General features: G+C 66.9%; 47 protein-coding genes and 3 pseudogenes (1 of these 50 running past the window's edge). 22 read left to right on the forward strand and 28 right to left on the reverse strand.

The annotated features are described in order from the left end of the window. Positions 1-92: 92 nt before the first annotated feature. The 3 genes and pseudogenes from ACWDPV_RS09490 to ACWDPV_RS09500 all read right to left on the reverse strand — a co-directional run bounded on the left by ACWDPV_RS09490 (position 93) and on the right by ACWDPV_RS09500 (position 1,936). Complete coding sequence (locus ACWDPV_RS09490; protein ID WP_449742743.1) at positions 93-794, reverse strand: hypothetical protein; 702 nt, start codon at positions 792-794, stop codon at positions 93-95. 331 nt (positions 795-1,125) lie between these two features. Beyond that, entirely contained in the window at positions 1,126-1,458 is a 333-nt protein-coding gene (locus ACWDPV_RS09495) for a helix-turn-helix domain-containing protein (protein ID WP_449742744.1), read from the reverse strand. 3 nt (positions 1,459-1,461) lie between these two features. Continuing rightward, a pseudogene (locus ACWDPV_RS09500) lies at positions 1,462-1,936 on the reverse strand (tyrosine-type recombinase/integrase). 385 nt (positions 1,937-2,321) lie between these two features. Here ACWDPV_RS09500 and ACWDPV_RS09505 point away from each other — a divergent pair. Both ACWDPV_RS09505 and ACWDPV_RS09510 read left to right on the forward strand, forming a co-directional pair. Then, positions 2,322-3,752, forward strand: a pseudogene (locus tag ACWDPV_RS09505) (alkaline phosphatase D family protein); the annotation flags it as partial. A gap of 93 nt (positions 3,753-3,845) precedes the next feature. Next, a complete protein-coding gene (locus ACWDPV_RS09510; RefSeq protein ID WP_449742745.1) occupies positions 3,846-4,442 on the forward strand; it encodes a hypothetical protein in 597 nt (198 codons plus the stop codon). A 23-nt stretch (positions 4,443-4,465) separates the two neighbouring features. Here ACWDPV_RS09510 and ACWDPV_RS09515 read toward each other — a convergent pair whose 3' ends face one another. From ACWDPV_RS09515 to ACWDPV_RS09525, 3 genes are all read right to left on the reverse strand, one after another. Continuing rightward, positions 4,466-5,287: a mycofactocin-coupled SDR family oxidoreductase gene (locus ACWDPV_RS09515; protein WP_449742746.1), complete on the reverse strand. Its 822-nt coding sequence runs from the start codon at positions 5,285-5,287 to the stop codon at positions 4,466-4,468. A 3-nt stretch (positions 5,288-5,290) separates the two neighbouring features. Next, a complete protein-coding gene (locus ACWDPV_RS09520) occupies positions 5,291-5,911 on the reverse strand; it encodes a TetR family transcriptional regulator (protein WP_449742747.1) in 621 nt (206 codons plus the stop codon). A gap of 61 nt (positions 5,912-5,972) precedes the next feature. Then, positions 5,973-6,140, reverse strand: coding sequence for a hypothetical protein (locus ACWDPV_RS09525; protein ID WP_449742748.1), 168 nt, complete (start codon positions 6,138-6,140; stop codon positions 5,973-5,975). 154 nt (positions 6,141-6,294) lie between these two features. On the opposite strand from ACWDPV_RS09525, the gene ACWDPV_RS09530 reads away from it, so the two are divergent. Then, positions 6,295-6,741, forward strand: a complete 447-nt coding sequence (locus ACWDPV_RS09530) for a nitroreductase family deazaflavin-dependent oxidoreductase (RefSeq protein WP_449742749.1) — start codon at positions 6,295-6,297, stop codon at positions 6,739-6,741. A 7-nt stretch (positions 6,742-6,748) separates the two neighbouring features. Here the strand turns inward: ACWDPV_RS09530 and ACWDPV_RS09535 are convergent, their stop codons facing one another. The 6 genes from ACWDPV_RS09535 to ACWDPV_RS09560 all read right to left on the reverse strand — a co-directional run bounded on the left by ACWDPV_RS09535 (position 6,749) and on the right by ACWDPV_RS09560 (position 14,095). Then, a complete protein-coding gene (locus ACWDPV_RS09535) occupies positions 6,749-7,315 on the reverse strand; it encodes a dihydrofolate reductase family protein (RefSeq protein ID WP_449742750.1) in 567 nt (188 codons plus the stop codon). Positions 7,316-7,384: 69 nt separating this feature from the next. Further along, positions 7,385-8,749, reverse strand: coding sequence for a wax ester/triacylglycerol synthase domain-containing protein (locus tag ACWDPV_RS09540; RefSeq protein ID WP_449742751.1), 1,365 nt, complete (start codon positions 8,747-8,749; stop codon positions 7,385-7,387). Between the two features lie 371 nt (positions 8,750-9,120). Then, the gene (locus ACWDPV_RS09545) at positions 9,121-9,282 is read right to left on the reverse strand and encodes a hypothetical protein (RefSeq protein WP_449742752.1); all 162 of its coding nucleotides are present in this window, start codon (positions 9,280-9,282) and stop codon (positions 9,121-9,123) included. Positions 9,283-9,639: 357 nt separating this feature from the next. Next, positions 9,640-10,542: a DUF4132 domain-containing protein gene (locus tag ACWDPV_RS09550; protein WP_449742753.1), complete on the reverse strand. Its 903-nt coding sequence runs from the start codon at positions 10,540-10,542 to the stop codon at positions 9,640-9,642. Next, positions 10,526-13,219, reverse strand: coding sequence for a hypothetical protein (locus tag ACWDPV_RS09555; protein WP_449742754.1), 2,694 nt, complete (start codon positions 13,217-13,219; stop codon positions 10,526-10,528). Before ACWDPV_RS09555 ends, ACWDPV_RS09550 begins: the two co-directional genes overlap by 17 nt. 132 nt (positions 13,220-13,351) lie before the next feature. After that, positions 13,352-14,095 (reverse strand): hypothetical protein, encoded by a 744-nt coding sequence (locus ACWDPV_RS09560; protein WP_348806885.1) that lies wholly within the window; start codon positions 14,093-14,095, stop codon positions 13,352-13,354. Between the two features lie 367 nt (positions 14,096-14,462). Between ACWDPV_RS09560 and ACWDPV_RS09565 the strand changes: the two genes are divergently transcribed. The 10 genes from ACWDPV_RS09565 to ACWDPV_RS09610 all read left to right on the forward strand — a co-directional run bounded on the left by ACWDPV_RS09565 (position 14,463) and on the right by ACWDPV_RS09610 (position 28,282). Then, positions 14,463-16,310, forward strand: a complete 1,848-nt coding sequence (locus ACWDPV_RS09565) for a peroxidase family protein (protein WP_348806884.1) — start codon at positions 14,463-14,465, stop codon at positions 16,308-16,310. Positions 16,311-16,369: 59 nt separating this feature from the next. Then, positions 16,370-17,461, forward strand: a complete 1,092-nt coding sequence (locus ACWDPV_RS09570; protein ID WP_348806911.1) for a catalase family protein — start codon at positions 16,370-16,372, stop codon at positions 17,459-17,461. 119 nt (positions 17,462-17,580) lie between these two features. Beyond that, entirely contained in the window at positions 17,581-20,190 is a 2,610-nt protein-coding gene (locus tag ACWDPV_RS09575) for a LuxR C-terminal-related transcriptional regulator (protein WP_449742755.1), read from the forward strand. A gap of 102 nt (positions 20,191-20,292) precedes the next feature. Next, positions 20,293-20,697, forward strand: a complete 405-nt coding sequence (locus tag ACWDPV_RS09580; protein WP_348806882.1) for a VOC family protein — start codon at positions 20,293-20,295, stop codon at positions 20,695-20,697. Between the two features lie 29 nt (positions 20,698-20,726). Next, on the forward strand, positions 20,727-21,374 hold the full coding sequence (locus ACWDPV_RS09585; RefSeq protein ID WP_449742756.1) for a dihydrofolate reductase family protein: 648 nt from the start codon (positions 20,727-20,729) through the stop codon (positions 21,372-21,374). Positions 21,375-21,398: 24 nt separating this feature from the next. Next, complete coding sequence (locus ACWDPV_RS09590) at positions 21,399-22,625, forward strand: NAD(P)/FAD-dependent oxidoreductase (protein WP_449742757.1); 1,227 nt, start codon at positions 21,399-21,401, stop codon at positions 22,623-22,625. 456 nt (positions 22,626-23,081) lie between these two features. Continuing rightward, positions 23,082-25,301, forward strand: a complete 2,220-nt coding sequence (locus ACWDPV_RS09595) for a 6-phosphofructokinase (protein WP_449742758.1) — start codon at positions 23,082-23,084, stop codon at positions 25,299-25,301. Between the two features lie 137 nt (positions 25,302-25,438). Then, positions 25,439-26,341, forward strand: coding sequence for a hypothetical protein (locus tag ACWDPV_RS09600; RefSeq protein WP_449742759.1), 903 nt, complete (start codon positions 25,439-25,441; stop codon positions 26,339-26,341). Then, positions 26,268-27,092, forward strand: coding sequence for a hypothetical protein (locus ACWDPV_RS09605; protein WP_449742760.1), 825 nt, complete (start codon positions 26,268-26,270; stop codon positions 27,090-27,092). Before ACWDPV_RS09600 ends, ACWDPV_RS09605 begins: the two co-directional genes overlap by 74 nt. A gap of 119 nt (positions 27,093-27,211) precedes the next feature. Beyond that, positions 27,212-28,282, forward strand: coding sequence for a YihY/virulence factor BrkB family protein (locus ACWDPV_RS09610; protein WP_449742761.1), 1,071 nt, complete (start codon positions 27,212-27,214; stop codon positions 28,280-28,282). Here the strand turns inward: ACWDPV_RS09610 and ACWDPV_RS09615 are convergent. Continuing rightward, positions 28,238-29,209: a hypothetical protein gene (locus ACWDPV_RS09615; protein ID WP_449742762.1), complete on the reverse strand. Its 972-nt coding sequence runs from the start codon at positions 29,207-29,209 to the stop codon at positions 28,238-28,240. The genes ACWDPV_RS09610 and ACWDPV_RS09615 overlap by 45 nt on opposite strands. A 178-nt stretch (positions 29,210-29,387) precedes the next feature. Between ACWDPV_RS09615 and ACWDPV_RS09620 the strand changes: the two genes are divergently transcribed. After that, complete coding sequence (locus ACWDPV_RS09620; RefSeq protein WP_449742763.1) at positions 29,388-31,010, forward strand: long-chain fatty acid--CoA ligase; 1,623 nt, start codon at positions 29,388-29,390, stop codon at positions 31,008-31,010. Positions 31,011-31,014: 4 nt separating this feature from the next. On the opposite strand, the gene ACWDPV_RS09625 is transcribed toward ACWDPV_RS09620, so the two are convergent. The 4 genes from ACWDPV_RS09625 to ACWDPV_RS09640 are packed head-to-tail and all read right to left on the reverse strand — an operon-like array spanning position 31,015 to position 33,863. Then, a complete protein-coding gene (locus ACWDPV_RS09625; RefSeq protein ID WP_449742764.1) occupies positions 31,015-31,446 on the reverse strand; it encodes a MaoC family dehydratase in 432 nt (143 codons plus the stop codon). Then, positions 31,443-31,847 (reverse strand): hypothetical protein, encoded by a 405-nt coding sequence (locus ACWDPV_RS09630; protein ID WP_449742765.1) that lies wholly within the window; start codon positions 31,845-31,847, stop codon positions 31,443-31,445. Before ACWDPV_RS09630 ends, ACWDPV_RS09625 begins: the two co-directional genes overlap by 4 nt. A gap of 49 nt (positions 31,848-31,896) precedes the next feature. After that, on the reverse strand, positions 31,897-33,432 hold the full coding sequence (locus ACWDPV_RS09635) for an esterase/lipase family protein (protein ID WP_449742987.1): 1,536 nt from the start codon (positions 33,430-33,432) through the stop codon (positions 31,897-31,899). A gap of 2 nt (positions 33,433-33,434) precedes the next feature. Next, the gene (locus tag ACWDPV_RS09640) at positions 33,435-33,863 is read right to left on the reverse strand and encodes a DUF2255 family protein (protein WP_449742766.1); all 429 of its coding nucleotides are present in this window, start codon (positions 33,861-33,863) and stop codon (positions 33,435-33,437) included. Between the two features lie 136 nt (positions 33,864-33,999). Here ACWDPV_RS09640 and ACWDPV_RS09645 point away from each other — a divergent pair, with 136 nt between their 5' ends. Beyond that, positions 34,000-34,815 (forward strand): crotonase/enoyl-CoA hydratase family protein, encoded by an 816-nt coding sequence (locus ACWDPV_RS09645; protein WP_449742767.1) that lies wholly within the window; start codon positions 34,000-34,002, stop codon positions 34,813-34,815. A gap of 140 nt (positions 34,816-34,955) precedes the next feature. Then, complete coding sequence (locus tag ACWDPV_RS09650) at positions 34,956-36,248, forward strand: ammonium transporter (RefSeq protein ID WP_449742768.1); 1,293 nt, start codon at positions 34,956-34,958, stop codon at positions 36,246-36,248. Between the two features lie 33 nt (positions 36,249-36,281). Here the strand turns inward: ACWDPV_RS09650 and ACWDPV_RS09655 are convergent, their stop codons facing one another. The 5 genes and pseudogenes from ACWDPV_RS09655 to ACWDPV_RS09675 form a co-directional block, all read right to left on the reverse strand. Beyond that, positions 36,282-37,031, reverse strand: a complete 750-nt coding sequence (locus ACWDPV_RS09655) for a hypothetical protein (RefSeq protein ID WP_449742769.1) — start codon at positions 37,029-37,031, stop codon at positions 36,282-36,284. 70 nt (positions 37,032-37,101) lie between these two features. Beyond that, positions 37,102-38,175 carry a phosphotransferase family protein gene (locus tag ACWDPV_RS09660; protein ID WP_449742770.1) on the reverse strand — a complete coding sequence of 358 codons (1,074 nt, stop codon included), beginning with the start codon at positions 38,173-38,175 and terminating at the stop codon, positions 37,102-37,104. After that, a pseudogene (locus ACWDPV_RS09665) lies at positions 38,172-38,536 on the reverse strand (FAD-dependent oxidoreductase); the annotation flags it as partial. The gene ACWDPV_RS09660 and the pseudogene ACWDPV_RS09665, both read right to left, overlap by 4 nt. Beyond that, positions 38,454-38,690 (reverse strand): NAD(P)-binding protein, encoded by a 237-nt coding sequence (locus ACWDPV_RS09670; RefSeq protein WP_449742771.1) that lies wholly within the window; start codon positions 38,688-38,690, stop codon positions 38,454-38,456. The pseudogene ACWDPV_RS09665 and the gene ACWDPV_RS09670, both read right to left, overlap by 83 nt. Before the next feature lie 169 nt (positions 38,691-38,859). Then, the gene (locus ACWDPV_RS09675; RefSeq protein ID WP_449742772.1) at positions 38,860-44,352 is read right to left on the reverse strand and encodes an ATP-binding protein; all 5,493 of its coding nucleotides are present in this window, start codon (positions 44,350-44,352) and stop codon (positions 38,860-38,862) included. A gap of 649 nt (positions 44,353-45,001) precedes the next feature. Between ACWDPV_RS09675 and ilvD the strand changes: the two genes are divergently transcribed. Continuing rightward, positions 45,002-46,711 carry a dihydroxy-acid dehydratase gene (gene ilvD / locus ACWDPV_RS09680; protein ID WP_449742773.1) on the forward strand — a complete coding sequence of 570 codons (1,710 nt, stop codon included), beginning with the start codon at positions 45,002-45,004 and terminating at the stop codon, positions 46,709-46,711. A 144-nt stretch (positions 46,712-46,855) separates the two neighbouring features. After that, positions 46,856-47,941, forward strand: a complete 1,086-nt coding sequence (locus ACWDPV_RS09685; RefSeq protein WP_449742774.1) for a DUF2235 domain-containing protein — start codon at positions 46,856-46,858, stop codon at positions 47,939-47,941. 87 nt (positions 47,942-48,028) lie between these two features. On the opposite strand, the gene ACWDPV_RS09690 is transcribed toward ACWDPV_RS09685, so the two are convergent. Beyond that, positions 48,029-49,309 (reverse strand): benzoate/H(+) symporter BenE family transporter, encoded by a 1,281-nt coding sequence (locus ACWDPV_RS09690; protein ID WP_449742775.1) that lies wholly within the window; start codon positions 49,307-49,309, stop codon positions 48,029-48,031. A gap of 249 nt (positions 49,310-49,558) precedes the next feature. Between ACWDPV_RS09690 and ACWDPV_RS09695 the strand changes: the two genes are divergently transcribed. Beyond that, positions 49,559-49,774, forward strand: a complete 216-nt coding sequence (locus ACWDPV_RS09695; RefSeq protein WP_449742776.1) for a hypothetical protein — start codon at positions 49,559-49,561, stop codon at positions 49,772-49,774. A 19-nt stretch (positions 49,775-49,793) separates the two neighbouring features. Here the strand turns inward: ACWDPV_RS09695 and ACWDPV_RS09700 are convergent, their stop codons facing one another. The 3 genes from ACWDPV_RS09700 to ACWDPV_RS09710 form a co-directional block, all read right to left on the reverse strand. After that, positions 49,794-50,582, reverse strand: a complete 789-nt coding sequence (locus ACWDPV_RS09700) for a hydroxymethylpyrimidine/phosphomethylpyrimidine kinase (RefSeq protein ID WP_449742777.1) — start codon at positions 50,580-50,582, stop codon at positions 49,794-49,796. A 101-nt stretch (positions 50,583-50,683) separates the two neighbouring features. Further along, on the reverse strand, positions 50,684-51,169 hold the full coding sequence (locus tag ACWDPV_RS09705) for an SRPBCC family protein (protein ID WP_449742778.1): 486 nt from the start codon (positions 51,167-51,169) through the stop codon (positions 50,684-50,686). 4 nt (positions 51,170-51,173) lie between these two features. After that, complete coding sequence (locus tag ACWDPV_RS09710; protein WP_449742779.1) at positions 51,174-51,566, reverse strand: ArsR/SmtB family transcription factor; 393 nt, start codon at positions 51,564-51,566, stop codon at positions 51,174-51,176. Between the two features lie 111 nt (positions 51,567-51,677). Here ACWDPV_RS09710 and ACWDPV_RS09715 point away from each other — a divergent pair, with 111 nt between their 5' ends. Continuing rightward, entirely contained in the window at positions 51,678-52,526 is an 849-nt protein-coding gene (locus tag ACWDPV_RS09715; protein WP_449742780.1) for a 3-hydroxybutyryl-CoA dehydrogenase, read from the forward strand. 85 nt (positions 52,527-52,611) lie between these two features. Here the strand turns inward: ACWDPV_RS09715 and fadD5 are convergent, their stop codons facing one another. Further along, entirely contained in the window at positions 52,612-54,219 is a 1,608-nt protein-coding gene (gene fadD5 / locus ACWDPV_RS09720) for a fatty-acid--CoA ligase FadD5 (RefSeq protein ID WP_449742781.1), read from the reverse strand. Positions 54,220-54,466: 247 nt separating this feature from the next. On the opposite strand from fadD5, the gene ACWDPV_RS09725 reads away from it, so the two are divergent. Further along, positions 54,467-55,633, forward strand: coding sequence for a methyltransferase domain-containing protein (locus ACWDPV_RS09725; protein WP_449742782.1), 1,167 nt, complete (start codon positions 54,467-54,469; stop codon positions 55,631-55,633). Positions 55,634-55,684: 51 nt separating this feature from the next. After that, positions 55,685-56,728, forward strand: coding sequence for a polysaccharide deacetylase family protein (locus tag ACWDPV_RS09730; RefSeq protein WP_449742783.1), 1,044 nt, complete (start codon positions 55,685-55,687; stop codon positions 56,726-56,728). 35 nt (positions 56,729-56,763) lie between these two features. Here the strand turns inward: ACWDPV_RS09730 and ACWDPV_RS09735 are convergent, their stop codons facing one another. Further along, positions 56,764-57,671: the 3' portion of an NADH:flavin oxidoreductase gene (locus ACWDPV_RS09735; protein ID WP_449742784.1), read on the reverse strand. Its footprint extends 172 nt past the window's final position; the window shows 908 of its 1,080 coding nt (coding positions 173-1,080); the start codon falls outside the window, past its right edge; the stop codon is at positions 56,764-56,766.

The raw sequence follows: 57,671 nt of genomic DNA on the forward strand, positions 1-57,671 counted from the left end.
CCCGCTCCTTCAGCTCAACGCTGTACTTCCGTGGTGCTGCCATACTCTCCATCCTTCACAGATTCGAGAGCCTCCGACAAACCCGGGGCGATTCAGGTGGCATCGCCTGTCATGAGCGTGCGAATCCACTGCAGCCGTTGATCATCGCTCAGGGTGGGCCGCGTTCTGGCGTAACGGTGTTCGACCTCGACGTCGGTGTTGGTCCGCATCGCTCGGCACCACACGAAGAACGTGCGGATGCAATACCGTGTGGTCGGGCCCGAATGCAGATACTGGTCGACGTCGTGCTGGGTGGCGGTCTCGGCGGTGCGGGCGTGGGTGCCGCCGAGCCAGTTGAGGAACTTGACGACCTCGGTGATTTCCTGCTTCGCGGTGCGGACGGCCCCTTCGCTGGATTGACCAGGAGCCGAGCGGGCACGGATGCGGCGCAAGTGATGCCACGTGGCGAAACGGTAAACGATCGACCACGTTTCCGGGGTATCTGCCGCGGGCTCTTTGGCGGTCAGCCACCTCTCGAACAGGGCCAGGTAGTGATCTCGACGCGCCAACAGATCGTGCTGTTCGAGGATCGACCGTATGTGTTCGGTTGTCTTGGACCCTCCGAGTCCGTCGAGCCCCTCGTGCGTGCAGGGGATCGCCCCGGTCATCAGGCCGGCCAGGAGCTCGCGGACCTGCGCGCTGCGCATCCAGGTCAACATGCTTTCCGGGCGCTGTGCCTGCGTCAGGGCCGCGATCACACCCGTCCGTATCGCATTGTCTGCGGCGGGCGCGAGCTGCTCGAGGTCTTCTCGCATTGCGCACCGGGCGCAGTGTCCCCGCCGGTAGATCTCGCCCTCATGGGCACAGGTGCGGCAGCGGTATCGCGCCGGATCGATACCCCCGCATTCCAGACAGACCGGCCGGCTATCGTCGCCCGACGCACGCGCGGGCAGTACCCCCTGGTGACCACACAGCGGACAGTGCCCGAACGTGCGCATCGCCTCATAAAAACAGCTGTTGCACACCCATTCGCCAGGCCAATGCACCCGCGGTTTTCCCATGACCCGGCCACACCGGTCACAGCGGCAGTCGCCGGTGGTCCGCTTGGGCCGCCCTCGTGCGCGCCGACCGCCCGCGCCCGGGTGATCAGTCATCACGGATCACCCGGGCCCGCTTGGGCCGCGCGCTGCGGCTGAGATCGACGACGTTAGCGGTCGTCGCTGTCTTCTTGCGGCGGGCGTCGGCGGCGGTCACGGTGACCAGATCAGCTGGGGTACAGGCAAATACATCACAAATAGCGGCCATCACCTGCAGTGACACCCGTTCGGGTTGGCCCGAGACCAACCGGTAGATCTGCGAGGCTGACAGATCGATACCTCGCTCACGCAGCAGCGGAACCAGATCCGTACTGTTGTGCATGCCCGCAGCTGCCATCAACTCGGCCAGCCGCCAGCGGTAGTCCACGGATCGTGCGGCCATCAGCTAGTCGTCCTCCTCGGTGTCATCACCGGTATTCATCGCATCCCGCATCGTTGAGTCCAAAGCCCGACGCAGGGTGCGTTGCCGGTAATCGGTCGACGTGCAGTCGTAGATACCTGTGGTCGAGGCATACTCGTGGCCCAGCTGGTCCTGAACGAACTTCTGATCCACGCCGGCCTCAATCAAATGCGTGGTGTACGACCGCCGAAACGAATGCATATCCAAGCCACCCGTACTCAGACGACGACACGTAATCGCAGAACAGACGCAACGACGTCTGATAGCTACGCACCGAAGTCTGGCGGATATGACGCACGCTGCGCAGATCTCCGAAGAACTCGTCGACCACCGCCGGCGACCACTGCCACGGATACTCGTTGGCATAATCGGCAAACCGAGACACCAGCTTCACGCGCTTCTCTATCGTCCCGAACGACAAATTCCGTGACAACTGCTGATTGCGCCACCCGTCCAGCATCTCCGCGAACACCGCATCCTCGCCACCCAGATACCGCACACCAGGGACCAGCACCAAGCGCCCAGACTCGTCAACGGTCACAGACAAACCTCCCGAAACGGCTGCATCAGATGCTCATATCATGCATCCAATGCAGACAGGACGTCAATCCCTAAGCCGCTCAGACACACTCACCAGGACAGCGGCACCGAATATCACCCAGCAGCGACCGCAGACCGACCAGATGCCGACACGCCCACACGCCCATAACCGCAGGTCACCAGGCCAACGCCGATAACAAGAGCGTCAGCCGGGGGTAGGAGGGCCTGTCTGCATCTGCTGCAACATTAACGCTTTTACTTGACATAATGTATCTTATCGGCTTGGAAGAGGGACGTGTTCAAGCAGGGTGTGGCCGGAACCCGACTCCGAGTTCCCGCCCAGCGTCATCCGGACGCGCGGTCCCGCATCCGCCACCAGAAACCGTGTGGTGTTCGGTTCATGCCGGTTTCCTCGGACCGACGACCCGAACCTCGACGAGAAGCTGGGGATCGACGCACTCGACTCCTATGCGACCCGCCTTGCCGGCCTGCCTCATGAGCAGTGGCCGGATGCACTGCTCCTGCTCGGTGATCAGGTGTACGCCGACGAGCTGACTCCCCGCGCCCGTCGCAATCTGGCCGGGCGGCGATCCAGCACCGACCTCCCCGACGACGAGGTGGTCGGCTTCGACGAGTACGCCAGTCTCTACCGGCACACGTGGGGCGATCCGGAGATCCGGTGGATTCTCTCGACCGTGCCGACGGCGATGATCTTCGACGACCACGACATCCGAGACGACTGGAACACGTCGGCCGCGTGGCAGGAACAGATCAACCGGCAACCGTGGTGGCGCGAACGGATTCGGGCGGGTCTGGTGTCGTACTGAGTGTTTCAACATATCGGAAACCTCGATCCGGCTGTCCTCGCCATCGACCCCGACTATCAGGACGTCATCGACATCGACGGGGACTGCTGGTCGCGGTTGGTCGACCTCGCCGACCGCGCCGACACCGAATCCGATGGGCGCAAAGGCCTTCGGTTCAGCTTCCGTTGGGACCTGGGGCGTGCCCGACTGATCGTCGTCGATTCCCGTAACGGCCGGATTCTCGCCGAGGGTGACCGAAAGATGTTGAGCGACGGAGAATTCGAGTGGTTCGAAGCCCAGCTGACCGACTCGCCGGAAGCGGTCGATCACCTGATGATCGCAACGTCTCTGCCGTGGCTGCTGCCTCCGGTTCTCGGTGACGTCGAGATGGTGAACGAGATCGCCGCGCACCGGTCCGGGTGGCGTGGTCGGTTGGCCGAGCGGATCCGCCAGGGTGCCGACCTCGAACACTGGCCCGCCTTCAGCCAGTCCTTCGAGCGACTCACCAGGCTCATCCGCAGCAGCGCGTCGCGGCCCGTCGCACCGTCGACCATCACCGTCCTGTCCGGCGATGTCCACCACAGCTACGCCGCGCGCGTCGACTTCGGCGAACCGGTGCATTCGGCCGTGTACCAACTCGTCTGCTCCCCGGTACACAACGTGGTACCGCCGTACGTCAAACCGATGTTCATCGTGGGCTGGTCAACCCTCCTGGCGCGTGGGACCCGTCGGTGGGCCCGGCACGCCGGCGCTCCCCCGCTGCCGATGTCCTGGACCAAGGTCAACGGCCCGATCTTCGGAAACACCATCGCGACCGCCGGCTTCCTCGGACGTTCGGCACGGGCGGTGTTCGAGCAACCCGGAGACGACGGCACACTTCGCACGATCTCCGATGTCGCGCTCACCACCGATGCCTCGGATGCTCGGTGACCGTCTCTCACGTGCTCAACCACCCCCCTGCGTCACGAAATACGCTGTGGCGTACTCTGTTCGCCCGTGCCTCTCCCCACTGCCGACGCTCCTATGAATGACATCACCCTGCGTGAATGCGTGTGGTGCTCGTCGACCGACGACCTCGCCTACTTCCGCAACGAACCGCGATGCGCACGTTGCCGGACCTCCGAACAGACCATCGCCGAGGCTCGCGAGTTCGTCGACTTCTATGGTCTGCGGCCGTTGGGTGGGTCGTTGGAGTCCGACGACGAGGAGGAGCGCGCGCACCGTGTCGCGGCTCGCGAGGCGCGGGCGGAGCTGACCCGTACCCGCACCGAGCCGTCACGGCGTGGAAAGTCCCGATCCGGGCAGCGTGGCGTGGTCGCCACTGGCTCGGCCGGGCGAACTCAGCCTGCGGGAAGGACGAGCGCTAGCCCGGCGCGGACCGCCGCGTCGGCGACGGTTCGATCCTCGAACGTTTCCGGGCCGGACCGCGCAGAACTCGAGCATCGGGCCGAGAAGCTGCTGGCGCAACTCGCCGAGATCGAGGAACGCCTCACCGTCGCGCAGAACGATCCAGGTCTCAGCGGCAAGGCCAAGGTGTCGGACCTGAGTGCGAAACGTGAGTCGGTCCTGCGGACCCTCGCGGCGTTGGCGAAGGCCACGCGCTCTCTGGAACCTGCCTGACGTCACTCGTCCGCGGGGGTGAGTCAGATCTTGCTCGCCCCGTGATCGACGGGGAGCTGAATCCCGGTGATCGTCCGTGACTCGTCACCGGCCAGGAAGAGTACGGCGTTGGCGATGTCCTCGGGCTCCGAGATCGGCGGATCGAACCAGTACTGCCCCATGGCCGCAGCGTAGGAAGGATTGTCCGTGAACACCGTCGTACCTTCAGGGCCTTGGGAGCCCATCGGGGTGTTGACGCCCCACGGGTGTATCGAGTTGACGCGGATCCGGTAGGGCGCCAACTCGATCGCGGCCGACTTGACCAGCCCGACGACGCCGTGTTTGGCTGCGCTGTAATGACTTTGGCCGGGCAGTGACTTGATGCCGGCCACGGAACTGGTCGCGATGATCGATCCGCCGTTACCGAGGTCGATCATGGTCGGCGCGGCGGCGCGCAGCGTGTTGAACACGCCGGTGAGGTTGATGTCGATCATGTCGCGCCACCGGTCTACCGACATCTCCCAGAATCGTCCCCAGCTGACGACCCCGGCGTTCGCCACCACGATGTCGAGGCGTCCCAGTTGATCGACACCACGCGTCACCAGCTCGACCATGCCGTCGAGATCGCGGACGTCGACCTCGGCGTGCACTGCGCTACGTCCGGTCTTCTCCACGAGCGCAACGGTTTCGGCCAGATCCTCCGGGGTGGCGGCCGGATAGTCGGTGTCGGTGGGGGGTGCACAGACGTCACAGAGAATGACGTCCGCGCCCTCCTCGGCCAGCGCGACGGCCTCGGCCCGCCCCTGGCCGCGCGCTGCTCCGGTGATGAAGGCGACCTTGCCCGCCACTCGTCCTGCGCTTGTCATTGTTTACACCTTTCGTCTGGCGGACCGACGACTGCCGGTCGCCGGGTTGATAATTGGCCCGGCAGCGGACAGTAGGTTCCGCACCGTGTCGTCGATCGCCACCTGTGGATCTCGGGCCCAGCTCTCGACGGCCAGTCGGTTGGCGGTCACGACGCAGGCGGCGGCGAATTGTGCGCGCAGGTCGGCCGGGTCGAGGTCGATGCGTCCGGCGAGCACGGGGAGTAGTGCGTCACAACAACGGTCGTGCACGCTGAGCCACGCGGATGCGAGCGCCGGTGACGTCGGGAGTGTCCGCAGGAAGGTGCGGTGGCGCCGGCCGGATGGTTCGTCGAGCGCCGTCTGCAGTGCGCCGACCAGCCCGTCGATGAGGTTCTCCTCGTCCGGGCGCGCCGCGAAGGCGTCGACGTAGGATCGCCAGCCGGCGTCAAGTGCCGGGGCGATCACATCTTCCTTGGTGGGGAAATAGCGATGGAATGTGCGTACCGAAACGTGTGCGGCCGCGGCGATCTCGGGGATGGTGGTCGCCGTGTAGCCGCGCCGGGCAAACAGGTCCAACGCGGCGTCGGAGATGTCGACCGACGTCTGCTGCTGACGTTGTTCACGCAAGGTGGGGACGGTGCCCATGTCCCACACCCTAGCAACTGGTGGCAGAAACTGCCATCAAGGCAGAAGATGCCCCGAATTGTCAGTCGGTGTCGGTGTCGGTGGCGGGGCCATCGTCGGTCGCGCCGCCCTCGCCGGTCCAGTCTCCGGATGTCTCGCCGGAAGCGGGATCTGATTGCACGTCGGAATCCGCGCCTTCCGGCCCGGTGCCTGTGTCCTCGGTGTGTGGGTCGGTCTCTTTGGGGGTCATCCACCATTCATACCGAACGTGGTCGCCATGAACTGCCGAACTCGTCATCTCCGTCGATCTCACCGATGTCTCCGGTACGGCGAAGCACTGAATGTCCGGAGTTCGAGTCCAACGTCTCTACCCTTCCTGTTCGGGTGGGCGCGACAATCGGAGCATGGATGAGGTCAAGAGATTCCGCATGACGCCGATACGCAGGGTCGGCGAGAAGGTAATGCCCGTGCCGGTGCGGTGGGGATTGGTACCGCACACCTACATGATGACCACCCGCGGACGGAAGACCGGGAAACAGCACAGTCACCCGGTCAGCCTCGTCGAACGAGACGGCTCGCGATGGCTCGTCGCGCCCTACGGCCCCGTCGGATGGGTGCACAATGCGCGCGCGGCCGGAACGGTACGCATCACCCGGCGCGGCGAGAACCAGGAGTGGGCGGTGCGCGAGGTCACCGCACCCGAGGAGGCCGCCCCGATCCTGAAGGAGTATCTCCGGATCACCGGTCCGCCGCGCGATTACTTCGTCGCGAAACCCGATGCGCCGCTGGAGAAATTCGCCGCCGAAGCGGATCGACACCCGGTCTTCGAATTGGTGCCGATAGGCGCGTGAGGGTACGTCAGTCACGCTGTGCCGCGTAGCGCAGCAGGACGGTGCCACCCGGGAAGGTGCGATTCTCCAACAGTCGCAACGACATCCACGATGGCAGCATCGGAAAGAACGGCAGACCGCCGCCGATTGCCGTGGGCGCGATCACGAGTCGATACTCGTCCACCAGTCCGGCCCGGATCACCGGTGCGGCCAGGGTCGCGCCGGCGATCTCCAACTGGCCGTCGGTCTCGGCCTTCAGTCTGGTGACCACCTCGACTGGGTCGCCGCGTTCCAGGCGCGAGTTCCAGTCGACGGACTCCAGGGTGTGGGAGAAGACCACCTTGGGCATGGCGCGCCAGATGCGGGCGAAGTCGACGATGATGGTTGACGCCTCGGGGTCGTCGTCGGCGGTCGGCCAGTAGTCGTCCATGAGGTCGTAGATTCGCCGTCCGTAGAACGCCAGGCTGGTCTCGCGTTCGAAATCGTTCCAATACTGATGCAGTTCCTCGTTCGGATCGGACCAGTCGATGTTTCCGTGCGCATCGGCGATGTAGCCGTCGACCGACACGGTGAATCCGTAGATGAGTGTGCCCATGAAAGTCAGACTGCACCGGAGCGCGATACTCATCGCGGCGCCACGCTGGTCACACCACGATTGTGGAGCTCAGGGGGTGCACACCTCGTCGAACCCGACGCCGAGACTGTCGACGAGGACATCGAGATCCGGGACGGCGGCGTCGTCGACGTCGATGCCCAGGCAGCACTCCCCCACATACGACAGCAACGTCACGTTGAACGCTGCCCCGATCGTCGGGCCGAAGGCGTACTGCTTGATGATCTTGGCGCCCGCCATGTACAGCGGGACGGGCGAACCGGGTACGTCGGAGGCGAGGAAGTCGACATGTTCGAGCATCGCGCCGACCGCGGCGGACGGCAGCACGTTGAGGGCACCGGCGATGGGCTGGGCCAGCGGGACCGCCGGTTCCAGCCGCCAGTTGGCGACGATCTCGTGGATGCGACCGATCAGCTTGGCGGGTTCGGGAATGTCGGAGGGAATCACAAAGCGCAACAACGTGATCTGGTTGCCGCCGATCGTCTCGTCGTCGTCGGGCCGCAGGTTGACCGGCATGGTGATCCGCAGACGATCGACATCCGAGTCGTGCCGGCGGTGATACTCACGCATGCCGAGCACGATGCCGGCGAGGAAGGCGTCGTTGAGGGTTCCCCCGCCCTTCTCGGCGGCCGCCGCCAATCCGTCGACCGGAACGTTCAGGGTCGCGAGGTGGCGCCGTGTGCTGCGCTCGGTCATCACCGGCGACTGCGTGCGCAGCACCGGTTCGACGACGCGGGCGATCGAGGCGAGGGTCACCCCGACATCGCGGACCGCCCGGATCGGTTGGAAGAGCATTCGGGTGCCCAGACGTGCCGCCCCGACCACGGACGCGCGCACCACCACTGTGGCCGAGGATGCGTACCAGCCGACGGTGTCGAGTATCGACGGGTCGGCGGCACGGGCGACGCTGTCGGGCGCCGGTTCCCGTGGGGTTCCGGACCGTTCGAAGTCCATGATCTCCGCCGCGATGCGGACCGCGCCGACGCCGTCGGTCATCGAGTGGTGAAACTTCATCACCACGGCCGCGGCCCCGTCGCGTTCGAGACCGTCGAGCAGCGTGTACTCCCACATCGGGCGTGCCGGATCAAATGCGGTCATGGCCTTGGTCCGGGCCACCTCGAGAACCCCGCGCAGATCCTTGGGATGCGGGGCGGCGAGACGACGGAGGTGCCAGCTGAGGTCGAAATCCGGATCTTCGATCCACCGGGGCGGTGCGAGACCCACGTCGGGTACCAGCTTGCGGCGCATCGCCGGTAGTACCTGGGCTGCCCGTTCGGCCGTCGCGACCAGTCGGTCCCAGTCCGGTGAGACATCGAGCAGGAGAACCACGACGACCGTGGAACGCAGGACCGGGTTGTGCTCCATCCGCCAGGAGAACATGTCCGATTGAGTCATCCGGGTGCTGTTACTGCTCACAGCGTCCAGTATCCCCGGTCGACATCACATAGCGGCAGAGTCTTTTGACATGTGCTGGCATGGTCCCGGCACCACGTTCACGGCTTCGTCGCGGATGCTGACGCGTGCGCGTCCGGTTCGCACCGCCGCCCCGCACCACCCGGCCGGGCGTAGCTCACCGCGGCGCGTTACCGCGACCCGCTGACGTTGACCGCCGCGGTGTCCACCCACGAGGCGACCGCTCGGTTCGCTCTACCGGCCGACCGATGAACACGCTCGGCAAGCCGACCGTGGCCGGGTGATCGGGCAGGGTAATCGGGCAGGTGCCCGGCAAGTCGCACGGCAGCCGTTGAGTCGGTTGATCAGCCGGAACTGCTCCCCGCGCGGGTAGATCATGCCTTGTCGCGATCGAGCCGCATTCGAATGTCGTCCCGCATCGTCTTCTTGTCGATCTTGGTGGTGGGCATCTCGTCGACGACGACCCGACGTTCGGGGATCTTGAACCGTGCCACCCCGGCGGCCTGCATCGACCGGCTGACATCGTCGAGTGACACCGAATGTCCCTCGGCCTCCGTCAGATACAGCCACCGTCAGATACCGGCAGAGCCGTTCACCGAGAACCAGATCCGGCGTGGCGATGGCAGCGGCCGTCTCGACGCCGGCAAGTCGGTAGGCGACGTTCTCCATCTCCTCGGCGGAGGCCTTCTCACCACCCCGGTTGACCATGTCCTTGTCGCGACCGGCCGGCGTCGATTCCGAATGCCACCTCGGTGGTCTTCCCGGGGCAGAGTCACTTCGCGAATCTGACCGACCCGAAAGGGGTTGCCGGGGCGATTCGGGAGTTCACCACCGGATAGGCCGTACTCACAGCTCTCGGCCTCGGATGCGGGCTGCCCCCGGTGTACGCGTCGCTACCGGGCACGCTCGCAGACGAGCGTCGCCATCCGGACGCCTTCGCTGTAGACCGCAGCGGGCAGGTGATGGATTCGAACCACCTCGTCATGGCAGAGCCACCTAAGAGTGTCGGTGGTGACGCCGTACTCGTCGTCGAACAGCAGATGTGCCTCGTAGACCGCTCCGTCCGCGACGATCCTGGTCACCACACGACCGTCGTGGACGCGAAAACCGTGGGCGAGAGCGGCGTCCGACACCGCATGCTTGTCGCGGAATTCTCGTCCCTGAAAGTCGAGGTTCACATATGCCCGGTCGTCGGGGCGGTAACGAAACGTCATCCGGTGAATCTGCTCGACGGGTTGTTCGATACCGGTGTCCTCGGCGAAGCGTCGCAACTGGTCGAGTTCCGCACCCAGTGTTGCCGGATGGGGGAACACGACGTTCTCGCACCGTACGGACACCATGGTGTCCAGTGGTGTGAGCACCTCGATCACTGCGGTCTCGTCGCTATGTGGGTCGGGTACGACGCGGTGGAGAAATCCGGCGGATGGCGGGTCGTCGGCATCGACTGGTGTCGTGACGTCGCGTATCGGTACGACGGCCAGGTTGCGTAACCAGCGTCGCCAGGTCGGGTCCGGCCATAATTCACCGAGAAGTAGTGTGCGCACCGGCATTCCGGTACTCACCCATCGCTGTACCTCGGCGTGGGAGTGCGAGTCGTGTCGCACCAGCAGGTCCCCCAGTTCACGCAGCTGTGTGTACTCGGGTGTGCCGTACACGGCCTCCGGTACCGAGGGAAGTGCGGTGCCGTCCAACCGCCGTGCCACGACCTCACCGTCCTTCAGGGACAGTTCTGTCTCGCCGACGGTCACCCACAGAGAATCCCCGGTGCTCGAGCTGACCTCATCGTTCGAGGACATCCGACCTCCGTTCGGCGATCGCCCGGGCCTGGTGCACGAGCTCTGTCAGGTCCGCGACGATGGGGACGGGGGCACCCGGCAGCACCCGCTCGATCGTGGGACCCAGATGATCGTCACCGGCGGCCAGTAGCTGCTGGGCGTCCTCGTCGGTGAATCCGCGCATCCGATCTGAGGTCACGGAGTCTCGCACGGTCAGCTGATGCCACCACATGGGCCGCAGGTGGCAGAGCCACTCGTGGGCGGGTTGTGCTGCCCGATAGGATAATTCGCCGTCAACCAGTTTGCGGGTGTCCCAGATCAGGTCGCCACCGTCCGCGTCGTAGATGCGCGAACCCGTGAGAACCCACCGGTGGCTCCCGCTCTCGGGAACGCGCATCACCGACGTCGGAGTGATGTGACGCGGTAGGTCGACGGTGATCGACGTGCCGTCACCTTCCACAACCCGCCAGCGTTGTTCGGTCGAGTCGCAGAACACCGCCAGATAATGCCTCTCATTGTGTGTATTGACCGGCGAATGACGGGTCGTGGGAGTCACCGGCCGGGCGGTGCAGTACTCGGGGCGTAACCGTTCGCCGGGCAGTGCCGACGGAAAGAGTCCGATCACGTCCGGGGGCGTCAGGTGTTCGCTTCCGCTGAATGGACGGAACTGATGTCGGTTCACGTCGGACGACTCCGGTACCACCCACGCGTTTCCCTCCTCGTCGACGAGGACGGGAAATGGCTCACGCAGCACCACCAGAGCCGGCATATCCGGCGCGACAACCGATGTCGTCGACCAAACCCGTCGTCCGTTCGGCATCACCCAGGACGCGCCCGTACTCGCGGCGTGACGATTGCCATCAAAAGATTGGCTGTCGTAGGTCACGTGGGCCCGCCGCCCCGACGGACTCCATGTGGCGACATCGCCATCGGTCTGCACCACCTCGCCATCGACACGAGTGAGGAAGCGTGAGTTCCAGGGCAGGCCAGCACATTCGGCGACAACGTCATCGCCGTCGACGAAGACGAAACGACTGCCGCTGCGGACGCCGACGGCCGGCCAGGCATCTGCCCACGCCGGAATCGCTTCCCGGTCATCGAATCGACTGGATGCGAATGTCCCCGGCCTGGTTGGGGCGGGCGTCGGCTCGACCAGATCTTCGAACATCGTCCACCCGTACTCCGAGGGGAGACCGCATCGAATTGCTTGGCTCAGCAGGGAAACGGGAGCAAGGGCGGCCACCGCCGAGGCGAGCGCCCGGCTCATGAGCGGTGCGGGAATCTGGGCAACCTTGCCGAGGGTCTCGACGATCTGACGAACGGAACCGGTTGTGGTCAAACGGTTCGCGAGTTCGTTGGTGTAGCGACGACAGAGTTCGGCGACACCCGCGGCGGTCAACAGCTCCGGCTCGCGGGTCACCGCCCGCATGAGCGCTCTGCCCGTGCCGTCGATGTTTGCGGTGAAACTATGGGTCGCCGCGTAGAAACGCAGGTCGCGTCCGAAATGTGTGGCCGGTTCGGTGAGCCCGGTGACGCGGCCTTCGAGCTCCAGCCCGGCCGCCAGAAGAGCGTCATAGAGTCCCGCCGATATGGCGCAGGTCGATGGGGTGCCCACCACTGTCCGGTGCACCTCGATTCGTCCAGAATCCCGGGCTGCGATGACCTTCTCGACGAGACGCACCAGGCCACCTCCCGTGTCATCGTCGAAGCCGCGGTCGAGAAGTCGGTATGTCTGGGCCGCCAGCCATTCACCCGCGTCGACGCGTCCATCGAGGAGAGCGGCGTCGGCACCGACCGCGATGAGGTAATCGGCCCAGTCGCTCGGACCGATTCGTCGGGGGCGCACCCGGAGTAACGCTTCGGCCCAGAGCTCGTTGCCGTCCACGCCGGCGGTCACCCGGTCCGCGACCCGTGTCCAGAACGGTGACGAGGCGTCGCAGGTTCCCGGGAGGTCGAGAATGCCGAACAGAAACCGATCAAGATGGTCGTCCGGATCGATACCGCATTGTTCGGCCACTTCAGCGATGTCGGCGAGCATCCCCACATGCGGGGCGTAGCCACTACCGACCATTGCCGTCAGTACCGCGCAGAAGGTATCTACGCAGAAGGAATCCGTATCGGCCGGCGCGGGCATGGCGGTCAGGCTGCGTCGTAAGGGTAAGAGGTCCGCGCTGTCCAGCTGGCCGCGCAAGGCAAACTCCTGGTACGCGGCGACAAGCCGCGGGAGATCTGGTTCCACTCCGGCCGAACGCTCACCGACGCGAGCATCGGTGAAATATGACATCTGGCCGCCATCGCCGTGTCCGGCCCACGCAGGGTCCTGTACTCGGGCCCGCTCTTCGGTTGCCAACGCGACCACGGCGGGGGGTGCACCCCGTTCCCACTTGCGCCATTCGAAGGGACTGGCCGAATGCAGCAGGTTGGCACCCGCGAGGATGTCGTCGCGGTCATCGGGGTGGTGGGCCAATGCCCACTCCGGGTATCCGGCAATGCCGCGTGCCTGGTAGCCCACCACCCGGTCACCTGCGACCTCCACCCCGTTGACGAGGTGCTCGTCGTCGGCGGTGCCGATCCGTCGTATCACCCGATCGCCGAGGAGCGCAGACCGAAGCTCCACCACTCGTGCCGGTGAGGCGCCGTGCACTGGCTCGTTCGACACGCCACCGAACTGGATGATCTGCCGTGCTCCCCAAGTCACCGGACCGATGCTAGCCGACCGCGTCGACTGCAATAACGCCGTAGATCCGAGTCACCAGGTGACTCGGATCTACGGCATAGCGTCTCGCGATCAGCTGCCGGTGGACGCGGGCCCGTCCCGCGGACGTGGGTTTCAGGCACGTGACCGAGCGAGTGCACAGAGCATCCGACGGGTCTTGACATCGGTCGGTGAAGGTATCAGACCGCGGTTGTCCAGAGCTGTTCGGATCGCCAATTGGATTGTCGCAGAGCGCATTTCCAACTCACCCGCCGACTCCCCCGGTCGTGGCTGCACCATTGCGGAGATCTCGAGCAGATCCACCTCGGGCACGGCCCAACGCTCTACCTCGATCCCGACCCCGTCCAGCGATATCCCCGACCATCGCGATGAGTCGATCGGCCCCAGCCGCATCAGGTGGTCGATGGGTACGCCTGCGGGTGTGCAGGTCACGAGAAACTGACGCTGCGCAGAATCGAGGAGATGTGCCGGATCGATCCCGTCGGCAACGGCGGTTCCCACCGAACCGGGGTTCCGTCGACTCACCACCGACGCCGCCATCGCGCGATGTGAGCCGCACCAGTCGCCGGTGAGGCGGTACATCAGATTGTCGTCGGCGAACGGGGCGACCCACTTGCCGACCAGTCGGTCCGGCGGACACGGGCGTAGCCGGACCGTGATGTCATCCTGGTCACCGCTGCGCATCTTGATGATGAGATTGCTCGACAGCAGCGGAAGAGGAGTGTGCTCGACCGTCGACCGCGCTTCGGCAAACCAGATGTCGCGACGTTCCGTGGGCCGCTGCGGACACCCCAGGACCCGCAACGCCTCGCCGACCCCGGTGTCGATGTTCGTCTTGATCTCGATCGGTGCGATCACAGGCCACCCTCCATGTACATGACGCTCACTGCGCACCGAGGTCTTCAGCCGCGCCGGTTATGTCCATCGTCGCCATCGACACGCCCGAGGGCACGAGTACGGCGCTACCTCAATCGGGGTCGTCGCGGCCGAAATCGGACGTCAGAACCGGACAAACCACACGAACGGGCACCTCCGACGTACCTCTCAGGTGGATGCAGCGTCGGAACCGAGAGGTGCGAGCCGCAATCCGAGGGGTGATGTGCCGGGGATCGAGTAGTCGATTACTCGTGTACCCGTTCACCGATGGCTTCATGCTGGTGGGGCACCGACGCGTACGAAGATGAACCCGACGACCGGCGGAGCTTTCCCGCCACGGAGACTGCTGATGCCCGGAATCCCTGGTGTGACCGCCTCGACCACCGCGCTGCAGGGCGCACCGCCGCAGGCGTCACCCGACGGACGACCCGCCATCACCCGGCGTCTGGCCGGCGTGGCCGAGTACGTCGACCGTCACATCGGATGGGAGCGGGTGGGCAGGTGGCCGGGGCTGGCCGTTCTGCTCGGATTGCGCAGTCAGTTGCGGGCCAAGAACCTCGTCGACACCGGCCCCCACCCGGGCCCGGCGCTACCGCCGGCAACCGAGGCCGATCGTGCCGGACGGACGGTCCTGGGAACCTACAACGCCACCACCGACCCGGCCATGGGCTCGGTGGGCAGCCGATTCGGCCGCAACATGCCCGGCTACGTCCAACCGGGCTCCGACGCGGATGTGCTGCAGCCCAATCCGCGCCTGGTCAGCATGCGTCTACTCGACCGAGGTGACGACTTCACCCCGGCGACGACGCTGAACCTTCTCGCTGCGGCGTGGATTCAGTTCGAGGTCCACGACTGGTTCAACCACCGGACGATTCCGGCCGCGGAGGCCACCGAATGCTGGGAGATCGAGCGGCCCCCGGGCGATCCGGTGGGTGATGAGCCGATCAGCATTCCGCGCACCCCGGTGCTCCCGCCGGCCGGCCCGGGTTTCGGCCCCGCATACGAATCCATCACCACCTTCTGGTGGGACGGTTCCCAGATCTACGGTGACAATCCGGCCTACTCGAACGCGATCCGTTTGCCCGACGGCCGGATCGACCTCGACGAGACCGGTCTCCCGCCCGCCGCCACCGACGCGCTTCTGGATCCCAACGGTTCGGCCCCCAACTTCTGGGTGGGTCTGGCTCTCATCCACTCGCTGTTCCTGCGCGAACACAACGCCATCTGCACCCGTCTGGCGGCGGCGTACCCGCAGATGGACCCCGAGCGGCGATACACCGTGGCCCGGTTGATCAACTGCGCACTGATGGCCAAGATCCACACGGTGGACTGGACGCCGGCGATCATCGCCCACCCCACGACCGTGGCGGCGTTGCGCGGCAACTGGTTCGGCGTCCTCGGCGAAGGTGTTGCACGGCGCTACGGGCACGTCTTCGGCAACGAGGTGCTCAGCGGCATCCCCGGATCCCGCACGGACTTCAATGACGTCGCCTTCTCCCTCACCGAAGAGTTCGTGGCGATCTATCGCATGCATCCGCTGATGCCCGACGAGGTGACCATCCGCGCACTCGCCGACGACGAGGTGATCGTCACCCGCACGCTCTCCGATCTCGTCATGCCCGATGTCCGCACCCGGCTCGCCGACGCCCCGATGGCCGATCTCCTCTACACGTTCGGCACCGCCAATCCCGGCGCGCTCGATCTGCACAACTATCCCGTCACGCTCCAGAACCTCAGGCGTCCGGTCGGTCCGCCGATCGACCTGGCCACCATCGATCTGGTGCGTGTCCGTGAGCGCGGGGTGCCGCGCTACAACGAATTCCGTCGGCAGTTGCGTCTCAAGCCCAAGAAAGACTTCATGGATCTCACCGGTGATCGTCGGATCGCCGACGAGTTGGAGTCGGTGTACGGCGACATCGAACGGCTCGATCTGATGATCGGGCTCTACGCGGAACCGAGACCCGCAGGATTCGGCTTCAGCGACACGGCCTTCCGTATCTTCATCCTGATGGCGTCGCGACGGCTGACCTGCGACCGCTTCCTCACCGAGGACTTCACCTCCGAGGTCTACACAGAGGTCGGGATGGCGTGGATCCGGGACAACTCCATGCGGTCGGTGTTGTTGCGCCACTTCCCCACTCTCGCGCCGGCCCTGCGGGATGTCCCGAATCCGTTCGCGCCCTGGAATGTTCCGTAACCACAACCCGAGGACCGGCCATCATGACCGACATCGCCCCATCCGCGGAGACCCCCGCGATGCCGACCACCCCGACCCCCGTCGTCTTCGTCCCGGAGATGGAACAACCCCGCGAGGACGAGGAGCGTGACATCGAGCGGATCGTCCGCGCGCTGCACGGCAACAACGAATACGCCTTCCGGAAGTACAAGTGCGGCGTCCGCGACGCGCACGCGAAGAGCCATGGCATTCTGCGCGGCACTCTCGAGGTGCTCCCCGACCTGCCCAACGAACTCGCGCAGGGCGTCTTCGCCACCCCGCGCAAGTACCCGGTCATCTCGCGCCTGTCGAGTACGTCGGGCGCCATCCGCAGCGATCAGGTTCAGGGTGTGCGGGGGCTCGGAATGAAGCTCGTCGGCGTGGACCCGAATGCTCCGCGTGCACTGCCGGACGACACCGCCACCACCCAGGACTTCATCATGGTCACCCACGAGGAGTTCCTGTTCGCCGACGCGCACAAGTACAGCCGGCTCGGAATGGTCACGGCGGTGACCCTGGCACGGCTGCCGGACCCGGTCCTGAAGGGGCTCAGCACCGCACTCGGCGTTGTCGGAGGCCGGCGTCTTCCCGAGACCCTCGCGGTGTTCGTTCGGCCGAACACACACATCCTGGGCGACGAGTTCTACACATCCGCCCCGCAGCTGCACGGCCCGTACATCGCGAAGCTGCGGTGTGTGCCCGCCTCACCGGAGGTCCGTGCGCTGATGGGTCAGCCGGTCGACGACCGCCCGGGCATCAACGCCTTCCGCGAGATGGTCATCGACTTCTTCGCCAACCACAGTGCCGACTACCGGCTCGAGGTGCAGTTGTGCACGAATATCGACACGATGCCCATCGAGGACGCCACCGCCCACTGGAATCAGGTCGAATCCCCATACATCCCGGTGGCGACGATCCACTATCCCGTCCAGGACCCCTACACCCCGGAGCGGCGGGCATTCGGCGACGACGTGCTGTCCTACAACTCCTGGAACGGACTGGCCGCCCACCGTCCGCTGGGATCGATCAACCGGCTCAAGAAGCGGGTGTACGAGGCGTCGAGCAACTTCCGTCATCAGGTCAATAACGCGCCGCGGTTCGAGCCGGCGACCGAGTCCGACCTGCCCGAATGACCGTCGCCGTTCCCCGTGACGACCCGGACGACCGACCTCGCCCGGGTGCTGCCGGCCCGCCCACATATCGCGGCAAACGCCAGCACGGCCGCCCCTCGCGGACCCTATACTCAAGCCCCATGGGCGGCCGTTGGCAGCTGCTCGGTCGGCCCACCGAGCAGCACACCATCCGATCGGCTCTGACCAGTGCCGACGGGAGTGGGGTCGTACTCATCGGTGCCGCCGGGGTGGGCAAGACGACGTTGGCCCGCACCGTCTCGGCCGACCTCGGCGGACCGGTCCTGTGGGCCGCGTGCACCGAATCGTCGAAGGCCATCCCGTTGGGGGCGTTCGCCCCGTGGGTCGAGCAGACGGGATCGCGTGATCCGGTGGCCGCGCTCGGCGCCGCACGGCAATCTCTTGTGGCGCAACCGGATACGGTTCTGGGTATCGACGATGCGCACCTGCTCGACCAGCTCTCGGCGACTCTGCTGCATCAACTCGCGGTGGAACGGGCCGCGCGGATCATCGTGACCGTGCGGTCCGGTGAGGCGGTACCCGACGCCATCACCTCGCTCTGGAAGGATGGTTACCTCACGCGGATCGAGCTGGAGCCGTTGCGCAAGGACGAGTGCACGTCGCTGGTGGAGAAGGTCCTCGGCGGGACCCTCGAGGGACTCAGCGCCGACGTCATGTGGGAGTCGTCGAACGGCAATCCGCTGTTCCTGCGCAACATGGTCGAGGGTGCGTTGGACGCCGGAAACCTCGCCGAGGTCAACGGCGTCTGGCAACTACGCGGCCCTACCGCGGTCCCCTCGGGGCTGGTGGCGCTGCTCGACGACCGCATCGATGCCGCGGGCGATCACGTCGTCGACGCGCTGAAACTCCTTGCGCTGTCCGAACCCCTCGACATCGACACCCTCATCTCACTGTCGAGCGAGGACGCCGTCGACACCGCGGAGGTCCGTGGTCTGATCCGCATCACCCGCGACGGTGTGGTGGAGAATGCGCGGTTCGCCCACCCGCTCTACGGCGATGTGATCAGGCGGCGCATCGGGACGATCGCCGGTCGACGCCTCCGCGCCCGGATCGTCGAGGTTCTGCGCGAACGGCCGACCGGCACGGCCGCCGACCGGATCCGCCTGGCGCGACTGTGCGTCGACGGTGGCCACCAGCTCGACGTCAAGCTGCTGATCTCGGCCGCGAAGGATGCGGTGGCGCTGACCAATCTTCCTCTGGGAGAACGCCTTGCGCGAGCTGCGACCGAGAACGGCGGAGGTCTGCGCGCCGTGGACGTGCTGTCGAGGGCCCTCCTGTGGCAGGGCAAGATCGTCGAGGCCAACGAGGTGCTCGCCGCCTTCGACCCGGACACCCTCGATGAACTCGAACTCGTCCAGTGGGGCGTGCCGCGCATCAGCCTGTTGTTCTGGTCGCTCGGCGACGTCGACCAGAGCGCGCGCCTGCTCGATCTGCTGCGGTCGAGGGTGCGGTATCCGGCGCTGTGCTTGATGGTCGAGGCGACCGGATCGGCGATGGCGGTGCACGCCAACCGGATCGCGGAGGGTATCGACAGCGCCGAACGGGTGCTGGCCGACCCGGAATCCCCCGGGCAGGCAGTCGATTTCGCGGCCTTCGCGGCGGGACTGGCGATGCCGGTCGCCGGCCGTGGCCGCGATTTCGAGGCGATCGCCGATCGGTGCCGTCCCGAACACAAGGCCACCGACGGCATGATCAAGGTGATGGTGCGCTACGGCGACGTGCTGGCCCTGGCCACCACCGGCCGCGTCGACCTCGCCGAGCAACGGGCGATCGAGTACGCCGAATTCTCCAACGCAGGCCAATTCGTCGGGTGGGCGATAGCGAAGATCATGGCCGGCCTCGTCTCCTGTTATCGGGGGTCTTTCCGGGAGGCGATCGGTGCACTCGAACAAGCGCTGGCAGCACTCAACGCCGACAACTCGCTGCCGTGGAAACTCCCGGCGCGACTGCTACTGGCACGTGCCTACGCGGCACTGGGTGCGGTGGGCGACGCCGACCGGGTGCTCACCGAGGCCGACGAGCATGTGGGTCCGCACGAAGCGATCCACGATCCGCAACGGTTGATCTCCCGCGCCTGGCTGGCCGCCGCACGCGGTGGGGAACGAACCGCCATCGAATTCGCGCACGGCGCAGCCGATCTCGCGCACGAGGTCGGTCAGTACGCCGTCGAGGCGGAAGCCCTGCATCACGCGGCGCGCTTCGGTGATCGCACCATGGCCGAACGACTCGTGCAGGTTGCGCCCCGGGTGCAGGGAGTGCTCGCGCCGTTGTTCGCACGCCACGCGGTGGCGGTCGCCGACGCCGACCCCGACGCGCTCGACGACGTCAGTCACGCCTTCGAGCAGGCCGGACTGCTGTTGTCGGCGGCCGACGCCGCGGCGCAGGCGGTGTCGCTGCATGACCGGGCCGGGCATCGGCGGCAGAGCACCGAGTCCAGCGCCCGGGCACTGCTGCTGTCCAGGAGGTGTGATGGCGCGACGACCCCGGCCACCAGAACGGCCGCGCGGCCATTGCCGGTCACACCGCGTGAACGCGAGATCGCGGCGCTGGTGTCACAGGGCCTGAGCAATCGTGAGATCGCCGATCGCCTGACGGTGTCGGTCCGCACCGTCGAGGGACACGTGTACCGGGCGTGTATCAAACTCGATGTCGCCGATCGTGACGAACTGGCCCGCATCGTGTGGCGGGGCGACAAGCGGGGTGTCGGGTAGCTGGTGTGTGGAGCGGCTGCGCGGCGATGACTTTCCGATTGCCTCGTGGTCTGTACTGCGACGGTGTCGGACGGCAGACATCGCAGACCTCAGGAGTGAATCGTGCACACCACCATCTTCGTCAATCTTCCGGTGGCCGACGTGGCGCGCTCGCGTGCCTTCTTCGGTGAACTCGGATACTCCTTCAACGAGAACTTCTCCGACGGCAGGGCGATCTCTGTCGTCCTCGGGGACAACATGGTGGCAATGCTGCTGCAGCGGGACTTCTTCGACACGTTTCACCCCGTCCACACGGCCGATGCGACCGTGACAAAGGAGTGCGTTGTCTGCCTTGACGCCGACAGTCGTACGTCTGTCGACGAGTTGGTCGACGCGGCCATCGCCGCGGGGGCCACGCCCGGCGACACCGAGGATCACGGCTTCATGTACGGGCGCAGCTACAGTGATCTCGATGGTCACTCGTGGCAGATCATGTGGATGGATTCGGCTGCGACACAGTCAGAGTGATACCTCGTAGCGAGAGAAAGGACGCCACCATGACGCGTGTCCGCGTCGACATGTTCACCTCGCTCGACGGCCGCACCGCCACCGCCGGCCTCTCCCCGGACAATCCGATGGGTGCGGACTGGGGGCGGCTGACCGCGGCGTACTCGGCGACGCGCACATTCCACGAGCGGGTCTTCGGCGACACCGGCGGCGCCGGCACAACCGGCGTCGACGATGCGTACGCTGCAGCGCATTTCGAGGGGATCGGTGCCGAGATCATGGGTGCGGCGATGTTCGGGCTCCATACGTTTCCCGACGATCCGGCCTGGCAGGGCTGGTGGGGTGACGAACCGCCGTTCGGCACCCCGGTCTACGTGCTCACCCACAGTGCGCCCCGGGCATCGATCCCGATGACCGGCGGCACCACATTCCACTTCCGCAGTGGCGCCATCGACGACGTACTGGCCGAGGCGTCGGCAGCCGCCGACGGTGCCGACGTCCGCGTCGGCGGAGGCGTGGAGACCATCCGGGAGTTCCTGCGGGCCGGCCTCGTCGACGAGCTCCATCTGATGGTCGCCCCAATCGTGCTGGGCCGCGGAACCCGGCTGTGGGATGAGCTGCCCGCGCTCGACGTGACCCACACGGTGACGACCGAGGTGGCCGAGAGCGGCACGATCCACCTCTCGTTCAACCGGTAAGACACCACGTTCTACCGTGGGACCATGACCATCAACACCGATCAGCGGGTCGTCATCATCGGCGCGGGACACGGAGGTGCCGGACTTGCCGCGCTGCTGCGTCAGTCCGGCTTCACCGGGGCGATCACCATGATCGGCGATGAAGCGCACCTCCCCTATCACCGGCCGCCGCTGTCGAAGAAGTTCGACGCGCCGTCGGTGCAGCAGTTGCTGCGGCCGGCCGAGTTCTACACCGACAACCGGATCGACATCCGCACCCGGTCACGAGCCGTTCGGATTCGCACCGACGGCAAGACGGTGATCCTCGCCGACGGCACCGAGATCGGGTACGACACGCTGGTCCTGGCGACCGGATCGCACCCGCGCGCACTGCCGGGCACACCGGAGGGAACCACCTCGGTGATGACGTTGCGGACCCTCGATGATGCGAACACGCTCAACCGGTCGCTCGCCCGTGGCGGCGAACTCGCGATCGTCGGCGGCGGCTACGTGGGCATGGAGGTCGCAGCTGTCGCCCGCAGCCGCGGCCTGCACGTGACGGTCATCGAACGGGAGGAGCGAATCCTCGCCCGCGTCGCCAGCCGTGAACTGTCGGCGATGCTCACCGACTACCACCGTGAGCGGGGAACGACGATCATCACCGGGCGCTCGGTGTCGGACCTGCGGATCGAGGGCTCGGAGGTGACCGGGGTCAACCTGGACGACGGCAGCGTCGTCGAGTGCCGCACGCTGCTGGTCGGAATCGGTGCCGCCCCCGACGAGGTACTGCCCCGCACGGCGGGTCTGGAGTACGACGACGGTGTGATCACCGACGAATACGGACGGACCAGCAACCCCGACATCTTCGCCATCGGCGACCTGGCGCGGCGCCCGGTCGCCGGGCATCACGGCCTGCGTCGCCTCGAATCCATCCCTGCCGCAACCGAACACGCCCGGCACGCGGTGGCGGCGATCCTCGGTCAGGAGCCCGAGGAGCATGAGGTGCCGTGGTTCTGGTCGGATCAGTTCGATCTCAAACTCAAGATCGCCGGACTGACGACACCGGATGTCCGGGTGATCACCCGCGCGACGCCGGGCAAGAACGCGGTCTCGTTCTTCCACATCCAACCGGCGGGCAACGTGGTCGCGGTGGAGGCCGTCAACGCCCCCGCCGATTTCAACGGGGGTAAGAAGCTCATCCGCAGTGGCGCGCACGTCGACCCCGACGCGCTGGCGGATCCGTCGGTCAAGATGCGGGACCTGACCGCCTGATCCGATTGGGCATCGGACAGGGCGCATGCCGCCCCTCGGGGTCAACCTCGGCGTGGGAATTCAGGCGGTGATCCTGTTGTGGTCGGTCGTGGCGTTCGTCCGGCCCCGCTGCGCAGGCCCGTGCGGGTGATGTGCGGCGCCACGGGCGAATCGTGCGCCGACGAACCACGCGCCGGCGACACGCGGGCGACCCTGCGTGCGTCCGAAAGTCCGGGCGACGAACGAGTGAGCCAGTGACGCTGCAGAATCCGCTCCCGCCGACGGCGGCGTAGGCCGCCCTGCGCGACAGACCGGCGCGAATCGGTTGCGGGGTGGATGCCGGACGGCAATGCTCATAGCCGAAGACCCGCAATCACAGAGCCGTCAGAACGCGAGGACACGGGGTGCCCATGACAATCAGAGACTCACTGACGATCAGCGACTCACGCGAGGGCCGGCCGACGGCGGGTTCGCGACATGTCTGAGCTCGGCTCCGCGCCGACGAGCATCGGCGTCCTCACCAGTGGCGGCGACGCCTCCGGGATGAACCCGGCGGTCCGGGCCGTGATCCGGACCGCGCTGCATCACGGCATCGACGCCTATGCCGTTCACGAGGGATACCAGGGTCTGGTCCACGGTGGCGAGTTCATCCGGCGGATGGAGAACGCCGACACCGACGGCATCCTGGCCAAGGGTGGCACCGAGATCGGTACCGCGCGCTCGCAGGAGTTCCGCACCCGTGAGGGGCGCCGCGCGGCCGCCCACAACATGCTCCAGCGCGGCATCGACGCGTTGGTGGTCATCGGCGGCGACGGAAGTCTCACCGGTGCCAACATGTTTCGGGCGGAATGGGCGGAGCTGCTCGATGAGCTCGTCACCTCCGGTGAGATCTCCGCCGACGTCGCCGGCGCGCATCCCTTCCTGCGTCTGGTGGGCCTGGTCGGCTCCATCGACAACGACATGTCCGGCACCGACATGACCATCGGCGCCGACACGGCACTGCACCGCATCGTCGAGGCGATGGACGCCCTGCGCAGCACGGCCTCGAGTCACCAGCGCTCGTTCGTCGTCGAGGTGATGGGGCGCAACTGCGGGTACCTCGCGCTGATGGCCTCCCTGGCCACCGCTGCCAACTGGGTGCTGATCCCCGAGCAGCCGCCGGCCGACGGGTGGGCCGACCGGATGTGCCGCGACATCCGGACCGGTCGGCAGATCGGCCGACGCCAGTCAGTCGTCGTCGTCGCCGAGGGAGCCCAGGACCGCGACGGCAACCCGATCACCGCCGAACAGATCAGGAAACTCCTCGAGGACGAACTCGGCGAGGACACCCGCATCACCACGCTGGGCCACGTGCAGCGTGGCGGTGCGCCGAGCGCCTTCGACCGCTATCTCGCGACGCGGCTGGGATACGCCGCCGTTGAGCGACTCCTCGCCGATGAACCGCACGCCCCCGCGCAACTGGTCGGTCTTCGCGGCAACCGTGTGGTCACCTCCCCGCTGATGGAATGCGTGGAACAGACACGCGCGGTCGCCGACCGGATCAAGTCGAACGACTATGACGGTGCGATGTTGTTGCGCGGCGGCAGTTTCCGCCAATCCCACCGCATCCTGCAGACGATGCAGCAGGCCGCCGCGCGACCCACCCAGGCGGGCCGTCGACGCTTCCGCCTCGCCATCGTCCACGGTGGCGGACCGGCACCCGGAATGAACACCGCGGTGCGTGCGGCGGTCCGGCTCGGTCTGGACCGCGGGTACAGCGTCCTCGCGGTGCGCAACGGCTTCCGCGGGCTGCGGCGTGGCCAGGTCCAGGAGATGGGCTGGATGGACGTCAGTGGCTGGGTGTCCGACGGTGGCGCCGAACTCGGCACCAATCGCTATGTGCCAGAGGGCGAGGCGATCGGGCAGATCGCCGAGCAGATCGCCGCCCATCGCATCGACGGTCTGCTGGTGGCCGGCGGCTGGGCGGCCTACCAATCCGCCTACGAACTGCACCGTCATCGACAGGAGTTCTCGGCCCTGGACATCCCGATCGTCTGCCTGCCGATGACGATCAACAACGACGTCCCCGGAACCGAACTCAGCATCGGCAGTGACACCGCGCTGAACAGCATCGTCTCCGATGTCGACAAGATCCGGCAGTCCGCGGTCGCCACCCGCCGGGTGGCCGTCGTCGAGGTGATGGGCCGCGACAGCGGTTATCTGGCGTTGCTGTCGGGAATCGCGTCGGGTGCCGAGCGGATCTACATGCCCGAGGACGGCATCACCATCGACGACCTGACCGCCGACATCCATTCGATGGCCGAGGGCTTCCGATCGGGACGACGATTCGGACTGATCATCCGCAGCGAAGGCGCCGACTCGGTGTACAACACCTGGTTCATCACGTCACTGTTCGAGAAGGAGGGCGGTGAACTTTTCGATGCCCGCCAGGCGGTGCTGGGTCATGTCCAGGAGGGTGGGGATCCGTCGCCATTCGACCGCATCCACGCCACCAGCCTGACCGCGCGGTGCGTCGAGTTCCTCTCCGAACAACTCGAGTCCGGGGGCCGGGCGAGCGCCATGATCGGATTCCAGTCCGGCAGGCTGCAATTCACCGACCTGACCTCCTACCCCGCGCTCATCGAGACCGATGCGATGCGGCCCATCGAGCAACGCTGGATGGAGAGCAAGAACCTGGCGAGGATCATGCGGCGGTGATCCGGGGTGTGTCTGTGATGCGGTGAGTCTGGATTCGGCACCGGGATCTGGCGCGGCTCGATCGAGGGTTTAGGTTACCCTAACCGAATTGCTCGATCCGAGAAAGAACCGTGATGACTGGTGAGACCTTCGACCGCATGCCCGACGGAGATGTGACCGTGGCGCTCCCGTCCGACGACCCGACCGGCACTGCGTCGGACGGCAGGAACGGGATCACATCGACCACCCCGGTGACCCGGCCGGGAACCGGATACCTCGTGACTCTGGCCGTCGTCGTGGTGGGCGTCGCCGTCACCTCGGCCACCGGACTGCGCGCCCCGTTCTGGTACGACGAGGCGATCACCGCAACCACCGTGAGTCGCGGAATCGGCGGCACCGTCGGCATTCTCGGTCACGCCGACGGCGGGTTCGCGGGGTACACCTTTCTCCTGAGCCTGTGGTCATCGGCGGGTGCCGAATCCGAACTCTGGCTTCGGCTTCCGTCACTGCTGGCCGTGCTGGCCATCATCGTGCTGACCGCCGAACTCGGCCGCCGGATCGCGGGAGGAGCATGCGGCCTCGTCGCGGCACTGCTGGTCGCCGTCGGCGGGGGGATCGTCGCCGAATACGCCAACGAGGCGCGGCCGTACGCCGTGGTCACGGCGCTCGTCACACTCGTGGCGCTGCTCACGCACCGCGCATCGCGCAGGGGTTTCACCGTGGGGTCGGTGGCGCTGCTCGCGGTCCTGATCGCGGCGGCGACCTCGGTGCACACACTCTCGCTGGTCGCCGTCGTCATGTTCACGCCCTGGCTGATCCGGGCCGCGCAGGTCAGTACGTGGTCGACGCGCCTTCGGGTGGTGGCCGCCGTCGGTATCATCGCCGATCTCGTAGTCGCCGGCGTCATGCTCACACTGTCGGCGCAGTACAGCGATCTGCAGAGCTGGATCCACAACCTGAGTGCGACCGAGTTGCTGACCAGCGGGGGTGGCGATCGCCTCCGTCGGGGTTGTTGCCCTGCTGCTGATCGGTGCGGGCTACCTGCTCGTCTTCCGACGTGATCGCGGCGGCCTTTCCGACGATTCGGCCACGCCGATCGCCCGCATCGACGTCGGCACCCTCCTACTGTGGGCATGCGGTCCCATGGTGGTGCTGGTGGTCGCCGGGTGGATCTACCAGCCGATGTTCGCATCTCGGTACGTGTTGTCCTCGTCGGTTGCGTGGGCTCTGCTCGGCGGGCTCGCGGCGGCTCTGGTCTGGCGGCATGCCCGGGGCCATCGGGTCCGGCAGATCGCCGTATGCGCCTGCGTCGCCGTGGTCCTCGTCGGCTCGGTAATCGCTCTCGGGGGCCTTCTGCCACGGGCGAAGTCCGAGGATCCGCGAGCGGCGGCGGCCTGGATCACCGAGCGATACGAGCCCTCCGACGCGATCCTGTACGGACTGACGTGGCTCGAGCCGGAACTGCGCTGGTATCTCTCCGATGCGCCGGGTGCGCCCTTCCCCGCCGGTGGTCCCACCGACATCACCGCGGGCCCGGTGACGTCGCTGCAGGCGGATTCACCCTGGACGCCACCCCAACCATCGCTGGTCGAACCGGATCCGGGCACCGGGGTGGGTGAACGACTCGATGCGATCACCCGTGGCCATGATCGCGTGTGGCTGGTGTCCAAACCCGGGGTCCCGGCCGGCTGGACGCCGGTGCCCGAGGTCGGCGCGCCCCTGGCCGAGGAACTCCGTCAGACCTGGACCCTCACCGAGACACGTGGTTTCGGTGATGTTCGCGTGGAGTTGTTCGAACGCACCCGAGGCTGAGCGGGACCACCGACGGCGGTGGCGGCCACGTAGAATCCGCAGTGCGTTGACCAGCACGCACGGGGATGGCAGGGGCCGCGGCCACCGGGCCACCCCGGTTCGAGGAGAAGGTGGCGTCGATGTCGATGGCAGATCGTGTCGACGGATTTCAGCGTCGACACCCATGGAGTGGATTCCCACTGGGCGTCGCCTACAAGTTCTTCGACGATCAGGGTGGGTACCTGGCCGCGCTGATCACCTACTACGGCTTCATCTCGCTGTTCCCACTTCTGCTGGTCTTCACCTCCATCCTCGGCCTCGTCCTCGAGGACGATCCGGAACTCCAGGCGCGCATCGTCGACTCGGCGCTGTCGCAGATCCCGGTGGTCGGTGATCAACTCGGCGACACCGGGCACCTCGGTGGCAGTGCCACCGCCGTGATCATCGGTGTGGTGAGCGCCGTCTACGGTGCGCTCGGGGTGTCGGTGGCGATCCAGAATGCGATGAATGTCATCTGGGCGGTGCCACGCAACGTTCGGCCCGATCCGATCCGAGTGCGGATCCGAGGTGCGATGCTGCTGTCGACGGTTGGACTCGCGGTCATCGGCCTGACCGTGCTCAACGGCGTGACCGCCGCCCTCGACCTCGGTGGCAGTGGGCGCGTGCTGGCGATCATCGGTCCGGTGCTCCTCTACACCGCGGTCTTTGTCGTGGGGTTCCGGTTCGGTACCGCTCGGCACGTGAGTACTCGCGACGTTCTGCCCGGAGCCCTCATCGCCGCACTCGGATGGCAGCTGATGCAGACCTTCGGTGCGGTGTACGTACAGCGGGTGATCGCCCGGGCCAGTGCCATCAACGGCGTCTTTGCCGTCGTCCTGGGTCTGCTCGCGTTTCTCTACATCACCGCGGTGATGGTGGTGATCTGTCTGGAACTCAACACGGTGTGGGTCGACAAACTGTATCCGCGGTCCCTGCTGACCCCGTTCACCGACAACGTCATCCTGATGCCCGGTGACGAGGCTGCCTACTCGGCGCAGGCTCGGGCGCAGCGCAGCAAGGGTTTTCAGGAGATCGACGTGACGTTCGACAATCCGGCCGAATCATCGGGTTCTGATGGGCGCGGCTCCGACGCGCCGGGTGGGCCCGACCCGAGGTCCGCTCCTCGATCACGGGGTTCGACGGAGGGTGCCCACCATGGCATCGATCAGTGATGGATCGGCGGCATCGGGTCCGCCCTGCGGCAGCGAGATCACGAAGAGCACGGTGCCGGACTGGCCGGGCACCGTGGTCGCCACCATGCTGTGGATCGCGGTCGGACCCACGCACGCCGAGGTCTCGATCCCGGTGACCGTCGCGACGATCTGAACCGCCGGTGCGCCCGAGACGGTCAATGGGCGCGGCTCACTCAACGTCACGGTCGGCACCACCCCGGAGTCGGAGGTGTAGATGTCGGCGACGAGCGCTGCCTCGTCGGTGACCGCCGTGGTGATGTCGTCGGTGTTCGAGGCCGCCGGTGTTCCGGACAGGCCCGCCGAGTTGTTCGGGCACCGCGGGACCTCCAACTCGGCCGCACCACCCATCGTCCTGATCGCGCAGTAGCCGAAAGGTCCGTCGTCGCAGCGCTTTTCCCAGCCGACGAGAGTGCCGCAGCCCAGTACCTGCCAGTTGCCCGGGACGTCATAGGACAGGCCCCGTTTGCCGGCCACGGGCTGCCATCCCGTCGGTGTCGCCGCCGTGGTGACCGCTCCCGGGCACGTCGCCGGTGGCGGTGTGGCGGTCACGGGTGGCGGTGTACTCACCGTGACCGAGGTGGTGTGCGACGAGGACGCGGCCGGTGCGGCATGCCCACCCGTACCGCTGAACAGGTGGACTGCGACCACGCCCACCCCGACGATCGCCGCAACGACCAGAACGAGGACGCCGATGATGACCGCCACAGCCTTCCCGCTGCCACCGGGTGGACCGCCGCCCGACGATCCGGGACCACCGGCCTCCGGCCACGCGGACTGCGGTGGGGGCGCGACCCCGTATCCCGGTGGCTGCCAACCGGGCTCGGGCGAGGTCGGGTGGCCGAGCGGGGTCGGGGACCATTCCGGATGCCCTCGGTCCGGTTGCTCGCCCGGTGTCGGATGGCTCATCGATTCCCCCGCGGTCGCTGTTGATGGATGCGTCACGCTATCACCGCGGGCTGCGCGGCGGCCCGCGCCCGATGTCCGTTTCGGAGGATTCCGCCTCGTCGTCGGACAGCGGATGGGACCCTGTGATGGCCGTTTGCGAGAATGCGGTTGAGCGGATCGAGGATCGAGGAGTGATCAGATGTTGAGCACCATGCAAGACGTCCCATTGTCCATTGCTCAGTTGCTCCGGCACGGAAGCAGCGTGCACGGGACGGCCGAGGTCGTCACCTGGACCGGTGAGGGGGCGCGTCGCCGTAGTTATGCCGATGTCGGCCGCCGATGCGCCGCGCTGGCGCACGCGCTGCGGGGTCTCGGTGTCGACGGTGACGAGCGGGTCGCCACCTTCATGTGGAACAACGCCGAACACCTCGAGGCCTATCTGGCCGTTCCGGCGATGGGGGCGGTACTGCACACGCTCAACATCCGGCTGTTCCCCGAGCAATTGGTCCACGTCGCCAATCACGCCGAGGATCACGTCGTCATCGTCGACCCGACGCTGCTACCGCTGCTCAATCCGCAACTGCCGCAGCTGACCACCGTCAAGCACATCATCGTCACCGGTGATTCGACGGACGGCGTCGACGCTCCCGAGGGAGTGCAGGTTCACTCGTATGAGGCGTTGATCGCCGACCAGCCGACCGACTTCGACTGGCCCGAGGTCGACGAGCGTTCGGCGGCCGCGATGTGCTACACCTCGGGGACCACGGGTGACCCGAAAGGTGTTGCGTACTCCCATCGTTCGATCTACCTGCACTCCATGCAGGTGTGCATGACCGAGGGCCCGGCACTCAAGCAGGGTGACCGTGCCCTCGCGGTGGTCCCCCAGTTCCACGCGATGTCGTGGGGGTTGCCGTACGCGGCGTTCATGATCGGCGCGTCGCTGATCATGCCGGATCGTTTCCTGCAGCCCGAGCCGCTGGCCGCGCTGATCGCCGCGGAGCAGCCGACGTTCGCTGCTGCCGTTCCGACGATCTGGCAGGGCCTGCACCAGTACCTGGAGCAGCATCCGCAGGACATCTCGTGCATGCACGACGTCCTCATCGGCGGTTCGGCCGTGCCGCCGTCGCTGATGCACACCTTTGAGGAGGATCACGACGTTCAGGTGCTGCATGCCTGGGGTATGACCGAGACCTCGCCGCTCGGGTCGGTGGCCCGACCGCCGGCCGGCGTGACCGGCAAGGAGCGGTGGGCCTACCGCTACACCCAGGGGCGGTTCCCCGCCTCGGTGCAGGCGCGTCTCGTCGACGAACTCGGTGAGCCGGTACCCAGTGACGGCAAGAGCATCGGCGAACTCGAGGTGCGGGGACCGTGGATCACCGGCTCCTACTACGGCGTCGATGCGCCGGAGAAGTTCCAGGACGGCTGGTTGCGCACCGGCGACGTCGGCACCATCACCCCCGACGGCTACCTCACCCTCACCGACCGCACCAAGGACATCATCAAGTCCGGCGGTGAGTGGATCTCGTCGGTGGATCTGGAGAACGCGGTCATGGGTCATCCCGACGTCATCGAGGCGGCGGTCATCGGCGTGCCCGATCCCAAGTGGGATGAGCGGCCCCTGGTGGCCGTGGTGCTGCGCGAGGGTTCCGACGCCACCCCCGACTCTTTGCGAGAGTTCTTGTCCGACAAGGTCGCCAAGTGGCAGCTGCCGGAGCAGTGGACCATCGTCAACGAGGTGCCCAAGACCAGCGTCGGCAAGTTCGACAAGAAGCGCCTGCGGTCGCAGTTCCACGACGGCGGGCTCTCGGTCACGCATTTGTGACCGATCAACGGCCGGACGGCTCGTAGGCGATCCTGATCGGACGCAGGATTGCCTGCGCCCGTCCGTCCGTATCGGCCACCGTGGCGGACGCGGCGATGAGCCCGGGACTCTTCCGGTGGCCGGTGAGGTGCAGTTCCACCGGGGCATCTCCGAGATACACCGGTCGGACAAAACGCGTGTCGCATCCGGTGATCCGGGCGCCGTGGTCGGCCGCCCACCGTTCCGCGTGACTCATCACGATGGCCAGGATGAGGTAGCCGTGTGCGATGGGCGCGGGCAACCCCGCCGCGCGGGCCGCGCTGTTGGACAGGTGGATCGCGTTGTCATCGCCCGAGACCTCCGCATAGCGGGCCACCCGGTCGCGGGTGATGGGCTCGATCGCCTCCCACAGCGGCTCCGCGTCGGCGGGGTCGGGCGTCGTGGTGTCCCCCGTCATCGGCCGGCCTCATCGTCGTCCTCGCGAAAGGTCAAGGTGGCCAACGATTCCGCGATCGTCTCCGCGGTGGCGGCGAGGATCTCGCCGCGCACCCGGGTCGAGACCGCGCCCGCCCGCCGCCGCACCGACTCGATGGTCAGGCGCCCGCCGAGGACGTCGCCGGAGCGTGGCGGACGGTGCACCCGAAGCGATTCCGCGGTGAGGACGAGGCCGTCGGCCGGGACCGCGCCGGCACGCATCGCCTCTCGCGCGAGGATCGCCATGATCTGATGGACGACCGGCAGCCCCGACGGAGTCGTGCCGGGGCCCACAACCTCGGCGAAGTCGGCCAGCAGGGTGTCGGTGACGCCAAGGGGTTCCGGTGTGGTGAACACCATGCCCTCGGCGAGGGTGTACGGCATGGCCAATGGTATCGCCACGGCATCGGCGGTGTGGGTGGGATGTGCCGCCTCAGCGGGTGTCGGGTTCCAACCACGAACGCAGTCGCGCGACGACGTCGGCGTCGGTGAAGTAGCGGAGGTGGTTGATGCCGGTGATCGGCGGCAGATGGAAGGTCTCCGGTAGCGGGGTGTTGTCCACCATGCTCATCGATCGCACACCGACAGCGAGGTCGTTTGTTTCTCCGACGTCGCGGCTCGTGAAGGCGGCGTCGGCGAGGGTATCGAGGGCGGTCCACAACGCGAGTTCGGGCCCCGAGAACGGTGGATCCGCTTGGTGTGGTTCGAAATCCGTGGTGATGGAGAACAGTTTGGCGCCGGTCGACGCGGATGGGCTGTTCAGCTCGGCGAGGTAGGGGCTGTCGGGGGCCATAGCCGCGAGCCCCGGGATGGCGGGTCGCGAGTCACCGGCACTCACCACGGCCTTGATCATCTCGGCGATCGGGCGACATCCGTCGAGTGAACCGTCCGCCGGCGGGTGGCCGGTCGCGGTGCTGCGGCCTGCGACGAGACCGTGGCCGGCGACGAGGTTGGTGAACAAATCGACGGCCAGTCGCCACCAGTCGGGATTGCCCAGCGGTGTACCGGCATTCGGGCCGCCGACCATGATGAGCTTGCCGACCCGCACGCGATCGGCAGGTGTCGCCACACTCTCCAGCAGGCTTCGGGTCACCAACGACCCGCGGCTGTGGGCGATCACGTCCAGGTCGATGTCCTCATACCCGAGGCCCTTGAGGGCGGACAACAATTCCGCGGCATTGACCTTGGGGTCGACGCTGAGGGTGCGGTGATCGAATCCGAGCACCAGGTGGTAGCGGGATATGCACTCATTCAGAAAGGCTGTGCCCGCATCGAATTCGGTGAGCCAGCGGAAGGTGAACCGCGTCGTCACGAAGATTCCGTGGACCAGCAGCAGAATCCGGGTCGGTTGACCGCCCCGTGGTGGCGGTACCGTCGCCAGCGCCGGCCAATCGGGATCGTGTGCCGAGTTGACATGCACCAGGCGGGTTCTGGTGAACAACGACTCGGCGATCGTCACGACGCCGCCGATCGCCGGGCTCAGCGGGAATCGAAAGACGGAGCACGACAGCACGTCCGACCCGAGGCCGATGTCGATCGTGGAGTCTGCAGACGCGGTGCGTGCGCGGCGCGGCGGTGGGGCGGGTAGCGCGAAGGTCAGGGTGCGTGAGGCGGCGGCGCCGTGAGACGGGGTGATCCACCGGAGAACACCGCCGTCGTCGATGAGGACGATCGCACTCTGCCCTTCACCGACGGTGACGTCGATGTGGGGTCCGGGGGCGGGTTCGCGCGCCGCCGGCGGCGAGGGTCGCCCGCGGACCACCGCGGCCTCGGCCACCGCAGTGGTCGCGGACGGGCCGATGCGTGCGTGATACATCGACTGCCAGCCACCGAGCCGGGCGAAGGATGTCGCCGATGGTGCACCGCGACCGGCGACGGTCTCGGGATCCTCACCCGGCCCGAATCGGGCGAGCGGACCGAGCAGGACCAGGTGCGGCGGCAGGTGGAAAACCGGTTCGTCCTCGTGCATGGTCACTGCCGTCCGTCGTGGGCGGGGTCGCCTCCGGATGGCGGCGGTGACAACCGGAGCGTCGACGCCGCTGCGTCATCGGTGACCATTCCGCTGACCGTGGGATCGTCGGACACCCCGTACTTGCTCCGGTAGGCCGCATCGACGGCGGTTCGCATCCCGGCATCGGCGGCGCCCACATCGGCGACGGCGACCTTTCGCTCCCAGTCGGCGATGCGGACCCGGGCCGTGCCGGTCCGCACGGCGGCCCCGAACCAGCCGGTGTCGCGCCGACGCCACGTCCGCACGAACACCGAGCCGTCGACCTCGACCACCCAGATGGGGACGTCGGTGCGCATCGTGCCGTCCGCGCGGGGCGTCGAGATCCGGAGCTCGCGTGCGGCAGCGATCCGTCGCAGAGCGGCACCGTCCCATTTGCCGGGGAAGTTCATTGCCCCACCCTTCGTGCCGACGACCTCGCGTCGCACCGTCGTTCGATGCGGCGATCTCTGGCAGACATGGTAGTTCGGTGACGTCCCCACGTGCCCCGTGATAGTCGTGGACGGAATCAATCGAGAGGCATGCCCGATGGACACACCCCGAATCCGCAGCACCGTCGACGAGACGGGAGTCGCCGTTCTCACCCTCAATAGAGCCGAGAAGCACAACGCCCTCGACGACGCCATGTTCGACGCTCTCGTCGATGCGGCGGCAACGATGGCCTCCGACAACGCCGTCCGTGCCGTGGTGATCCACGGCGACGGCAAGAGCTTCTGCTCCGGCCTCGACGTCTCCACCCTGGGTGGTTCGGGCCTGGGCGGTTCGGGCCTGGGGCGCTCGCTGCTGGAGCGTGAGGGCGGACAGGTGGCCAACCGGCCGCAACGGGTTGCGCTGGACTGGGCGCGGGTGCCGGCGCCGGTCATCGCGGCGATCACCGGGAACTGTTTCGGAGGTGGACTGCAGATCGCGCTCGGCGCCGACATCCGCTATGCGGCGCCCGATGCCCGGTTGTCGATCATGGAGATCAAGTGGGGACTCGTGCCGGACATGGGCATCACCGCGACCCTTCCCCGCCTGGTTCCGCTGGACGTGGCCAAGGAGTTGACCTTCACCGGCCGCATCCTCTCCGGTACCGAGGCGCACCGTCTGGGGTTGGTCACCGGGATGTCCGACGATCCCCTCGACGCGGCGCTGACCCTCGCCCGCGAGATCGCGGCGAAATCACCCCACGCCGTCCGCGCCGCGAAGCAGTTGTACGAACGCACCTGGACCGGCAACGCCCCCGCCGCGGCCCTCCTGCTCGAAAGCGAGCTACAGGTCGGGCTGATGGGCTCGCCGAACCAGCTCGAGGCGGTGGCCGCCGGGATGGCCCGTCGCCCAGCCCGGTTCGTCGATCCCGATTGAGCATTCCGGCGGGCGCGGGGAGCCTCTTGGGCGATATGCCCGAGTTGTCGGGTCCGCCTGTGCGGCAGGGAAGTTCGCCTCGGCTGGCGTCATGGGCAAGCCGTTAGACTTCCGACACTCTCCTACGACGAAGGGTGTCGATGTTCCCGACATACGGAATCCCCGATGGCGCAAACACCGCCTGGATGCTGGTGGCGTTTGCGCTCGTCCTGCTGATGACACCGGCCCTCGCGCTGTTCTACGGCGGCATGGTGCGATCCAAGAGCGTGCTCAACATGATGATGATGTGCCTGTCGGCCATCCCCATCGTGTGGATCATCTGGGTGGTCATCGGGTACTCGTTGGCGTTCGGTACCGACCACGACGGACTGATCGGCAGCTTCGCCTCCTTCCCCGGCCTGGAACACACCTTCGGCGCCAACGCCGACGGCGAGATACCGCTCGTCGGAACGATTCCCGCGATCCTATTCGTCGCGTTCCAGGCCGGTTTCGCGATGGTGACCGTCGCGCTGATCGCCGGTGCGGTCGCCGACCGCATGCGGTTCGTCGCGTGGTTGCTCTTCGCCGCGGTGTGGTCGGTGGTGGTCTACATCCCGATCGCGCACTGGGTGTTCAGCGCACCCGGCCTCACCGAGGAACACGGTGGCTGGATCGTGTCGCACCTCAAGGCGATCGACTTCGCCGGCGGAACCGCGGTCGAGATCAACTCGGGTGCCTCTGCGCTCGTCCTCGCCCTGCTCCTCGGCCGCCGGCGGGGATGGCCGAAAGACCCGATGCGACCACACAATCTGCCATTCGTCATGCTGGGCGCCGGACTGTTGTGGTTCGGATGGTTCGGCTTCAACGCCGGTTCGGTCCTCGAGGCCAACGGTGCGGCAGCGATCGTCGCCGTCAACACCCTCGGCGCGGGCGCGGCGTCGATGGTGTCATGGCTGGTCGTCGAACAGGTCCGGCACGGTCGGCCGACCTCCTTCGGCGCCGCGTCCGGTGTGGTCGCCGGTCTCGTGGCGATCACCCCCTCCTGTTCGGCGGTCACGCCGGTCGGCGCGCTGGCCGTGGGGGCGGTGGCCGGCGCGGTGAGCTCGTATGCGATCGAATTGAAATTCCGCTGGCGCTACGATGATTCGCTCGACGTCGTCGGCGTGCACTTCGTCAGTGGTGTCGTCGGCATGCTGATGATCGGACTGGTGGCGTCGTCGACCGCTCCGGCCGGTGTGGACGGCCTGTTCTACGGCGGTGGGCTGGATCAGCTGTGGCGGCAGGCGGTGGCCGTGGTCGCGGTGCTCGCTTATGCGGTGGTGGTGACCGGGGTGATCGGGCTGGCGCTCAAGTACACCATCGGACTGCGCGCGGACCGTCAGCACGAGGTGGACGGGATCGACGACGCGCAGCACGCCGAATCGGCTTACGACTTCTTCACCCCGGGCCGCTGAGTCCTCTCCCGAGCTACTTCTCCTGGGTGGCTTCTATCGCGCGGCAGCGGAATAGAAGACCGTGGACACCCCGATCGGTGCGGGGGCCGACTCGCCGTCTCCGTGGAAGACCGTCCAGTCGGATTGCGACTTGTCGAAGAGTGCTCCGACGCCGGTGCCCAGCTGCGGGCGGTAGAAGACAAACGAGTACACCGACCCCGATCGGCAGCTGTATCCGAACTCGAACCCCGCCGGCGGCATCGGCCAGGCGCCACCGTTGCGGGCGACGCACCGCGCGCCGTCGGCCAGTTCCAGAGCCCAGGGGAAGATGTCCGGATCGGGCTGCCCCAGCACCGGCAGGCTCCCGCTGTAGCCGTACGCCGTGAGTCGGGTGGTCCACGGGTCGGGGGTACAGAGCAACCGCCCGGGAGACGGCCAACAGGCATTGGCGGACTGCGCGGTGGTACCGCATCGGTACACGCCGTCGGTGGTGGCGCCGAGCGCATGGCTGCAGTAACGGATGTCGGTTGCGGTGAACGAGTCCCCGCCGCCGCCGAGGCTGTAACCGTTGACGGGATTGCCGGCGGTGTCGACGGCGACCACCGAGATCATCCGAGGACCCGATTCGGCGGCGCCGCCCGATTCTGTGGACTGCGCTCCGGCTGCCTCCGGGTGGGCCGCGCCATCGGTGCTGACACTGCATCCGCTGAGGATCGCGCCGAGGGCGATGACCGCCGCGAGCCAGGCGGACAGCCGGGTGAGGTGAGTTCGGGCGATTCGCGATCCGCCGTTGGTCCTCCGCATGGGACAGAACCTTATCGGGGTCGGCGCCGATGCCGCGGCGATGTGATGTCGTCCGAAGAGGTGATTGCGATCAGGATCCGGTCACGGCCGTGATGCGCTCCTCGACCATTCCGACCGCGAGTCCCAGGAGTTTGAAGGCCTCGTTGGTGGTCTGCCCGTGGTAGTAGCGGTAGTAGATCTGCTGCGCGATCACGGCCTGCCGGAAGTAGCCGAAGGCCTCATACCAGCGCCACCGCTTCGGTGACATCGCGAAACCCATTCGATCGCAATAGATGTCGACGAACTCGGCGCGGGTGATCATCCCCGGCAGGTGCGTCGGAACCCGCCGCATCATCTGCATCTGATCGTCGTCGTCGGCCTGGACCCAGTAGGCCATCGAGCCGGCGACATCCATGAGCGGATCACCGAGGGTGGCCATCTCCCAGTCGAGGATGCCGATCACCCGGGTCACGTCGTCATCGGCGAGCATCACATTGTCGAGCTTGTAGTCGTTGTGGATGACGCAGTTGGCGACGTCTTCCGGTTGGTTGTCGGCCAGCCACGCCATCGCCGCCTCGTAGTCCGGGACATCGTCGGTGCGTGCGTTGCGGAAACGCGTCGACCATCCCTCCACCTGTCGGCGCACATACCCGGCGCCCTTGCCGAGATCGGCGAGTCCGGCGCGTTCGGGGTCGACCGAATGCAATTCGACCAGAACGTCGATGAAGTTCAGACACAATGCCCGGGCCTGCTCGGCGGACAAGGGGACGTCGGCCGGCCATTCCTTTCCCGGGATGATCCCGTCGATCCTGCCCATCACGTAGAAGTCGGTGCCGAGGATCTCCTCGTCGTCACAGAAGGCGACCATCGGTGCGACGTAGGGCAGCACCGCAGCCAGTTTCGATTGGATGCGGTATTCACGGCCCATGTCGTGGGCGCCGCGGGCCTTGGTGCCGCGGGGTCCGTGACGCAGGATCAGTTCACGGTCGGGGTAGGTCAGCAGAAACGTGAGATTGGATGCGCCACCGGAGAATTGCTTGACCTCGGGTGTCTGGTCGAGGCCCGTAGGGTCGGATGCGTGGGTTCGTAACCATTGCGCGACCCGGACGGTGTCGAAGGCGTCCTCGGACCGGACATCGCGTGCACCCGCGACCTGATGACTCATCCTCGATCTCCCTTGCTGCTCTGCAGGATCACCTCGACCGCACGCGATGCACTCTGGCACGCACCTTCCATGGTGGTGGCCCAGTCGGTGCGCGTCCAGTCCCCCGCCAGTGCCGGCCTCCGCGTCGCGGTCGGCTGATCCGGCCGGATCTCGGCGGTTCCGGGTCGTTGGGCGAGGGTGGATTTCGGCATGCGCACGACGTGGCTGGCCGGTCGAGATCGAGGTCGACGCCGAGAATCGGTACCGGTGTGAGTTGTTCTGCCGCGGCATAGATCTGCTCACGCCCGGGAACCCTGTCGAGCAGCCCGCGAATGCTCCACACCGGGAGGGCGCAGATGACGGCATCGGCCGCGATGTGTTCCCGCCACCGGCATCGCGATGGTGCGTCCACCCAACGACCCGCGACGCTCCGGCAGCGTCACCCGATGACCGGCCTCGGTCAGCCAGACCGCCGAGGCCAGCCCGGCCAGTCCCCCGCTCACAATCACACAGTGCATGGATTGAGACCAGATCATCGATTTGTGTCTTTGTGGGTCTTGGAGCTGATGTCGGGCGCTGTCAACGGTGGGGAGAGCGCTGTCAACGTCAGGCGACGCGGACCGCCCCGCAGCGATCGGTGTCGATCGGTGCGGGGCGGTCTGTGCGGTCTGAGCGGATGCAGGCCGCGATCGGGCGGGCTTTACCTTACGAGACGCCCACCTGGGTGTTCTGATTCGACCAGGCGGTGCTGCCGTTGATGGCGCCGATGATCTGCGGCCGCAGTTCGGCCGCCTTTATCACCGCGTCCACCGAGCCCACCTCGACGGCGCGCTGGATGCTGTGCACCGAGTCGAACTCCGCGGCGAGTTCGCTGATCTTCTCCGCCCGCACCGACTGCCGGATGTCGGTCAGTTCCGCCCCGAGGTTGGTCCGGTCGGTGCCGGATGCGTCGGCCACGCGGGCCTCGAGATCACGCACCCGCGGGTCGGACGCGGTGCGTTTGGCCACCTCGCCGGCGAAGACCACCGCGGCGGCGGGAGCTCCGCCGAGCACCGAGGCGAACGACCCCTCGATCGCCAGGACCGTCATGTTCGGGTTGAGGGCCTTGGAGAACACCACGAACGCACCGCCGTGATAGCGCGAGATCACGCAGAACACGATGGGGCCCTTGAAATTCACGATCGCGCGACCGATCTCGGCTCCGTATTCCAGCTGCAGTTTGCGCAGCGACTCGGGCGATCCGTCGAATCCGGACAGGTTGGCCAGGACCACCAGCGGACGGTTGCCGCTGGCCACGTTGATGGCACGGGCCGCCTTCTTCGACGACTGCGGGAACAGCGTGCCTGCGGTGTAGGTGTCCGGGCCGTCGGTGGGTGTGTATCCGCGACGTTGAACTTCGCGGGACTCGATACCCAAGAGGCACACCGGGATTCCGCCGAGGTGTACATCGCACACGACCGCGGTCTCGGCGTCGGCCATTCCGGCCCAGCGTTCGAGGACCGCGTGGTCCTGATCGGCAAGCGCCCGCATCACGGTACGAATATCGAAGGGCTTCTTGCGATCCGGGTTGGTCAGCGGGGAGAAGATCTGACCGACCGTGGTGAAGTCGCTGCCGGCCAGGACATGCGGATAATCCGACACGTCGCGATCGATCGGGTCGCCGGTGATCGCCCGACGCGGTGTGGGCTCCCCCGGAACCACATAGGTGTGATCGTAATGCGACATCAACAGATCGCGGGCCGCGGTCAGGTTCGGTACCCAGTACTGGGCCTGGCCATTGGGGCCCATCACGCGGTCGTAACCACCGATGCCGAAGTTGTCCTCGGCCGAGACGCCACCGGAGAAGTCCAGCGACTGCTTACCGGTGAGCACCATCGCCGAATCCGGGGTCATCACGAGGATGCCCTTGGTGTGCATCAGCATGGTCGCCTCGGCGTTCCAGTACGGCTGCGCACCGACGTTGATGCCGGCGACGACGATGTTGATCTCGCCACCGTCCTGGGTGAACTCGACGACACGCTTGAGTGCCCGGGCCACCCAGTCCATGTTCTCGGTGCCGGACTCCATCGAGATCCGGGCGCCCGAGGACAGGGCGAACCACTCCAGCGGGACCTGCATCCGCTCGGCCAGATCGAGTGCCGCGATCACCCGCGCACACTCCGGTTCCGACAGTGCGCCAAGGGATTTGGTCGGGTCACCGAGGAGGATGACGCGGGTGATGCCCTCGGGGTACTTCTCGCTGGTGGTGGTGATGACACCGGCGACCATCGCCGCGGTGTTGCGTCCTGCCGGCCTCTCGACCGGTACCAGGGTCTGCTCGGCGTCGAGATCGTACTCGGCGAAGTCGCCGAGCATCGCGGCCAGTTCGTAGGGGTACACGGTGTTGCGCTTGGCGGCCCGCAGCACCTTCTGGCGGTAGGCATCGACCGGCGCGATCGGCTCGTCGGTGGGTTCGCCCACCACGACGTCGAAACCACCGGTGGCGTTGACCGACAAGCGAACTGCGATCTTGGACAGCTCACCGGAGTCGGCATCGCGGCGCCGCCCGATCAGTAGGACCTCCTCGAGTCCCACCCCGACGGTGGTCGCCCGGATGTAGTCGGCGATCACCCGGAAGGTGTCGTCGCCGGCCTCGATGGGCGGCCAGATGTACATGATGATGCGGTTGGTGTCGGCGCTCCTGCCCGCGCCGCGCAGGGCCCGTCGCAGCGAGTCCACACACGATGCGAGAGTGGCCTCGGCCGACGGCAGCGTGAGCAGGTGGCCATCGTCGTCGCGCAACTCGGTGAGGTCGCGCACCTGCGCGAAGGCGACGAGCCGGTCGTCGGACGGATTGTCCTTGGCAACAGCGCGATACAGGTAGATCTCCTCGTCGTCGGCCGAGGCGACACGGGTGAGATCGAACTTGCGCCACCGTTCCATCTGCATGCGCTGGGCGATGTAGGGATGCAGGCCGCGGATCAGGCGCTCCTCGGACATGCCGGTGGCCGAGGGACGGAAGGTGAAGTGATGGTGCATCCGGGCACCGTCGATGCCGGCGACCGTGGTCGTGACGCGGTGGACCTGGGGCGGCAACCCGCTGCCGGCGATGACCTCCTCCAGGGCGCTCGCCATGGCGTCGAAGTCGTCGGGTCGTTGCTCCCACCGGAGGTAGATGTCGGCGTCGACGGAGACGCTGTCGCGGGCGATATCCGCCAAACCGGCCAGCGCGCCGCCCAATTCGTCGAATCCGACGGCGGTCGAGATGAGGCTCGAGCCGGCACGTTCGGCGACCACGAAACCGGCCGCGCCGGTCTGCTGGACGCGAATGTTGGTCAGGCCCTTGTTGCCGTAGTACCGGCGGGTGAGGACCTCGAGCAGGACGGAGTTGTCGCCCTTCCCGCGGGTCATCTGCTGACCCAGCAGCCGAACCAGTGGTTCGGTGCTGCCGACCATCTCGGCGATCCGCTCGGCACGATCGGCGGCGTCGGGGGTGGCGTCGAGGTAACGCAACTGATCGCGGACGGTGTTGTTCACCCGCGCGCGGCTACGCAGCAGCAGTGGCTGGCCGTACCAGGCGTAGATGACGCCGCGGGCGAGGTCGGCGATCGCCGGGAAGCGCACCTTGGATGCGGCGACCAGACGGTCCAGCGCGGCGCCGACGGTGTCGCTGAGCTCGTCGCGGGGCGCGGGTTCGCTCAACCACTGCCGTAGCAGCGCGGTGATGACGGTGACCGAATCCGACGGACGCTGCAGGGCGAGGAAGATGCGGAACACCGCGGCCTCGAGTTCGGGCGTGCGTTCCAGATCGTCGATGCCGTAGTGCACGAGTGCGCGACGCAGCGCGGCGTGGAAGGCCTCGGGCAGCCCGTCGCGTTCGGCGTCGAGGCTCTGCAGGTAGGTGTGGAAGCTCTCCCGCGCGCTGTGCACGCGTTCGTCGCCGATCCCCTCACCCGACGGGCGGTTCTGGCTCAGGCGCGCCAGATCGGAGAACACGGTGATCAGCTCGAGTTCGTCGGCGATGGGACGGCGCGCGTCCTCGATCGCCTCACGCCGGGCCGAGCGGTAGTCATCGAGCAGGCGGGTGCGGTCGTGCGGATCGACGTCGTAGCCGAGCAGCAGGCTGCGCAGATCCTCGAGCCCGCGAGCGGTGCGGACCTCGGCCGACAGGTCGGCGGGGACTTCCGGCAACTCGATGTCGACGGCGGCCTCGGCCGCCTCGACCGAATCCTCCTCCTCGTCGTCGGTGAGCGGTTCCAGACGCAGCAGCGGGACACCGGTCTCCACCTGCGTACCGACCGACACCAGGCATTCCTTGAGCCGCGACCGCATCGGTGCCCGCAGCACGGTCTCCATCTTCATGCTCTCCAGCACTAGGACGGGAGCTCCGGCCTCCACCTCGGCGCCGACCTCCAGCGGGGTGGCGACGACGAGTGCGGGTGCCGGTGATCGGACCACGCCACCCTCGTCGCGGCTGACGCGGTGCGTCACGCCGTCGACGTCGACGAGGTGGATCGGTCCGTGGGTGTCGGTCACCAGGCGGTAGCGGACCCCGTTGAGGACGATCTGCGCGGCATGCGCGTCGAAACGTTCGAGGTCGACGTCGGCGGTGCGGGACTCGGTGCCGGCCTCGATGCCGACACGGAAGCGATGGGCACCGATGCGCGCCACGCGGACGCGGTAACCGACGCCGCGCAGCTTCAGGTCCAACGGGCGGCCACTGTCGTGCTGGACCTGCGGCCGACCACCGGATGCGGTGGACAGCAGCCGCTGACGTTCGAGGGATTCCTCTTCCTCGTAGGCGTCGATGGCCGCGGCGGCCAGGGCGACCGCGGAATGGCGGGACGCTATCAGGCGGCCCTCGGTGCGGACCCGGTCGATCCAGCCGGTGTCGGCGCTGCCGTCGATCACCTCGGGCTGGTTGAGCAGTTCGAGAACGAAACTCTTGTTGGTCGCGCCGCCCTCGATGATGACGCGGGTCTGGGCCATCGCGCGGCGCAACCGGCCGAGTGCCTCGTCGCGGTCGCGGCCGTAGGCGATGATCTTGGCGATCATCGAGTCGAAGTCGGCGGGGATGGTGTCGCCCTCGCTGACGCCGGTGTCGACGCGGATGCCGGGACCGGCGGGCAGATCGAGACGGGCGATCCGCCCGGGGGCGGGTGCGAAGTCGCGGTCGGGATCCTCGGCGTTGAGCCGGGCCTCGATGGCGTGGCCGCGTTCGGCCGGCGGTTCACCCTCGAGACGTTCACCGGAGGCGACCCGCAACTGCGCGCGTACCAGGTCGAAGCCGGTGGTGACCTCGGTGATCGGATGCTCCACCTGCAGTCGGGTGTTGACCTCCAGGAAGGCGAACAGCTTCTCGCCCGGGTGATAGAGGAACTCGACGGTGGCCGCGCCACGGTAGCCGACGGCCACCGCGAGCCGTTCGGCGGAGGTCTTGAGTTCGAGGACCTGCTCGGGTGCGAGCACCGGTGAGGCGGATTCCTCGATGATCTTCTGATTGCGTCGCTGCACCGAGCAGTCACGGACGCCGAGTGCCCATGCCGTGCCCTGCCCGTCGGCGATCACCTGGACCTCGACGTGGCGGGCGCCGGTCACCAGACGCTCGAGGAAGACCACGCCGCTGCCGAAGGCGCGGGCGGCCTCGTCGCGCGTGCGCTCGTAGGCGTCGCGGAGTTCGGAGTCGTCGGAGACCTTGCGGATACCTCGACCGCCACCGCCGGCGGTCGCCTTGAGCATCAGTGGGTATCCGATGTCCTTGGCCGCCGCGACGGCTTCATCGATGGTGTCGACGCCTCCACGACTCCACGGGGCGACGGGGACACCGACCTCCTCGGCGATGAGCTTGGCGCCGATCTTGTCGCCCAGTTTGCGCATCGCCTCGGCCGACGGGCCGACGAAGGTCACGCCGATGCGGTCGCAGAGCTCGGCGAAGACGGGGTCCTCGGCGACGAAGCCCCAGCCGACCCACGCCGCGTCGGCGCCGGTCTCGAGGAGGGCTCGTTCGAGCAGGTCCATGTTGAGGTAGGGGCGTGCGGCCGCCGGGCCCAGGTCGTAGGTGATGTCGGCTTCGCGCACGAAGGTCGCGTTGCTGTCGACATCGGTGTGCAGGGCGACCACCTCGATGGGCTGTCCGGTCTCGGCGGACAGGCCGCGGACGGCGTGGATGAGTCGCATGGCGGCTTCGCCTCGGTTCACGATGGCAATGCGGGCGAACATCACCGACTCCCTTCTCTTCGTCGTCAGGCCGATGGACCGTGGTGGTCGCACAGCACTCGGGGCGGACGGTAGCACCGTCGCTGCGTCGAGTGTCTCGGTTCGGCAGAGTGGGACGCCGGTGGCGAACCCGCGGTCGATTGTTGCGGATCGTTACCGTACGCGCGAGTACGGTACGGACACGCCGACCTGCGATGTCGCGTTCGAGCGTGCCGGTGACCGGCGAATCCGGGCGGCACCAGGACATGTCGACCCCGGCAGCGTCGGCGATGTGGTCTTCGCCACTATGGTCGGCGAGGGTGTCGGCTCCCCCGGATATTCCGAGCAATGCCCGTTGTCACCATCGGTGGTTGGCGAATGGGACCGGTGAGTTGACGCCGATTCAACTCCGACGAACGTGAATGATTCTCTGGCCCAGCTCAACCGGTTGGGATCGACACCCGAGCGGTACTGTGGTGTTGCCTCGCAGCGCAACTCGGCGATCGATCCGGAGGTGCCAGGTACTTCGTCTGTCGGACAACGAGACTCGCGGCACCGAGGTGCGCTTCTCCGCGTCACCGTAACCGGGGTGTGCCGACGCCGGTGAGGTGGCCGTCGCCGGCGGGGACGAAGGTCCCCCCGATGCCGTTGCGCCGCGCCTAAGGTGGCCTTCATGAGCCACCAGCCCGACGACCGGGTCGACATCAAGCCCCGCAGCCGCGACGTCACCGACGGACTGGAGAAGACCGCCGCCCGCGGCATGCTCCGCGCGGTCGGCATGGGTGACGACGACTGGGTCAAACCGCAGGTCGGGGTCGGGTCGTCGTGGAACGAGATCACCCCGTGCAACCTGTCCCTGGACCGGCTGGCCACCGCGGTGAAGGAGGGCGTGTTCGCCGCCGGCGGGTATCCGCTGCAGTTCGGCACCATCTCGGTGTCCGACGGCATCTCCATGGGTCATGAGGGCATGCACTTCTCGCTGGTGTCGCGCGAGGTGATCACCGACAGCGTCGAGACCGTGATGAGCGCCGAGCGACTCGACGGATCGGTGCTGCTCGCCGGGTGCGACAAGTCGCTGCCGGGGATGTTGATGGCGGCGGCCCGACTCGACCTGGCGAGTGTCTTCCTCTATGCGGGGTCGACCCTGCCGGGGTTCGCCACTCTGTCGGACGGCTCGGAACACCAGGTCACCATCATCGATGCCTTCGAGGCGGTCGGCGCGTGCGTCCGCGGGCTGATGAGCCGCGACGACGTGGACACCATCGAACGCTCCATCTGCCCGGGCGAGGGCGCGTGCGGCGGCATGTACACGGCCAACACGATGGCGAGCGCGGCCGAGGCCATCGGCATGTCACTGCCGGGCAGTGCCGCTCCCCCGGCACCGGATCGTCGTCGTGACGGGTATGCGCGCGCCAGCGGTGAGGCCGTCGTCGAGTTGTTGCGCCGCGGCATCACCGCCCGCGACATCATGACTCGGGAGGCCTTCGAGAACGCGATCGCGGTGGTGATGGCCTTCGGTGGGTCCACCAACGCGGTGCTGCATCTGCTCGCGATCGCCCACGAGGCGGAGGTCGAACTGTCACTGGAGGACTTCGCCCGCATCGGTGCGCAGGTGCCACACCTCGCCGACGTCAAACCCTTCGGTCGGCACGTGATGACCGATGTGGACCGTATCGGCGGTGTTCCGGTGGTGATGAAGGCGTTGCTCGATGCCGGCCTGCTGCACGGGGACTGCCTGACCGTGACCGGAAAGACGGTGGCGCAGAACCTGGCCGCAGTCGCGCCGCCGGATCCGGACGGAAAGGTGCTGCGCGCCTTGTCGTCACCGATTCATCCCACGGGCGGGATCACCATCCTGAAAGGATCGCTGGCCCCCGAGGGGGCGGTCGTGAAGTCGGCCGGCTTCGATTCGGATGTCTTCGAGGGCACCGCACGGGTTTTCGACCGGGAGCGATCGGCGATGGATGCGCTCGAGGACGGCACCATCGCGGCCGGCGACGTCGTGGTGATCCGCTACGAGGGTCCCAAGGGCGGCCCGGGAATGCGCGAGATGCTCGCGATCACCGGCGCCATCAAGGGGGCGGGCCTGGGCAAGGACGTACTCCTGATGACCGACGGACGGTTCTCCGGCGGGACAACCGGACTCTGCGTCGGGCACGTCGCGCCCGAGGCGGTCGACGGCGGTCCGATCGCCTTCGTGCGGGACGGCGACCGGATTCGCCTCGACGTCGGTGCGGGTACCCTCGACATCCTGGTCGATGCCGACGAACTTGCCTCGCGTGCAGTCGATTTCACTCCCCTGCCGCCGAGGTATACGCGTGGGGTGCTGGCCAAGTACATCAAGTTGGTGGCCTCGGCGTCGCAAGGTGCGGTGTGCCGCTGAGGTGTCGCCGGGTGTGCTGACGAGGGTGGATCGCGGCGAATCGAGTAGTCGACTACTCATGTGCCGCTTGCGGTCACGATCCTAGGCTGGTCGCACGACGACGAGCACGTCGCCGGCAGCCACCACCGGAGTCGAGGATCTACGATGAGCAAGAAGATCATCTACTGCTGCGACGGGACCTGGGACGGCCCGGCGACTGACACCAATGTTTATCGGCTGTATACGGCGCTGGTCAAATCCGATGCGCAGCAACCGTTCTACGACGAGGGCGTCGGGCGCGCCGGTGGCTTCCTGTCACGGTTGCGGGGCGGGGCCTTCGGGGTCGGACTGGTGGAGAACGTCCGCGAGGGCTACGAGAAGATCGCGAACTGCTTCGTGCCGGGCGACTCGATCTACCTGTTCGGTTTCAGCCGCGGCGCGTACACCGCGCGCAGTCTCGGCGGGATGATTGCCTACTGCGGTCTGCCCGAGGGCCTCGCCACGCCCGATCAGGTGGCGAATGCCTTCCGCGCCTATCGCGCGCGCGACGGCAAATCCGCGTGGGCGCAGCGGCCGGCCGACCTCGTCGACGCTCACGTCGAGGTGGTCGGCGTGTGGGACACGGTCGGCACGTTGGGGATCCCGGGTGCGTTCTTCGGCTCGCAGGACGCGAAGTATCGATTCCTCGACACTGCGCTGCACCCGGCCGTGCGGGCCGGATACCACGCGGTGGCGATCGACGAGCGACGCAAACAGTTCGCGCCGACGCTGTGGTCACGCGGGCGCGAGGACCAGATCATCGAACAGGTGTGGTTCGCCGGCGTGCACTGCGACGTCGGTGGCGGTGGGCAGATGGCCGGCGGACTGGATGCGATCACCCTCGGATGGATGCTCGACAAGGCGACCCAGCACGGCGTCGAGATCGACCCGGCGTCGACACGGCAGCGCACTCCCTTGCCGCGGGAGTCCGCGTGCGTGCCGATGAGGCGCTCGTGGAAGGCGTACTGGGGACGACGGATCACCCGCGCCATCGCCCCGCGGGCGGCGGTGGCGAACTCGGTGGAGGTACGGATCATCGGCGACGACGGTTACCGCCCCAAGCAGCTACCGGATCTTGCCGGGCCGAAGGGCACGTTGCTCGATACCCAGGTCGGCCGACGGATGGTGCCGGTGGTCGCGGAGGCGGTGACGGGTGTCGACGCGGTGCGCAGCGCCCCGGTCGGGGAGACCGATGACGCCGACGCGGCGTGAGAGTTCTCGTGATGGCGCGCCCGGGGCTCCTCTGAACGCGGAACGCCTCGGTGCTCACCGGGCGCCGGAGGTGTGCCTGCGTCGGGGTCAGCCGGCGCGCGCCGGCCGGACATCCTCGCGCTCGACGGCCCACGACACCAGCAGTCCGGCGAGCAGACCCCAGAACGCCGCTCCGATGTTCAGCAGGTCGACGCCGGAGATCGTCACCAGCAGGGTGACCAGCGCACCCAGGGTGCACCGCGAGGAGAACGCGGTGCGAAACGCATTCTGAAGTGCGCCGAGGAGTGCCAGTCCGCCGACAGTCGCCACGAATGCCGCAGGTGTGGCGAGCATCAGGTCGACGAACAGCGGTGCGGCCAGGCCGACGACGATGGCCAGGATCCCGAAGGTCAGCGCCGCGGTGTACTGGCGTTCGCGCTGTCCACCCGCGACCAGCAACGCGTTGGTCGGCCCGGCGAGGCAACTCGACACGGCACCGACGGCGGCCGCCATCCCGGAGAACATGCCGCAGGCGATGGTGACGACGTTGACCGGGGTGCGGTGCCCGGCGGATTCGAGCACGGCCGTGCCCTGCCCGTTCTGGACGACGATCACGGTGATGGCCAGGGGGATGACCAACTCGAGGCAGGCCTGGATGCCGAACTGCGGCGCTTGCAGTGCGGGCGTGGCCAGCCATGTGGTGGGCGTGGTGGCGAGATGGAATCGACCGCTCACCGCAACGGCGAGGGCCCCGGCCACCAGTGCGCCGATGATCGGCGGGATGAATCGTCCCAGCCGCCGGTAGGCCAACAGCACCACGAACACCACGACGATCGGTACGGCGATCCCGGGATCGTCGTCCAGCGACCGGAAGATGTTGATGCCGAACTGCAGGAACACGCCGGCGACCATGGCCATCACGATCGGTTGCGGCAACGCCGACATCACCCGCCGAACCTGCCCGGTGAGCCCGATCGCGGTGATCAGCAGACTGGTCACCACGAAGGCGCCGAGAACCTCGGGCCACGACAGATGCTGCAGCGAGGAGCCGACGAGGACGGTCCCGGGAATGGTCCACGCGAACGCGAGGGGCGTGCGGTAGACCCAACTGGCCAGGATCGTCAGCGCACCGTTGAGTGCGAACACGCCGAAGATCCACGACGACAGCACGGCCCGATCCAGGTGACCCGCAGCCCCGGCGGCCAGAATGACGGCGACCGGTCCGGACGCGGAGAAGATCAGGCCGATCAGGCCGTTGGTGGCGTAGCTCGTGCCAAAGTCGGCGATGATCCGGCGCGGCGTCGGAAGCGGGCGAGGCGGACGTTCGTACGCACCTCCGTCGTCGTGCGGGGCGTGCAGATCGGGGTGGGCGTTGCGGGAGGTGACCATGGCGTGAACCCGAGGCTAGCGACGCGGCGCCCGCGTGAGAATGACCGAGATTCGTGGCATTGATCGGCGTCATCGATCAGTGGTTGCGCCCAGTGCGAGCCGAAACGTGATGTGCCGGATTCCGGGCTTGATGGCATCACGCTCCATGAGGAGAATTGTGTTGCGGCGCATGGCCGTAGCGCTGCGCGGTCGTGGTGGGGATGACAGTGGTCGTGGGCCCGGTGCACGCGACCGGACTTCGCGCACGACGTGGTGCGCCTGGTATCGCGGTGGAAGTATCCGCAGCGTCTGACCGCGTGGGCGATGGGTAACATCCAGACGCTCGCCGACGGTTCGGTGTTCGGGGGCTGGGGCACGACCGGCCACCTCTCCCGGTTCGATGCCCGAGGACACCTCGTCTACGACGCCAACCTCTCAGGAAGCCTGACCACCTACCGCGCGTTCTTCTACCCGACCGGATTGTAGGTCGACGGTGCGGCTCGACTCACGGCCGCGGACACACCGCGTCGAACGGCGCCGACGACGACAGTCGGCTCACGATCCCGCCGTGGGTGAACTCCTTCGCGGTGGCGACGGCGTCGACGATGTCGGCACCCTTGGCGAGTTCGGCGGTGGTGGCGGCGGCGAAGACGCACCCGGCGCCCGACACGCGCTCCTGGCCGACCTTGGGTGCGCGGAGCACCGAGATGGCGCCGGCGTTCCACACGACGTCGACCGCGTCGTCGCCGGAAAGGCCGACACCACCCTTGACGATCACGGTCTGCGGGCCCTGATCGGCGATGCGGCGCGCCGCCTCGGCGAGGTCGTCGACCGTGGTCAGCTCGTCCATGCCGGCCAGTGTTGCGGCCTCGAACAGGTTGGGGGTCACCACCGTCGCCAGCGGCAGGACCTGCTCGCGCAGGGCGTTGTCGGTGTCGAGCGCAGCCCCCGGTTCCTGCCCCTTGCAGATGAGGACGGGGTCGACCACGACGTGACGCCACGTACGACTGCGCAGTGCCTCGGCGACGGTCTCGATCGTCGTGGGCGTACCCAGCATGCCGATCTTCACCACATCGGGTGCGTGGGTGACGGTGGCGGCCTCGATCTGGTCGGCGATGACCGCTGCGTCGACGGGTACGAATCGATGGGCCCACCCGTTGTTCGGATCGAAGGACACGATGCAGGTGATCGTGCCGACACCGTAGGTGCCCAGTTGAGCGAAAGTCCGCAGGTCCGCCTGGAGTCCGGCGCCGCCGGTCGCCTCGGATCCGGCGATCACATACGCGATGGTCATCGGTTCACTCCTCTGCGCTGATCGTGAGGAACCGTGATGGTTCCCCACGATCAGCGTAGAGGTACGCGTGAGGCCGTCGATGGGGTGCGCCGGACCTGCGCTCAGGCCGCGATGAACCCGTCGATCTGGTTGATGGCGCCGGTCGATCCCTCGACGACGCCCATGTCCAAGACCTTCTGGAGACCTTCGGCGGTGTCGAACGTGCTGGTGTACGTGGCGACGGTGGTCCCGTCCCGTTCGGTGAACGTGTAGGTGTTGCGCGATAGCGGGAGGGAATCGATGGGGGTGAAGTCCTCATTGGCGAATCCGTCACGGAAGGTGAAGCCATGGGGTTCGTCGACGGTGTCGACGAGCCAGTATCCGGCGAACTTTTCACCGTCCGGACCGGTCATGTAGTAGGTGACCCGTCCACCTGTGGTGAGGTCGTGATCGACCACGGTCGCCGGGTATTCGGCTGGGCCCCAGATCTTTTCGAGCTGCCGCGGATCGGCGTAGATCTGCCAGATGCGGCTCGGCGGGGCGGCGAACTCCGCGGTGATGGTGAGGGTTCGGGTGTCGAGATCGTGGGTGACGTCGGTGACGGGCATGGTGTCAGTCCTCTTCTGATGCTGGGGGTGTCGGTTGTGGTGATTGCTGGTGATCGCTGGTGGCGTGCGGTGATTCGTCCGCGATCAGGTCGTCGATGCGGGCGATCCGGCCACGCCAGATGTGTTCGAGATCGGTCAGCATGTCGGCGACGGCGCGCACGGCGTCGACGTCTCCGGACGCGAGTTGTTCACGGCCGCGGCGGCGCTTGGTGATCAGTCCGGCGCGTTGCAGGACCGCCACGTGTTTCTGGACGGCCGCGAAGCTCATGTCGTAGGCGGCCGCGAGTGTCGACACCGAATGCTCCCCTGCCAGAACGCGCCGCAGGATGTCGCGGCGGGTGCGGTCGGACAGCGCGTGGAACAGGGCATCGGCCCGGTCCTCGTCGGTGTCGTTCACCTCCCCAATATACAACTGATTGGTTGTACGTTGTCAAGGGTGTGACGTCCTTCGCTGCAGGCGATGTCCTAGGCTGACCACGAGCGATCACCGATCACCTGGAGGATTCACATGACACAGCTCGGAGTTGTCGGCGGCGGCACCATGGGCGCGGGAATAGCCGAGGTTGCCATCCGGGCGGGTGACGACGTACTGGTTCTCGAGCGCGATCAGGAGGCCGCCGACGGCGCGCGGGCCCGCATCGAGAAGTCACTCGGTCGCGCCGTCAGTAAGTCGAAGATCACCGAAGACGATGCCGCACAAGCACTGTCGCGGCTGCACCTGACGACCTCGGTTGCCGACTTCGCCGACCGCGAACTGGTCATCGAGGCATTGCCGGAGATCGAATCGCTGAAGGTCGGGTTCTTTGCCGAACTCGACAAGGTCACCTCGCCGGAAGCGATTCTGGCGACCAACACCTCCTCGATCCCGATCATCCGGATCGCCAAGGACGTCGCCGACCCCTCCCGCGTGGTCGGTGTCCACTTCTTCAACCCGGTGCCGGTGATGCCGCTCGTCGAGATCATCTCCAGCCTCGCGAGCTCACCTCAGGCGATCGAGACCGTCACCACCTACGCCCGCGGTCACCTCGGCAAGACCACCATCGCGGCCGGTGATCGCGGCGGATTCGTCGTCAACGCGCTGCTCATCCCGTATTTGGTCAGCGCAATCCGGATGTATGAGAGCGGGTACGCCTCCAAGGAGGACATCGACGCCGGCATGGTCAACGGGTGCGCGCATCCGATGGGCCCGCTGACCCTGAGCGACACCGTCGGCCTCGACGTGGTGCTCGACGTGGCCGAGTCGCTGTTCGACGAGTTCCGTGAGCCGCACCTCGCGCCGCCGCCGCTGCTGCGCCGCATGGTCGAGGCCGGATACCTCGGCAAGAAGACCGGCAAGGGCTTCTACGACTACAGCTGAGGCTCATGCCCGGCGGGGTGGCGCGCCAACTCGACGGGAATGGGCGCCCACTCGACGGGAATGGGCGCCCACTCGACGGGTTTTGTCAGCGATTCAGGCCGATGTCCTTGCTGCCATAGCTCTCTCGCAGGCGGGGCTTGACCACCTTGCCGCCGGCATTGCGGGGCAATTCGTCGACGATGATCAGGTCCTTGGGCTGTTTGAAACGGGCCAGGTTCTCGTCGAGGTAGCCGGCCATGGCGTCGAGGGTCACATCCTCGATTCCCTCGGCCAACACCACTACCGCGACCGGTACCTCTCCCCACTTCTCATGCGCCCGACCGATCACCGCGGCTTCGGAGATGTGGGGATGGCCGTAGAGGACATTCTCGACCTCCGCGCAGTAGACGTTCTCACCGCCGGAAATGATCATGTCCTTGGCCCGGTCCACGACGTAGAGGAAGCCGTCCTCATCCTCGCGCACCAGGTCTCCGGAGTGGAACCACCCACCGCGGAAGGCGTCCGCGGTGGCCTGCGGATTGTCCCAGTACCCCTTCATCAGGTTCGGGCCCCGGTAGACGATCTCGCCGACCTCGCCTGGTTTGACATCGTTCATCATCGGATCGACGATGCGTGCGGTCACCGCGGGAACGACCTTGCCGATCGATCCGATCTTGCGCAGCGCGTCCTTGCCTTCGAGGATGCAGGTGACCGGTGACATCTCGGTCTGCCCGAACGCCGTCATGTTCAATGCCTGCGGGAAACTGTCGCTCATGGCGTTGAGCACGGAGTCCGAAGCCGGCGCCGCACCCCAACTGATGGTGCGCAACTTCAGGTTTCGCGGCCGAGCCTGTTGTGCGGCGCAGACCGCCTGCCACTGCGCCGGCACCATGAACACCGACGTGACACCCTCGCGTTCGAGGGTGTCGAGCATGTCGTCGGGGTCGAAGGCGCCCAGCGGGTGGATCACCGAGGTCACGCCCCGGTAGAAGACCGGCGCAAAGGCGGCCAGGCCGGCGATGTGGAAGATGGGCGGCACCACCGAGGCGACGTCGTCGTCGGTGTGGTCCTGGGCGGCACTGATCGTGGTCACCGCCTGTGCCTGCAGATTTTGGTGGGTCAGCATGGCACCCTTGGGTTTTCCGGTGGTGCCGGAGGTGTACATGATGAGCGCGACGGTGTCTTCGGGGACGTCGACCTCGGGCAGGTCGGCCGACCCGTCGGCGAGCAGCGTCTCGTAGTCGAGGTGCTCAGGATTGTCGCTGCCGCCGACGACGATGGTGGTGTCGATTCCGCCGATCGATGCGTTGACCGCGGCGGCGAGCGGGGCGAGCAGCGTCTCGGTGACCACCACCTTGGCGCCGCTGTTGGTGGCCAGGAAGCCGACCTCTGCCGGGCTCATCCGGATGTTGACCGGGACCGGGATGGCGCCGATCACGTTGGCGCCGAGGACCGCCTCGACGTACTCGGTGCGATTGAGTAGCGCCATCAGGATGCGGTCACCGAACTGCACGCCGTTACGGCTGAGCGCGGCACCGAAGGCCCGACTGCGTTCGTCGAGTTCGCGCCACGTCGTGGTCTGACCCTGGAATCGGAGAGCCGGGCGGTCGGGCGTCATGAAGGCGTGCCGGTGCACCTGGTTGTTCCAGTGGTTACGGCGGGACCGCAGTGGTTCGGTCGTCAGTTCGCTCGACGTTTGAGTGCTGGTGGTCAATGAACTCCCCTGACTCTTCTGTGACGCGCGGGCGCCGTGATGTGTGCCCTGGCACACACATTAGAGGGGTGTGGTGGCGGTGGGGGTGGATCGCGAAGGTTGTCGGCGCGCGGTCCCGATCGGCGACGGTGAGCCGGTGAGATAAGGTGACCCTAACTGACAGTGAGCACGTACCCGGCACGCAGCGTTCTTGATCATGTGATCGAGTAAGTGACCGGCGTGACCGGCACATCGAATCGGAAGGTCCATGACAGTTCTGCAGCGCAACCGGAGTGCACTGGTGCAGTCCGTACTCGGTGAGGCCAACTACCGTCGCGTCATTCGGATACTGGCCGAGCGGCGGCAACGCCCCCGAGTCGGAAAGGTGCGATTCGGAGACCTCCGCCGCACCCAGCCCATCTGCCGCGAGTACGGCTTCGAACGCGGCCGTCCCGTCGACCGCTACTACATCGAGAGCTTCCTGGAACGCAGCGCCGACCTCATCACGGGTGCGGTCCTCGAGGTCGGGGAACGCACCTACACCGAGCGGTTCGGTCGCGGGGTGACCCGCTCGGACATGCTGAACATCGTCGAGGAACCCGGCGCCACCTACGTCGACGACCTGACCGACGCGCCGAGTGTGCCGAGCAATACTTACGACTGCATCATTCTGACGCAGACGCTGCAGATGATCTTCGATCTGCCCTCGGCGATCCGAACCATCTACCGCATTCTCAAACCCGGTGGTGTTCTGCTGTGCACCGCGCCGGGGATCAGCCAGATCGCAGATCCGGTGTGGAACTCCACCTGGTACTGGTCATTCACCGAACTCTCGGCGAACCGGCTGTTCGGTCTGGCCTTCCCGCCGGGGAACGTCGACGTCCGAACACGCGGAAACGTGTTGTCGGCCACCACCTTTCTCTACGGCATGGCCGAGGGTGAACTGCGCCGCAGCGAACTCGACGTGGTGGACCCGGAGTACCCGGTCATCATCACCATCGCGGCTCGCAAGGGCGATCTGGGGCAGCGGCAACCGACCGTGCTCGCCCCGGCCGTCGAAGCCGCCACCGAGGCAGCTCTGGCTGACGATGACCCGGCACTGCAGGCGGCGACAGAGTTCCTGAGTGCTGACGTCGGCCCGGTCGGCGCGGGTCCGGGCGAGGCTGCTCCGGTCATCGAGAACTGGGCCGAGGTCGACGTCGCCGACATCGGCGACCGCGTCGGGGGTTCCGGACGGGTGCTGCTGCCGGGTGCTCGAACACAACTGGGGGGGGGCGGCGCATCATGGCCAACGCCGTGGCCTCCTCCGGTGACCGTCTCGCAATCGTGCTGTCGGTTCCACTCGGGGACAGTGAGATGCGCGTCGACAACGACAAGGCCATCCCCGCACTGCAATTGCCGCGGGAGGAGTTTCTTGCGCACTTCGCCGGCATGACCGTCCGCGAGGACGTCGTCGAATCGGGCGATGGCACCGAGACAGTGATCTATGTCGAGAAGTAGAGCCGCGGCCGCCGCGGTCAGGCGCCGGATTCGGCGGTTGCGGCCGCGCGGCGGGATCCTGATGTATCACTGCGTCTGTGCCGAGGCCTGCGACCCATGGGCGATCTGCATCGCACCCGAGCACTTCGACGATCAGATGGCCGTCCTCGCCGAGGCGCGTGCGGCGGTGCCGCTCGCGGATTTCGCCGACGAGGACGGCTACACGCGGGACGGTTCCCGGCTCGCGGTGACCTTCGACGACGGCTACGTCGACAATCTTCTTGTCGCACTGCCGATCCTGGAGAAGTACGACATACCCGCGACGATCTTCGTGGTCGGCAACGCCGTCGACCGCAGGCGCGAGTTCTGGTGGGATGCGTTGCAGCGGGCGATCCTCGGTCCGACCACTCTCCCCGAGATCCTCGACCTCCCGTTCGGAACCGGCAGGCAGACGTTCACCTCGACCGATGGCTGGGGTGCGGTTGCCGATAGCGCCGGATGGCGTGCCGATGCCGAAGAACCGAGAAACCGGCGGCAACAGCTGTTCCGGACCCTGTGGGATGCCATCGTTGTGCTGGGTCCCGACGAGCAGGACGCGGCCGTCGACCACCTCCTGGAGTGGGCTGGTGAACCCGAGATCGGCGTCAGCTCACGACTTCCGGTGACCGGTGAGCAGTTCGCCGAACTGGCCCGGCATCCGTTGATCACCCTCGGTGGTCACACTCTGGACCACGTCTCGCTCACCGACATGGCGCTGTCGGACCGGCACGCTCAGATCGACGCGGGTAACCGGTCGGTGTCCGAACTGGCCGACGCGCCGGTGACCCAGTTCGCCTTCCCGTTCGGGCGTTTCGACGCTCCGACGCGAAACCTGTTGCGTGACAGTGATGTCACCGTGGGCTGTACCAGTGTGTCGACACCGGCGACATCTTCGGATGATCGTCACGCGCTGCCCCGACTGCACGCCACGGACATGGACGGCGAGGCATTCAATCGGTGGCTTCGGCGCGATCACGCTGTGCTCGGGCGCTCGGCGGCAACAGTTCTCTGACCTGCGGCGTCGGGGTTCGTTCTGCGGGAACGGATCTAGCGGATGACAAAGTCATCCCACCGGTCGTCGAGATAGTCGACGAAGCGCGGACCGACCGACTCGTTCACGAGGTGACGCTCGGGCACCGGGGTGTCCATCGCCCGGAACTCGTCGTCGGCGGCGACGTGACGGGCGAAGTCGTGATGCAAGATGGCTCCGGTTCCGATCAACACGAAATCGGCTCCGCGCTCCAGGCATTCACGTGCACCCGGTGCGTCCAGTATCTTGCCGGCCACGCCGAGTCGCGTCGATCCACGTGGGAGGTCGACGAAGTACTCGATCAGGAGGCGGTCGGAATGGTGCTCCTCGTAGGGACGCTTGAACGCATCCCACAGCGAGAGGTCGAGGTAATCCAGTTGTCCGTCGGACAGGACCTCACCGGCCAACGCACGGGCCTCGTCGAGCACGATTCCGTACCTCTCCGGCGAGAGTCGAAGTCCCAGTTGTAGATCCGACGAGGTCGCCGCCCGGATCGCGGCGATGATCTCGTGCACGATGCGGAACCGGTTCTCCGCCGACCCTCCAAAACGGTCGGTGCGGCGGTTGTGCCGGACGTCGAGGAACTGGGCCACCAGGTAGCCGTGGGCGCCGTGGATCTCGACGCCGTCGAAACCTGCCCGTTCGGCCCGGACCGCGGCGTCGGCGAAGTCGGCGATCACGCGTTCGATCTGGTCGGTGGTCAGCGCGGTCACCCCGCGTTGCGGATCGTCCCACGGCCCGAGCGCCGGCCGACCGGACAGTGCCGGATCGGCGCGACGGCCACCGTGCTGCAACTGCACCGCCGACACCGAACCCGCGGACCGGATACCGGTGGCGAGCCGTCGCAGACCGTCGAGATGGGTGTCGTCGCAGATGCCGAGCTGACCGGGGAATGTCTGTCCCTCCGGACTGACATGCGCGGCGC

The organism is Gordonia sp. NPDC003504 (genome assembly GCF_053587995.1).

Coding starts and splice junctions, on each gene's coding strand:
- ACWDPV_RS09490 (WP_449742743.1), bottom strand. CDS start 794: ATGCGAGAAGACCTCGAGCAGCTCGCGCCCGCCGCAGACAATGCGATA.
- ACWDPV_RS09495 (WP_449742744.1), bottom strand. CDS start 1,458: ATGGCCGCACGATCCGTGGACTACCGCTGGCGGCTGGCCGAGTTGATG.
- ACWDPV_RS09510 (WP_449742745.1), top strand. CDS start 3,846: ATGAATGACATCACCCTGCGTGAATGCGTGTGGTGCTCGTCGACCGAC.
- ACWDPV_RS09515 (WP_449742746.1), bottom strand. CDS start 5,287: ATGACAAGCGCAGGACGAGTGGCGGGCAAGGTCGCCTTCATCACCGGA.
- ACWDPV_RS09520 (WP_449742747.1), bottom strand. CDS start 5,911: ATGGGCACCGTCCCCACCTTGCGTGAACAACGTCAGCAGCAGACGTCG.
- ACWDPV_RS09525 (WP_449742748.1), bottom strand. CDS start 6,140: ATGACCCCCAAAGAGACCGACCCACACACCGAGGACACAGGCACCGGG.
- ACWDPV_RS09530 (WP_449742749.1), top strand. CDS start 6,295: ATGGATGAGGTCAAGAGATTCCGCATGACGCCGATACGCAGGGTCGGC.
- ACWDPV_RS09535 (WP_449742750.1), bottom strand. CDS start 7,315: ATGGGCACACTCATCTACGGATTCACCGTGTCGGTCGACGGCTACATC.
- ACWDPV_RS09550 (WP_449742753.1), bottom strand. CDS start 10,542: ATGTCCTCGAACGATGAGGTCAGCTCGAGCACCGGGGATTCTCTGTGG.
- ACWDPV_RS09565 (WP_348806884.1), top strand. CDS start 14,463: ATGCCCGGAATCCCTGGTGTGACCGCCTCGACCACCGCGCTGCAGGGC.
- ACWDPV_RS09570 (WP_348806911.1), top strand. CDS start 16,370: ATGCCGACCACCCCGACCCCCGTCGTCTTCGTCCCGGAGATGGAACAA.
- ACWDPV_RS09575 (WP_449742755.1), top strand. CDS start 17,581: ATGGGCGGCCGTTGGCAGCTGCTCGGTCGGCCCACCGAGCAGCACACC.
- ACWDPV_RS09585 (WP_449742756.1), top strand. CDS start 20,727: ATGACGCGTGTCCGCGTCGACATGTTCACCTCGCTCGACGGCCGCACC.
- ACWDPV_RS09590 (WP_449742757.1), top strand. CDS start 21,399: ATGACCATCAACACCGATCAGCGGGTCGTCATCATCGGCGCGGGACAC.
- ACWDPV_RS09595 (WP_449742758.1), top strand. CDS start 23,082: ATGTCTGAGCTCGGCTCCGCGCCGACGAGCATCGGCGTCCTCACCAGT.
- ACWDPV_RS09600 (WP_449742759.1), top strand. CDS start 25,439: ATGCCCGACGGAGATGTGACCGTGGCGCTCCCGTCCGACGACCCGACC.
- ACWDPV_RS09610 (WP_449742761.1), top strand. CDS start 27,212: ATGTCGATGGCAGATCGTGTCGACGGATTTCAGCGTCGACACCCATGG.
- ACWDPV_RS09615 (WP_449742762.1), bottom strand. CDS start 29,209: ATGAGCCATCCGACACCGGGCGAGCAACCGGACCGAGGGCATCCGGAA.
- ACWDPV_RS09620 (WP_449742763.1), top strand. CDS start 29,388: ATGTTGAGCACCATGCAAGACGTCCCATTGTCCATTGCTCAGTTGCTC.
- ACWDPV_RS09625 (WP_449742764.1), bottom strand. CDS start 31,446: ATGACGGGGGACACCACGACGCCCGACCCCGCCGACGCGGAGCCGCTG.
- ACWDPV_RS09630 (WP_449742765.1), bottom strand. CDS start 31,847: ATGCCGTACACCCTCGCCGAGGGCATGGTGTTCACCACACCGGAACCC.
- ACWDPV_RS09635 (WP_449742987.1), bottom strand. CDS start 33,432: ATGCACGAGGACGAACCGGTTTTCCACCTGCCGCCGCACCTGGTCCTG.
- ACWDPV_RS09640 (WP_449742766.1), bottom strand. CDS start 33,863: ATGAACTTCCCCGGCAAATGGGACGGTGCCGCTCTGCGACGGATCGCT.
- ACWDPV_RS09645 (WP_449742767.1), top strand. CDS start 34,000: ATGGACACACCCCGAATCCGCAGCACCGTCGACGAGACGGGAGTCGCC.
- ACWDPV_RS09650 (WP_449742768.1), top strand. CDS start 34,956: ATGTTCCCGACATACGGAATCCCCGATGGCGCAAACACCGCCTGGATG.
- ACWDPV_RS09655 (WP_449742769.1), bottom strand. CDS start 37,031: ATGCGGAGGACCAACGGCGGATCGCGAATCGCCCGAACTCACCTCACC.
- ACWDPV_RS09660 (WP_449742770.1), bottom strand. CDS start 38,175: ATGAGTCATCAGGTCGCGGGTGCACGCGATGTCCGGTCCGAGGACGCC.
- ACWDPV_RS09670 (WP_449742771.1), bottom strand. CDS start 38,690: ATGATCTGGTCTCAATCCATGCACTGTGTGATTGTGAGCGGGGGACTG.
- ACWDPV_RS09675 (WP_449742772.1), bottom strand. CDS start 44,352: ATGTTCGCCCGCATTGCCATCGTGAACCGAGGCGAAGCCGCCATGCGA.
- ilvD (WP_449742773.1), top strand. CDS start 45,002: ATGAGCCACCAGCCCGACGACCGGGTCGACATCAAGCCCCGCAGCCGC.
- ACWDPV_RS09685 (WP_449742774.1), top strand. CDS start 46,856: ATGAGCAAGAAGATCATCTACTGCTGCGACGGGACCTGGGACGGCCCG.
- ACWDPV_RS09690 (WP_449742775.1), bottom strand. CDS start 49,309: ATGGTCACCTCCCGCAACGCCCACCCCGATCTGCACGCCCCGCACGAC.
- ACWDPV_RS09700 (WP_449742777.1), bottom strand. CDS start 50,582: ATGACCATCGCGTATGTGATCGCCGGATCCGAGGCGACCGGCGGCGCC.
- ACWDPV_RS09705 (WP_449742778.1), bottom strand. CDS start 51,169: ATGCCCGTCACCGACGTCACCCACGATCTCGACACCCGAACCCTCACC.
- ACWDPV_RS09715 (WP_449742780.1), top strand. CDS start 51,678: ATGACACAGCTCGGAGTTGTCGGCGGCGGCACCATGGGCGCGGGAATA.
- ACWDPV_RS09725 (WP_449742782.1), top strand. CDS start 54,467: ATGACAGTTCTGCAGCGCAACCGGAGTGCACTGGTGCAGTCCGTACTC.
- ACWDPV_RS09730 (WP_449742783.1), top strand. CDS start 55,685: ATGTCGAGAAGTAGAGCCGCGGCCGCCGCGGTCAGGCGCCGGATTCGG.